General features: G+C 64.7%; 50 protein-coding genes (2 of these 50 running past the window's edge). 26 read left to right on the forward strand and 24 right to left on the reverse strand.

Annotation, left to right across the window (positions count from 1 at the left end):
• On the forward strand, window positions 1-1,958 hold the 3' portion of the coding sequence (locus IVA82_RS27865; RefSeq protein WP_247384927.1) for an autotransporter assembly complex family protein. The gene continues 13 nt to the left of window position 1, outside the view; 1,958 of the gene's 1,971 nt are visible here — the last part of the coding sequence; its start codon lies beyond the left edge, outside the window; it ends in the stop codon at window positions 1,956-1,958.
• Window positions 1,958-6,265, forward strand: coding sequence for a translocation/assembly module TamB domain-containing protein (locus IVA82_RS27870; RefSeq protein ID WP_247384928.1), 4,308 nt, complete (start codon window positions 1,958-1,960; stop codon window positions 6,263-6,265). The genes IVA82_RS27865 and IVA82_RS27870 overlap by 1 nt, the downstream gene beginning before the upstream one ends.
• A gap of 507 nt (window positions 6,266-6,772) precedes the next feature.
• On the opposite strand, the gene IVA82_RS27875 is transcribed toward IVA82_RS27870, so the two are convergent.
• The gene (locus IVA82_RS27875; protein ID WP_247384929.1) at window positions 6,773-6,976 is read right to left on the reverse strand and encodes a hypothetical protein; all 204 of its coding nucleotides are present in this window, start codon (window positions 6,974-6,976) and stop codon (window positions 6,773-6,775) included.
• Between the two features lie 248 nt (window positions 6,977-7,224).
• Here IVA82_RS27875 and IVA82_RS48615 point away from each other — a divergent pair, with 248 nt between their 5' ends.
• Window positions 7,225-7,359, forward strand: a complete 135-nt coding sequence (locus tag IVA82_RS48615; RefSeq protein WP_256469730.1) for a hypothetical protein — start codon at window positions 7,225-7,227, stop codon at window positions 7,357-7,359.
• Here the strand turns inward: IVA82_RS48615 and IVA82_RS27880 are convergent.
• Entirely contained in the window at window positions 7,356-7,565 is a 210-nt protein-coding gene (locus IVA82_RS27880; protein ID WP_247384930.1) for a PRC-barrel domain-containing protein, read from the reverse strand. The genes IVA82_RS48615 and IVA82_RS27880 overlap by 4 nt on opposite strands.
• Window positions 7,566-7,597: 32 nt before the next feature.
• Window positions 7,598-7,798, reverse strand: coding sequence for a hypothetical protein (locus tag IVA82_RS27885; RefSeq protein WP_247384931.1), 201 nt, complete (start codon window positions 7,796-7,798; stop codon window positions 7,598-7,600).
• Between the two features lie 484 nt (window positions 7,799-8,282).
• On the opposite strand from IVA82_RS27885, the gene IVA82_RS27890 reads away from it, so the two are divergent.
• The 3 genes from IVA82_RS27890 (at window position 8,283) to IVA82_RS27900 (ending at window position 9,644) form a co-directional block, all read left to right on the forward strand.
• Window positions 8,283-8,612, forward strand: coding sequence for a hypothetical protein (locus IVA82_RS27890; RefSeq protein ID WP_247384932.1), 330 nt, complete (start codon window positions 8,283-8,285; stop codon window positions 8,610-8,612).
• Entirely contained in the window at window positions 8,609-9,055 is a 447-nt protein-coding gene (locus tag IVA82_RS27895) for a hypothetical protein (protein ID WP_247384934.1), read from the forward strand. Before IVA82_RS27890 ends, IVA82_RS27895 begins: the two co-directional genes overlap by 4 nt.
• 430 nt (window positions 9,056-9,485) lie before the next feature.
• Window positions 9,486-9,644, forward strand: coding sequence for a hypothetical protein (locus IVA82_RS27900; protein WP_247384935.1), 159 nt, complete (start codon window positions 9,486-9,488; stop codon window positions 9,642-9,644).
• 130 nt (window positions 9,645-9,774) lie between these two features.
• Here IVA82_RS27900 and IVA82_RS27905 read toward each other — a convergent pair whose 3' ends face one another.
• The 5 genes from IVA82_RS27905 to IVA82_RS27925 all read right to left on the reverse strand — a co-directional run bounded on the left by IVA82_RS27905 (window position 9,775) and on the right by IVA82_RS27925 (window position 11,592).
• Entirely contained in the window at window positions 9,775-9,966 is a 192-nt protein-coding gene (locus tag IVA82_RS27905) for a hypothetical protein (protein WP_148738933.1), read from the reverse strand.
• On the reverse strand, window positions 9,963-10,262 hold the full coding sequence (locus IVA82_RS27910) for a hypothetical protein (RefSeq protein WP_247493647.1): 300 nt from the start codon (window positions 10,260-10,262) through the stop codon (window positions 9,963-9,965). Before IVA82_RS27910 ends, IVA82_RS27905 begins: the two co-directional genes overlap by 4 nt.
• The gene (locus IVA82_RS27915; RefSeq protein WP_247384937.1) at window positions 10,259-10,903 is read right to left on the reverse strand and encodes an SOS response-associated peptidase family protein; all 645 of its coding nucleotides are present in this window, start codon (window positions 10,901-10,903) and stop codon (window positions 10,259-10,261) included. The genes IVA82_RS27910 and IVA82_RS27915 overlap by 4 nt, the downstream gene beginning before the upstream one ends.
• 115 nt (window positions 10,904-11,018) lie before the next feature.
• Entirely contained in the window at window positions 11,019-11,252 is a 234-nt protein-coding gene (locus IVA82_RS27920) for a hypothetical protein (protein ID WP_247384938.1), read from the reverse strand.
• Between the two features lie 7 nt (window positions 11,253-11,259).
• A complete protein-coding gene (locus IVA82_RS27925; RefSeq protein WP_247384939.1) occupies window positions 11,260-11,592 on the reverse strand; it encodes a hypothetical protein in 333 nt (110 codons plus the stop codon).
• A 336-nt stretch (window positions 11,593-11,928) separates the two neighbouring features.
• On the opposite strand from IVA82_RS27925, the gene IVA82_RS27930 reads away from it, so the two are divergent.
• Entirely contained in the window at window positions 11,929-12,804 is an 876-nt protein-coding gene (locus tag IVA82_RS27930) for a site-specific integrase (protein ID WP_247384940.1), read from the forward strand.
• A gap of 11 nt (window positions 12,805-12,815) precedes the next feature.
• Entirely contained in the window at window positions 12,816-14,012 is a 1,197-nt protein-coding gene (locus IVA82_RS27935) for an IS91 family transposase (RefSeq protein WP_247384941.1), read from the forward strand.
• 1,109 nt (window positions 14,013-15,121) lie between these two features.
• Here IVA82_RS27935 and IVA82_RS27940 read toward each other — a convergent pair.
• A complete protein-coding gene (locus IVA82_RS27940) occupies window positions 15,122-15,358 on the reverse strand; it encodes a DUF1127 domain-containing protein (RefSeq protein WP_148743837.1) in 237 nt (78 codons plus the stop codon).
• Window positions 15,359-15,545: 187 nt separating this feature from the next.
• Here IVA82_RS27940 and IVA82_RS27945 point away from each other — a divergent pair, with 187 nt between their 5' ends.
• The gene (locus tag IVA82_RS27945; protein WP_247384943.1) at window positions 15,546-16,889 is read left to right on the forward strand and encodes a PLP-dependent aminotransferase family protein; all 1,344 of its coding nucleotides are present in this window, start codon (window positions 15,546-15,548) and stop codon (window positions 16,887-16,889) included.
• Window positions 16,890-16,910: 21 nt separating this feature from the next.
• On the opposite strand, the gene IVA82_RS27950 is transcribed toward IVA82_RS27945, so the two are convergent.
• Both IVA82_RS27950 and IVA82_RS27955 read right to left on the reverse strand, forming a co-directional pair.
• Complete coding sequence (locus tag IVA82_RS27950; RefSeq protein WP_247493648.1) at window positions 16,911-17,510, reverse strand: YdcF family protein; 600 nt, start codon at window positions 17,508-17,510, stop codon at window positions 16,911-16,913.
• An 83-nt stretch (window positions 17,511-17,593) separates the two neighbouring features.
• Complete coding sequence (locus IVA82_RS27955) at window positions 17,594-18,181, reverse strand: hypothetical protein (protein ID WP_247384998.1); 588 nt, start codon at window positions 18,179-18,181, stop codon at window positions 17,594-17,596.
• Between the two features lie 79 nt (window positions 18,182-18,260).
• On the opposite strand from IVA82_RS27955, the gene IVA82_RS27960 reads away from it, so the two are divergent.
• Window positions 18,261-18,695, forward strand: a complete 435-nt coding sequence (locus IVA82_RS27960; RefSeq protein ID WP_148743834.1) for a hypothetical protein — start codon at window positions 18,261-18,263, stop codon at window positions 18,693-18,695.
• 5 nt (window positions 18,696-18,700) lie between these two features.
• Here IVA82_RS27960 and IVA82_RS27965 read toward each other — a convergent pair whose 3' ends face one another.
• The 3 genes from IVA82_RS27965 to IVA82_RS27975 form a co-directional block, all read right to left on the reverse strand.
• Complete coding sequence (locus tag IVA82_RS27965; RefSeq protein WP_247384947.1) at window positions 18,701-21,100, reverse strand: EAL domain-containing protein; 2,400 nt, start codon at window positions 21,098-21,100, stop codon at window positions 18,701-18,703.
• 115 nt (window positions 21,101-21,215) lie between these two features.
• Complete coding sequence (locus tag IVA82_RS27970; protein WP_247384948.1) at window positions 21,216-22,622, reverse strand: MFS transporter; 1,407 nt, start codon at window positions 22,620-22,622, stop codon at window positions 21,216-21,218.
• Window positions 22,623-22,763: 141 nt separating this feature from the next.
• Window positions 22,764-23,270: a ferritin-like domain-containing protein gene (locus IVA82_RS27975; protein ID WP_247384949.1), complete on the reverse strand. Its 507-nt coding sequence runs from the start codon at window positions 23,268-23,270 to the stop codon at window positions 22,764-22,766.
• A gap of 414 nt (window positions 23,271-23,684) precedes the next feature.
• Here IVA82_RS27975 and IVA82_RS27980 point away from each other — a divergent pair, with 414 nt between their 5' ends.
• From IVA82_RS27980 to IVA82_RS28035, 12 genes are all read left to right on the forward strand, one after another.
• Window positions 23,685-24,764, forward strand: a complete 1,080-nt coding sequence (locus tag IVA82_RS27980) for a YbhN family protein (RefSeq protein WP_247384950.1) — start codon at window positions 23,685-23,687, stop codon at window positions 24,762-24,764.
• 100 nt (window positions 24,765-24,864) lie between these two features.
• Window positions 24,865-26,832, forward strand: coding sequence for a hypothetical protein (locus IVA82_RS27985; protein WP_247384951.1), 1,968 nt, complete (start codon window positions 24,865-24,867; stop codon window positions 26,830-26,832).
• A 415-nt stretch (window positions 26,833-27,247) separates the two neighbouring features.
• Window positions 27,248-28,588, forward strand: a complete 1,341-nt coding sequence (locus IVA82_RS27990; protein WP_247384952.1) for an MFS transporter — start codon at window positions 27,248-27,250, stop codon at window positions 28,586-28,588.
• A 126-nt stretch (window positions 28,589-28,714) separates the two neighbouring features.
• Window positions 28,715-29,620, forward strand: a complete 906-nt coding sequence (locus IVA82_RS27995) for a LysR substrate-binding domain-containing protein (protein ID WP_247384953.1) — start codon at window positions 28,715-28,717, stop codon at window positions 29,618-29,620.
• 128 nt (window positions 29,621-29,748) lie between these two features.
• The gene (gene kdgD / locus IVA82_RS28000; protein ID WP_247384954.1) at window positions 29,749-30,693 is read left to right on the forward strand and encodes a 5-dehydro-4-deoxyglucarate dehydratase; all 945 of its coding nucleotides are present in this window, start codon (window positions 29,749-29,751) and stop codon (window positions 30,691-30,693) included.
• Window positions 30,694-30,719: 26 nt separating this feature from the next.
• The gene (gene gudD / locus IVA82_RS28005; protein ID WP_247384955.1) at window positions 30,720-32,078 is read left to right on the forward strand and encodes a glucarate dehydratase; all 1,359 of its coding nucleotides are present in this window, start codon (window positions 30,720-30,722) and stop codon (window positions 32,076-32,078) included.
• Window positions 32,079-32,160: 82 nt separating this feature from the next.
• Window positions 32,161-33,609, forward strand: a complete 1,449-nt coding sequence (locus IVA82_RS28010) for an aldehyde dehydrogenase family protein (protein ID WP_247384957.1) — start codon at window positions 32,161-32,163, stop codon at window positions 33,607-33,609.
• Between the two features lie 198 nt (window positions 33,610-33,807).
• The gene (gene garD / locus IVA82_RS28015) at window positions 33,808-35,349 is read left to right on the forward strand and encodes a galactarate dehydratase (protein ID WP_247384959.1); all 1,542 of its coding nucleotides are present in this window, start codon (window positions 33,808-33,810) and stop codon (window positions 35,347-35,349) included.
• A gap of 40 nt (window positions 35,350-35,389) precedes the next feature.
• The gene (locus tag IVA82_RS28020) at window positions 35,390-36,595 is read left to right on the forward strand and encodes a mandelate racemase/muconate lactonizing enzyme family protein (protein ID WP_247384961.1); all 1,206 of its coding nucleotides are present in this window, start codon (window positions 35,390-35,392) and stop codon (window positions 36,593-36,595) included.
• Between the two features lie 639 nt (window positions 36,596-37,234).
• Window positions 37,235-37,417 (forward strand): response regulator, encoded by a 183-nt coding sequence (locus IVA82_RS28025; RefSeq protein ID WP_247384963.1) that lies wholly within the window; start codon window positions 37,235-37,237, stop codon window positions 37,415-37,417.
• A gap of 29 nt (window positions 37,418-37,446) precedes the next feature.
• The gene (locus IVA82_RS28030) at window positions 37,447-37,899 is read left to right on the forward strand and encodes a response regulator transcription factor (protein ID WP_247384966.1); all 453 of its coding nucleotides are present in this window, start codon (window positions 37,447-37,449) and stop codon (window positions 37,897-37,899) included.
• A gap of 302 nt (window positions 37,900-38,201) precedes the next feature.
• Window positions 38,202-39,173 carry a HAMP domain-containing sensor histidine kinase gene (locus tag IVA82_RS28035; protein ID WP_247384968.1) on the forward strand — a complete coding sequence of 324 codons (972 nt, stop codon included), beginning with the start codon at window positions 38,202-38,204 and terminating at the stop codon, window positions 39,171-39,173.
• Window positions 39,174-39,239: 66 nt separating this feature from the next.
• Here the strand turns inward: IVA82_RS28035 and IVA82_RS28040 are convergent, their stop codons facing one another.
• The 3 genes from IVA82_RS28040 to IVA82_RS28050 form a co-directional block, all read right to left on the reverse strand.
• Window positions 39,240-39,596: a hypothetical protein gene (locus tag IVA82_RS28040; protein WP_247384970.1), complete on the reverse strand. Its 357-nt coding sequence runs from the start codon at window positions 39,594-39,596 to the stop codon at window positions 39,240-39,242.
• Between the two features lie 395 nt (window positions 39,597-39,991).
• Window positions 39,992-40,585 carry a DUF2147 domain-containing protein gene (locus tag IVA82_RS28045; protein ID WP_247384972.1) on the reverse strand — a complete coding sequence of 198 codons (594 nt, stop codon included), beginning with the start codon at window positions 40,583-40,585 and terminating at the stop codon, window positions 39,992-39,994.
• Window positions 40,586-40,691: 106 nt separating this feature from the next.
• Entirely contained in the window at window positions 40,692-41,720 is a 1,029-nt protein-coding gene (locus IVA82_RS28050) for an NAD(P)/FAD-dependent oxidoreductase (RefSeq protein ID WP_247384974.1), read from the reverse strand.
• Between the two features lie 181 nt (window positions 41,721-41,901).
• Between IVA82_RS28050 and IVA82_RS28055 the strand changes: the two genes are divergently transcribed.
• On the forward strand, window positions 41,902-42,369 hold the full coding sequence (locus tag IVA82_RS28055) for a thioesterase family protein (protein WP_247384975.1): 468 nt from the start codon (window positions 41,902-41,904) through the stop codon (window positions 42,367-42,369).
• A 13-nt stretch (window positions 42,370-42,382) separates the two neighbouring features.
• On the opposite strand, the gene IVA82_RS28060 is transcribed toward IVA82_RS28055, so the two are convergent.
• Both IVA82_RS28060 and IVA82_RS28065 read right to left on the reverse strand, forming a co-directional pair.
• Window positions 42,383-42,703, reverse strand: coding sequence for a 2Fe-2S iron-sulfur cluster-binding protein (locus IVA82_RS28060; RefSeq protein ID WP_247332540.1), 321 nt, complete (start codon window positions 42,701-42,703; stop codon window positions 42,383-42,385).
• A gap of 278 nt (window positions 42,704-42,981) precedes the next feature.
• Entirely contained in the window at window positions 42,982-43,356 is a 375-nt protein-coding gene (locus IVA82_RS28065) for an Hpt domain-containing protein (protein WP_247384999.1), read from the reverse strand.
• Between the two features lie 397 nt (window positions 43,357-43,753).
• Here IVA82_RS28065 and IVA82_RS28070 point away from each other — a divergent pair, with 397 nt between their 5' ends.
• Window positions 43,754-49,591 (forward strand): negative regulator of septation ring formation, encoded by a 5,838-nt coding sequence (locus tag IVA82_RS28070; protein ID WP_247493649.1) that lies wholly within the window; start codon window positions 43,754-43,756, stop codon window positions 49,589-49,591.
• Window positions 49,592-49,833: 242 nt separating this feature from the next.
• Here IVA82_RS28070 and IVA82_RS28075 read toward each other — a convergent pair whose 3' ends face one another.
• The 3 genes from IVA82_RS28075 to IVA82_RS28085 are packed head-to-tail and all read right to left on the reverse strand — an operon-like array spanning window position 49,834 to window position 52,635.
• Window positions 49,834-50,712, reverse strand: a complete 879-nt coding sequence (locus IVA82_RS28075; RefSeq protein WP_247384978.1) for an MlaD family protein — start codon at window positions 50,710-50,712, stop codon at window positions 49,834-49,836.
• A gap of 16 nt (window positions 50,713-50,728) precedes the next feature.
• A complete protein-coding gene (locus IVA82_RS28080) occupies window positions 50,729-51,499 on the reverse strand; it encodes an ABC transporter ATP-binding protein (RefSeq protein WP_247384979.1) in 771 nt (256 codons plus the stop codon).
• Window positions 51,500-51,501: 2 nt separating this feature from the next.
• Window positions 51,502-52,635: an ABC transporter permease gene (locus tag IVA82_RS28085; protein WP_247384980.1), complete on the reverse strand. Its 1,134-nt coding sequence runs from the start codon at window positions 52,633-52,635 to the stop codon at window positions 51,502-51,504.
• 132 nt (window positions 52,636-52,767) lie between these two features.
• Between IVA82_RS28085 and dgcA the strand changes: the two genes are divergently transcribed.
• Entirely contained in the window at window positions 52,768-53,763 is a 996-nt protein-coding gene (gene dgcA, locus IVA82_RS28090; protein WP_247384981.1) for an N-acetyl-D-Glu racemase DgcA, read from the forward strand.
• Here the strand turns inward: dgcA and IVA82_RS28095 are convergent.
• Complete coding sequence (locus IVA82_RS28095) at window positions 53,733-54,929, reverse strand: major facilitator superfamily domain-containing protein 6 (protein ID WP_247384982.1); 1,197 nt, start codon at window positions 54,927-54,929, stop codon at window positions 53,733-53,735. The two genes, dgcA and IVA82_RS28095, sit on opposite strands and share 31 nt — an antisense overlap.
• 75 nt (window positions 54,930-55,004) lie before the next feature.
• Between IVA82_RS28095 and IVA82_RS28100 the strand changes: the two genes are divergently transcribed.
• Complete coding sequence (locus IVA82_RS28100; RefSeq protein WP_247384983.1) at window positions 55,005-56,291, forward strand: hypothetical protein; 1,287 nt, start codon at window positions 55,005-55,007, stop codon at window positions 56,289-56,291.
• Between the two features lie 369 nt (window positions 56,292-56,660).
• On the opposite strand, the gene IVA82_RS28105 is transcribed toward IVA82_RS28100, so the two are convergent.
• On the reverse strand, window positions 56,661-56,804 hold the 3' end of the coding sequence (locus IVA82_RS28105; RefSeq protein WP_247384984.1) for a hypothetical protein. 252 nt of this gene lie beyond the right edge of the window; only the last 144 of its 396 coding nucleotides appear in the window; its start codon lies beyond the right edge, outside the window — the gene reads right to left on this strand; it ends in the stop codon at window positions 56,661-56,663.

Genomic DNA, 56,804 nt, shown 5'->3' on the forward strand with positions numbered 1-56,804 from the left:
AGCTATCATCACTGGTCACCTTTGGAGCCCTGAGGAGGGTTTGCATCTGCGCGGCCGTCACCGGTGAACTCTTTGCCTTCGATGCGTATGCAGGTGAGCCGAGTTTCTTCGACCAGGCCGCTGCCTGGTTCAATCCGAACAAGACCCCTACCGATGCGTCCGCTCCCGACGCAACGTCCTACACCGTCACTTTCGAAATCGCGGGCGAAGAACGCGCCGTCCGTTCAGCGATCACCAGCGCGTCCAATCTGGATAATCTGAAGAGCCAGGCGCCGACCGGTGCCGCGGGCCTCATTCGGCGCGCCTTCGCCGACCGGGACCGCGTCGTCGCCGCGCTCTACACCGAGGGACGCTATGCCGCCACGGTGACGATCAAGGTGGCGGGGCGCTCGCCTGAGGACCCGGCGGCGCTCGACGCAGTGAACGCTGCGCGTCACGCTGGCCCGGTGCCGGTCACGGTGCTGGTGGAGCCGGGGCCAGTGTTCAAATTCGGCAACGTACAAGTACTCGAGGCCGCGCACCGCCAGCCATTGCCCGGCGCGCCACGGCCAAAGCAGATGTCCCTCGTGACCGGCGAGGTGGCCCGCTCCGCCGACATCGCCGTTGCGGAGCGCGTCATCGTCAACACCATGCGCGACCGCGGCAAACCCTTCGCCCGAATCGTTGCCAAGGATGTGGTGGCGGATCATGCCACCAAAACCCTCGACGTAACGGTCCTGGTGGAGGAGGGGCCTTCAGCGACATTCGGCGCCTTCACGGTCTCCGGCGCGCAGCGGCTGAAGCCCGGCTTCATCGAGGAGCGCATAGGCATCCGCCCCGGCGAACCCTATTCTCCCGCGCGACTCGCCAAGCTGCGCAAGCGCCTCACCGAATACGAAGGCATCGCGAGCGTGCGTCTGCGCGAAGCGGACAAGCTCGACGCCAATGGGCACTTGCCGATCGACGTGGACGTGACCGAGCGCGACCCGCGCTATGCCGGCGCCGGCGCCAGATATTCCACCACCGACGGCTCGGTGGTGAACGGCTATTGGGGCCACCGCAATCTATTCGGTGGCGGCGAAACGCTGCGGCTCGATGCCCAGGCCTCCTGGTTTGGCCATAGGCCGGACGCAGTGCCCGATGCCGATCCGTTCGGCTTCAAGGCCGCCGCCACCTTCGTGAAGCCCGGCATCTTTACTCCGGCCGACGATCTCGTCGCCCAAGCAGCGGTGCTGCGCGAGGTCACCAACGCCTATGTGCGCGACGCCGTCACTTTCCTCGGCGGCGTACGCCACCGCTTCAATGATCGGCTTACCGCGCAGGTCAGCCTCGATCTCGAACAGTCGCGCGTGGAGGACTGGAGCGGCATCCACAACTATTTCGTCGCCGGCATCCCGGTGGACGTGGCTTACGATACCACCGATAACCTCCTCGATCCTTCGCGGGGCATCCGCTTCAATGGCACGGTCGAGCCGTTCGCCTATCTCGGCACCAGCGGCGCCGGGCCGGTCATGATGAAGGGCTCCTTCTCCGCCTATCATGCTTTCGACGAGGACAATCGCTACATCCTTGCCGGCAAGGTGGCGGCGGGCAGCATCGTCGGCGCGGACCTCTTCAACATTCCGCCCCAGCGCCGCTTCTATGTCGGCGGCGGCGGCTCGCTGCGCGGCTTCGGCTATCAGTCGGCAAGCCCCCGCAATGCACGGGGCGACATCATTGGCGGCATGAGCTTCATCGCGGCCTCGACCGAGATGCGGTTGAAGATCACCGATACGATCGGCATCGTGCCATTCTTCGACATGGGCGCGGCCTTTGCCTCCGAGACTCCGGACTTCGACGGCCTGCGTTATTCGGCCGGCATCGGCCTTCGCTATTACACTGCGCTCGGGCCGATTCGTCTCGATTTCGCGGTTCCCCTCAATCCGCGAGTGGGGGATTCCAGGTACGGCATCTATGTCAGCCTGGGGCAATCTTTCTGATGCGCACCCCTCGCCGCAAAAGCCGCGGTCTGCGCTGGCTCGTTTTCACCGCGGCGGCGCTGATGGGTCTGCTTACCCTCGTCTTCGCCGCGATTCAGACCGGCCCCGGCAAGAGGATGCTGGCTTCCCTTGGCGGCACTCTCGCCTCCGGAGGTGGGCTCACCGTCACCGTCTCGAATATCGAGGGCGTCATCCCCACCAGCATGAGCGTTGGCACTGTGATGCTCGCGGACCCGCACGGCGAATTCGCGCGGATCGAGGGCATCCACCTCGTCTGGCATCCCTTCGCGTTCGTCGGCGGCACGCTGGCGGTGGAAACGCTGGAAGCGGCCAAGGTGATCCTCGCACGCAAGCCGGATCTGCTGCCCGCGCCGGTGGCCGAGAGCGCCGGCAGCAGCAGCGGCGGTGTGGGCCTGCCGCTGCGCCTGGTGCTCGACCGCCTCGCGGTGGGCGAGATCAACATCGCGGAGCCGGTGGCTGGACAGGCGGCGAAACTCGGCTTCACCGCCTCGGCTCGACTCATGGAGCCCGCGCGGGGCTTTTCGCTCTCCTTCGCGCTCGACCGCCACGATGCTGACGGCGTCGTGAAAGGCACGCTCGGCTTTGTCCCCGAGACGCAGACGCTCGACATCGACGTCGAGGCGCACGAACCCGAGGGCGGCTTGCTGGCGGGCCTCGCGAAGTTGGACGGACTCCCTGCGGTTCAGGCCGAGTTAAAGGGCAGCGGTGCGCTCGATAGCTGGCACGGCACGCTCAACTTTACCGCCGGTGCTGTCGCGCAGATCGGCGGGACGGCCGACATCCGGCGTCACGAGAGCCGCCACCGGGTAGCGCTTGGCATCAATGCCGACGTGCAGCATCTGCTGCCCGCGAAGCTTGCGCCTCTCTTCGAAGGCGTGTCCGAGATCACCGCCACCGCGCTCATCGACGACAACATGCGGGTCGGGATCGAGACGCTCACCGCGCGCACTACCGGCTTCGCTGCCCGCGTCATCGGCTTCGTCGACCGTTCGGCTGACACGGCCGATCTTGCCTTCAACGTGACGGGAGGGGACGCGGCGCGCTTCGCGACGCTTCTCCGCGACCCCGCCTGGAGCAGCTTGCATCTCGAAGGCACGCTCCGCGGCGCCTTTGCCGCTCCCGCCCTGGCCGTGACCTTGGCCGCAAGGGAGTTCGGCGCAGCCGGATACGGCGCGCGCGATCTCGATGTTCGCGCCCAAACCGTCCCTGACCGCAAAGGCGGCCTTGCCTGGAAGGCAGATGGAAACGCCGAGGGACTTCGCGGCCGCGATGCCGAGACGAACAAGGCGCTCGGCGAAAAAGGCACCTTCTCCCTTTCCGGCGCCGTGCCGGCGGGCGGTGTGCCATCGCTCGCGAATGCGAGCGTGATGCTCATGCCACTCGATCTGCGCTTCGACGGCCGGGCCACGGCAGACGCCGTTGAGGGCGCACTGCGGCTAACCCGGCTCGACCTCGCCGCTCTGTCCCCGCTTGCCGGTCGACCGCTCCAGGGCACCGTGATGCTCGATGCTGATCTCCACCAGGGTGGCGCTCCGCGCGCCCTTCGCGTGCGGATCAACGGCATGTCCAAGGACGTCGCCACCGGCATCCCCGCCCTGGATGGCCTGCTGGGTAGTGGCGCAACGCTCGCGGGCGCTGTTGCCTGCGACGCCGACGGAGTGGTCGCGGTGGATGACCTGAAGCTGGACGCCGCTGGACTGAATCTGAACGTGAACGGGCGCATCGACCACAACTCCGCCGACCTTGTCGCCCGCGCGGTCGTGCCTAACCTCAAGCGGGTCGATCGCCGCCTCGAAGGCCGCGCCGAGGCGGAAGCGGCATTCGCCGGCACCCTCGACGCGCTCCTGGTGAAGGCCCGCTTTGCGGTGCCCGAGGGCCGCGCCACCGGCCAGCCGGTCGAGGGTCTTGCGCTCCATGTCGATGCGCGGGATCTCACGCGCCATCCTGTTGTCAAGGCGAGGCTTGAAGGGCGGATTGGCGGCAAGCCTGCAACCGGCGTCGCCAGCCTCGCCACCAGCGCCGACGGCTCGCGCGCGCTGCGCGATCTCGATCTTGCCATCGGCTCCCTGGTGGCCAAAGGCGGCCTGAACATCAGCCCCGCCGGACTGCTCGATGGGCAGGTTGCCGTTGCCGCGCGCAATCTCGCCGATCTCTCTGCCGTCGCCTTGACGGAGCTCGGTGGCGCCGTGAAGGCGAATCTCGCGTTCACGGTCGCGGATGGCAGGCAGCACATCCGCATCGACGCCATGGCGGACAAGGCGCTCGCAGCGGGCACGGCACTCGATGCCGCCCGCATCAATTTCTCCATCGTCGATCCTGCCGGCACCCCGGCGCTCGACGGCAAGGTGGAAATTTCCGGCCTCCGGGCAGACAGTCTGCGCGTCGACAAGATGACACTTCTCGCCAATGGGACGGGCGACGGCGGGACCATCCTGAAGCTCGAAACCAATGCGCAGGGCACGGTGCTCGCCGCGACTGCGCGGCTCGCTCCGAGCGCAGAGGCAAGCGTGCTGCGGCTCGACGCCTTCCGCGCCACCAAGGGCCACACCAAACTTTCCTTGTCAGCGCCGGCGACCTTTACGCTCGCGGAGGGAGCGCTCGCCGTCGACCGTCTCGCCCTCACCACCGACGGCGGGAGCGCCGTTGTGCGCGGCAAAGCCGGCGAGACAATTGATCTCGATGTGGACCTGCGCAACCTGCCGCTCGCTCTCGCCGGGTTCGCCGATTCCAGGCTCGATCTATCGGGCACGCTCAGCGGCACGGCAAAGCTCTCCGGCCCGGTCGGCACGCCAAGCGGCCATTACGATCTCGCCGTTTCCCGAGCCGGCATGCCGGATCTGGCGCGCTCCGGCATCGGGCCGCTGGATGTAAAGGCCAAGGGGTTGCTGGCCTCCGGCCGCGTGGGGCTCGATATTCGCGCTTCCGGACCGTCATTGTCGGGCGTCGCCCTCACGGGCTCAGTGCCCTTGGGTGCGGGAGCAATGGAGGTGAATGTGAAAGGCAGCGTCGCGCTCGGCATCGCCAATGCCATGCTCGCTACCTCCGGCGCCCGCGCCTCCGGCACCGCGACCATCGACGCGCAGCTCAAGGGCACGCCCGCCGATCCGCAACCGGACGGCACCGTGCGCATCTTCGGGGCGCGTTTCGAGGACACGGCGAATGGTGTCACGCTGGACGGGATAGAAGGCGTGATCACGGCGGCCGGCCGTTCGGTGACGGCGTCGTTCGCCGCCCGTACGCGCAATGGTGGCAGCGTCGCGGTAAAGGGCAATGTCGGGATCAACCCTGCCCGCAGCTTTCCGGGCAATATGGAGATCACGCTGCAGAACGCCGGGCTGGTCTCCAGCGAGTTGATGCGTCTCGTTGCCGACGGCCAGCTTGCGATGTCGGGCGCCTTCGCGAGCCGGCCGCGCCTCACCGGCCGTTTTGACGTGAAGAGTTTGGACATCAACATTCCGGACAAGCTGCCCGGCGGTGCCGACAAGCTTGATGTGCGTCACATGAATGCCGGACCGGGCAAGAACGGCGCCAAGCGCAACGAGAGCAAGCCTGCTGCGAAGGACGGCCGCCGCAAGGCTGCCAACGCGGCCATCGTGGCCGATCTTGACCTCGCCATCAGCGCCCCGAACAACGTGTTCGTGCGCGGCATGGGGATGGAATCCGAGCTGGGCGGCAACATGACGCTCAAAGGCACGAGCGTCGCGCCGGTCACCGTGGGCGCCTTCGAGATGCGGCGCGGCCGCTTCGACGTGCTGGGCCGCCGGCTCGACTTCACCCGCGGCAAGGTGACATTGAACGGCACCACCGACCCGACCCTCGACTTCGTCGCCGAGACGAAGAGCACCGATGTCACGACGAAGATCCTGGTTTCCGGGGTCGCTTCGCAACCGCAGATCAGCTTTGCTTCATCGCCGGAACTGCCGCAGGACGAGATCCTGGCGCGCCTGATGTTCAACAAATCCGCCGGCAGCCTCTCCGCCGGCCAAGCCGTGCAGGTGGCCCAGACGATCGCCCAGTTCTCCGGCGGCGGCCCCGGCGCGACGGAGAATATGCGCCGTTCGCTCGGGGTCGACAGCCTGGACGTGGGCACGGATGGGCGCGGAGGCCAGGTCGGAGCGGCCAAGCGCCTGAACGACCGGGTTTACGTCGGTGTGCGACAGGGAACCTCGCCGGGCTCCAGCAAGGCCACGATCGACGTCGACATCACCAAGAATATCCGCATCCAAGGCGCGACCGGCGCCGACGGCGGCACGGAAACCGGCATCGGCGCGCAGTGGGACTATTAGGCCACGATACTATTAGGCCACAATAGTGTCATCCGGACAAAGGCGTTCTGAATTCGTGCGCTCGACACTGCCTTCTTGTCTTGGTGGCGTACTTGAACACCCGTCCGGAAACCCGGGACCGCATCAACGACCTGTAGGGTCACTCGTTCAACCAATACGATCGCCACCACGATTTCGTTCGCTCACGTATCCTCCGGCGGCTCGCTGAGATTGCGAGCGGTTATGCGGGTTTGCTCCATGCAACATCGGCAGACGGCTTTGGGCCCAACCCGGACTCTCTCCGCCTTCGTCGTCGCGGCGGCTGTTGGGGGCAAACCGGACACTGCTGCGCTGGTGGCGTCGAGACGCGGGGGTCAAGAAAACAAAATCGGCTGGGGTAATGAGCGCCCGCGTCCTCTCGTGCAGAAGTCCTTGCGGTTTCTCGGCCCGGTAAACCGGATTTACCGCGATTTACGCAAGCGGCCCGGCCCGGAGTAGCCCCGGCGCGGCAAACGCACCAGCGGCCGTTTACAGCCGAGCCCGTTGGAGGTCCGCCTCGGTCAGCGTCAAGTCCGTGAGGCTCGACACCCTTGCGCCTTGAGCGACATGGCCATTCTTCTGCACCGCCGCGCGCTGCCGGGCATAGTGTTCGCGGAACAGCACGAGAAACCGCGCCTTCTCAGTCCTCGAAAGCGCCTGCCATGCCCACCATGCTTGGTCCAGCTTGGTCATTGCATCGCCTACTTGGCAGATTTCCTTAGATAAGCCGACGGAACAAAATCGGAAACCGCAAATCGCAAATATCCTAAAATAGCGCGGTCCCGCGTCCCCGCCCGGTCGCCCCATTTTGGGGGGAACCACCCAAAGCCCGCGCAAAAAGGATTGTTAGGCCGCTTTGACCGCAATGTTGAGATGCAATCGAAACTCTCGCTGGGTTTCAGCAATTGACCTCGGGGCTTCGCAACGCCGCGAGGCACACCATGCGACTGCCATCCTCGGGCGACCTGTACCTCGTATTCGCCATCGCGGGCGTCGTTTTCCTGATCGAGATCGGATTCTTCATCCTGCTCGGAAGGGCGCGCTCTGGGTGGTCCGCAGCGGATGCGAAGGTCTAGTTCTCCGCGAACTTAATGGTTGAGACCGGCCATCTTCCATCATGGCCTTTGATCGAAATCCGGAGCCCGTGCAATTCATCCAGCCAAACGTTCTCGACGGTGCCTGCCTTTCCGTCGGTAAGGACTACGGTTTTGCCGATCAATTCGGATTGCGCCTCACCGTACTCACTCAAAATCCTTGTTGCACGAAGCTTCACCGGTGGCATCGCTCGTCCATGCCGGCCGAGCCGTCTGCGGCTCAACCGCGCGGCTTCTTCCAGCGCTTGGCCGCTGGAATGATCGATGATGACTGCTCCTCCAATTCGCGGAGCCGATCGATTTGCATTCTAAGGCTCGCCGGTAATTCCCGCTCTGGTTTCAGCGACGCTCGTAGCCTCTCGCCGATCTCTCGAACGATGGCCCGGCTGTGTAGGTAGTTGATGTCGATATGGTTGCGCATGACAGAGCCTCCGGTTCGGTAAGAACAACGCCACCGGCAGGCCGACATCAGCCCAGTGTGCTCCCCCCGCAACCGATCGGGGCGCGGCTGGCGATTTTGAATGGAACCGGAGACCGCCGCTTTTGGCTATCTTGCGCGAGCGCTTGTAGAGAAAAGCGGGTCGGCGACCTTTGGCTATCCGCGACATGCGCCGTGTTAGTACCGGCGAGCGGCGGTCTCATGCTTTCTCAAGTGCGGCCATGCGCTTTCGTTCCGGACCTCTGAGCGCGACGGCGATGTTTCAGTTGGACGGGAAGTGGGAACCCTACCGGAGCGCGGGAGACGTTGCTCAGTGTTCTTCCGGAATTGAAATAGCCAACCGGACCTGACCTATCAGCAGATGTCGATCATAGGAAAGGCAAAGTCATGAAACGCATCATGGCCGCGCTCGCATTACTCGCCAGCACCATCCCCCGCGCACGCTGCCGAATTGCCCGAAGCCTATTTGGGCAATTGGACAAGCGACGATAACGGTGATGTCGAGATCACCGGCATCGTGATCGGCGCGCGCACCTATCATGAACCCGGCTATAACTGCGATATCCGATCGGTGCAGCAGCGCGCCGAAGCGGGCACCGTCGGGCGCGGCCCGGTGTATCTCGTCGAGATGCGATGTGCTGGCGAAGGCCCGCCGTCGCGCGGCAAGTTGGTGCGCGAAGTTTGGGCGCTGCGGAAGATGGACAATAACAACGTGCTCGCCATCGCTGGCGCGAGCGGCGCGACATTCCCGTCGATCCATCTGCTGCGCCGCCCCGGAAAGGATCAAGTGCAATGAAACGCATCATCATCGCGCTCGCGCTGCTCGCGAGCACCGCCACCGCGCAGGCGCAAAACTACGCCAAGCCTGATCCGAACGCGCCGCCAGCGCCGACACTGCCCGGCCCCGGCCGCGTCGCGCTGCCCGGCGACGAGATCAGGTTGCGCATCCCTTGGACGATCGGGTGCCGCGACAAAATGCTGCTTTCCGAATGGTATGGGCTCGTCAAGGCAGACAGGCTTGCGATGGCCGCCGAATTCGCCGGGGCATGTGTCACAAGATCACGCGCGCGCCTTTGCCTGCGATCGTTGACGACGTTTGGAGCGAGCCAAAGCGCGGCAAGGCGATCTGCGCGCGCTTCGAACCCGGCGAGCATTGCCTATGGGTCCTGCCCGATCACATCGAAATCACCCGCTACGACAACGGACATTGAACAGGTCACCTTTCCTCAGCTGAGGTGATCTCACCACATTGGGGGCACCGAAAAATACGCACCGTCTTGCCCGTGCGCGTATCCAGTAACGTGGTGAGCAAGTGAGGCTGACGGTTGCACCGAGGGCAGCGACGATCTTCCTGCCCCTGCTGAGGTGGGAGCTCATTGCCATTCGAAGAGTTCATCGTCCGCTCCACCGCAGACGAAACCACCCCGTCACCGCTAGACATATGAAATTACAGAATGAACTTAAATTACAGAACGAACGCTAGTTCCCAACAAATTGCGGGACACCCGCGCGGTTTCAGGATTGGCGCAGGGGCACCGGGGGCCTGTTCGGACGTCGTTGCGGTGCCCGTGGTGCACTCGCCGGGCTCCTATCCCGGATAGAAGCCGCAGCGCCACTGCCACGGATCACTCTCGACCGGATTGCCGCTGCGCAGGCCTATGCTGCCGACGTGGATATCGCCGTAGTAAATCAGCCAGCCTTCCTGGCGGGCATCGGGATTCCGCCGCCGCGCATCGCGCTGTCTGAATGGATCGAGGGCAACATCAAGCGGCCGGAAGGCGTTCGGCGTTGCCCGGAGCGCTTCACCATGGGCGGAACGTCACTGTAAATCCGTAGCCGGACGACCTTGCCGTTCCTCGATGTTCTGATCGTGGATGTGGGTCACCACCTCCGCCAAATCGCGCATGTCGACCAGTGCCCGCACGCCGGGCATTTCATGTGGTGGTCGGCCTCGGTCCCTAGCGATGCCGTTGACGTCCTGACCCGGTTTCGTCGTCTGCAACGCCTATGACCTCGTACTCAAAGACGACGCCTTCGGGATCGTTCACCACGAACCACTCATCGGCAAGGTCCGAGTTCGCAAACACCCTGAGATGGTCACGGTCGCCGACCTGTTTCTTTGTATCAACGTAAATCCAGACCGTTTTCATCGATCTCGCGCCGGCTTGCGGCGTCCCCAGCGGGGTTCCTTGCGAGATAGGTTAAACTCCCGAACGTGTCCCCGGTTCAATGCTTTCATGACGCCGATCCGGGCAAACATCGTCGGGCCTCTCAGTTCGACCACCAACATCAACGCCGCAATCGCGGCCTGCCATTCCGGCTCTGCGGCCTCCTTTTTCGGTAGTGCAGTGATGTAGGTTGCCGCGTCATGCAACGTGACCAGCGCTCGGCCGTCGTGTAACTGGATCGGGTCGTCGAGAGCGCGCTGCCAGCCGCTATCGGTCACGCGGCGGCCTTGTCTTTCTTATCCTCGCCCCGTGCGACGGTCCTCAATGCTTCATCAGACAACGGTCGCTGCAATGCCTTCGCCTCATCCCACGGCGCGCGCATCCAGACGTCGCGCTCCTCGTCGGTCGTCAGGATCACCGGCATGGCCTTGGGGTGGATCGGCTCGACCACGGCGTTCGGCGTGGTCGTCAGGAAGCCATAAACCTGATGCGGGCCGGGGATCGGTTTGGACTTGGTGCCACGCTCGCCCTTGAACTCGGTCCAGATGCCCGCGAAGGCAAACAGCGGTCGCTCGTCATTGAGCGCGAACCACACCACGTCCTTTTTCTTCGTCTCAGGGTTCGGCTCGGGCGCGTATTCGGCGAAGCTGTTCGCCGGGACCAAGCACCTATTCTCCGGCTTGAGCCATCCACGCCAGTGCGGCGATGACGCGTTGCGGATGTTGGTGACCGGCGGTCCGCCGGTGCGCGGCGGCGGTGGCATACCCCACCGCATCAAGATCATGTCGCGGCCTGCCTCGCTGTTGCGAATGACCGGGGCCGGGTAATCCGGGAACACGCCGGGCATCGACGGCAGGTTGCCGACGTATCGATTGACCACGCGAAACAGGTTGAGGATCGCTTCTTGGTTGGTTGTCATCGAATAGAGATTATGCCGACGTCGGCATAATCTCTATTGGACTAAACCGCTCCGCGGTAGGCAGCGATGGCGGCGGCCTGAAGAAGGAAGCGGCACAGAGTGCGCGGCAGTGGCATTAACGATCCTTCGCTGTGCGTCGCGCCGTCCGACCCGTGGCCTCGCTGAACAGGTGGCGGGGGATGTTGATTATCGCAAAACGTCGCCGTTCTTCCGGGTGCGTTTCAAAATCTGCCTCCACAAAAATCTCGACGGTCTCCTCACTGGCATAAACTTCGACACGTACCGGCGCGTCGTCAAACTCCACTTCATATCGGCGACCATTCTTTCCTCGGATAATCGCGTGCGCCATTTCTATGCTACCTCCGGCCCTGCTTCTTGAGCTTCTTCACTCGGTGCTTCTGATAATCCAGAACGGCCGCTGCAAGTGGCATCGAGCGCGGCACGCGCACATGTGTGAGGGAGACGACAAGCGCACTGCCTTTTTCTTCCGAGCGAGACAAGTGGCATATGATGCCGCCCTCGTCACCGGCGTATGACAAATCCCAGACGACGTGGTGCATCCGATCAGCATCGGCAACATTCTGGGCTTGCAGATATTCGATCAACGATGGTGCCAGTTCAACGTCAAATGGCGTAGCCGCCTTGAGTGCGGCGAGCAGCCGGGTGGTCTTCTCCGGATTGTCGAGCATAGCGTCGTCCAGCTTTAACGGGCGAATCAGAGAGTCGACGATCAGCGATGATAGGGAATATGGCTCAACAGAGCCATATTCCCTATCCGTCGCACAACCCGCCTTCCTCCCATTGCTGGTTGAGCCGATCCAATGGCGATGACCTCACGGGCATTACCCCGCTTCCTCGCTAATACGAGGCAGTCCGCCCCTCTCCGGCGCATCACCGCTTCGCGGTAGGCGACTCGTGGCAAGATTCGGTGCCACCATCTGATCTTCCTGCATTCCCGACGAAGTTCGATTGCGAGACGCTGGAGGCGCTGCTTGCAGCGCTTTCATATCGCAAAGGAGCTTCCCATGACGGTTCTTCGACAACGGATGACTGAGGACATGCAGGTGCGGAATCTGTCGCCGCATACACAGGCATCGTATCTCCAATCGCTGTTTGCACGTTACTTCCGTATGTCGCCGGATGCGCTGACCCCCGAGCACATCCGGACTTATCAAATCTACCTCACGAACGAGAAGAGGCTGGCCCCCAATTCAATCCATACGGCTGTCGCGGCGCTTCGGTTCCTTTACAGGATTACGCTCAAGAAGGACTGGACCTTTGGAGAAGACATCCCGCTTCCAAAAAAGCCGCAGAAGCTACCCGTCGTCCTGAGCCCTGAAGAAGTTGTGCATTTCCTCAGCTGCGTGGATTGCAACAAACATCGGGTGATCCTGACCACCTGCTACGCGGCAGGCTTGCGCATTTCGGAGGCCGTCCGGCTGAAGGCCGCCGCCATCGATAGTGCCCGTATGGTTGTTCGCGTCGAGCAGGGTAAAGGTCGCAAAGATCGATACGTGATGCTGTCGCCCATGCTGCTGGAGATCCTGCGCAGCTACTGGATCGCCGTTCGTCCGAAGGAGTGGCTGTTCCCTGGCATTCACGATGATCGGCCAATCACGAAGGACGCCGTAGAAGCAGCCTGCCAAAAGGCCCATCGGTTCTCCGGTCTCTCTAAACCCGTCACCCCACATTCGCTTCGGCACGCATTCGCTGTACATCTCCTCGAATCAGGTACCGACTTGCGGACCATTCAGCTCCTCCTCGGTCATCGCAGCCTCGCCACCACGGCCAAGTACTTGCGCATCGCGACCAACAAGGTCTGCTCGACGTCCAGCCCTCTGGACCTCTTGCCGCATCCAGTTCCCGCCGAACCACGGCCGGCGCCGCCAAAACACTTCTGAGTTTCAGACCGATGGCCCGCTCGGGGCCGGAAGTGGCGGACATATTCCGCCGCTACGGTGCAGCCTATCGTGAGAGTCATGGCAGCTCGCTATGCACCGCACAGCGTCGCGTCATGAGCGCGATCGAACTGTGTCGAACTGCGGCACTTGGTGGTCATGTCGAGCGCTGCGATCACTGTGACCACCAGCGCATCTGCTACAACAGTTGTCGTGATCGCCACTGCCCAAAATGCCAATCACTGGCTCGTGCCCAGTGGTTGGACGACCGTCGATCAGAACTTCTTGACACCCAGTATTTTCATGTGGTCTTCACCATACCGCAGTCCATTGCAGCTATTGCCCTTCAAAACAAGGAGATCGTCTACGGCATTCTGTTCCGGGCCGCGAGCGAGACGTTGCGCACCATCGCAGCTGACCCCAAGCATTTGGGCGCGCAAATCGGATTCTTCGCGGTGCTTCATACTTGGGGACAGGCTCTTTTTCACCATCCGCATCTGCATTGCGTGGTTCCGGGTGGGGGCATTTCTCCGGATGGCACACGATGGATTTCCTGTCGGCGCAAGTTCTTTTTGCCCGTTCTCGTGTTGGCGCGTCTGCTTCGTCGACTGTTTCTCGATTATCTCCGGAAGGCCTTCGACGCCGGAGATTTGCAGTTCTTTTCCTCCCTGGAACCCCTTCGGACGCGCGACGCCTTCTTGCGTCACATCGCTCCTATCCGGAAAAAGGACTGGGTGGTTTACGCGAAGCGCCCCTTCGCCGGACCTGAACAAGTCCTCAAGTACGTCGCCCGATACGCACATCGCGTCGCCATCTCCAACGATCGCCTGCTCGATATCAATGACGGCAAGGTTCAGTTTCGCTGGAAGGATTATCGCGATGGCAACCGCCACAAGACGATGACGCTTGGCGCTGACGAATTCATCCGTCGGTTCCTGCTTCACGTACTTCCCGACGGGTTTCAACGTATTCGGTATTTCGGCTTCCTGGCCAATCGCTACCGCGCAGAGAAGCTCGCTCTGTGCCGGCAGCTCATGCAAATGTCGCCGCCAACGGCCACCCGCAAAGTCAGCATGGATTACAGAGATCGATATGAGCTACTCACGGGCGTTTCCCTGAAGACATGCCCGCTGTGTCGCTGTGGCACCATGGTGGTCATCGAAACTTTCGAATGCGCCGCCAACCGTGCGCCAATCATGGACACTTCATGACCGTCAACGGCTACTCACCATCATGTCTCGGCCAACGCTGCGCGATCTCGCGAACGGGACAATTTCGCCCCGTGGGGCTTCACATCGCATTTCCAAGGCAATTCTGTTGCTCTTTGCTCGTGATCAGTACCTCCGATGCGTCATCGCGTCCGCTCAAGTCTCCTGTCCTCACCATTCGCGACCGCGTTTGCGGTCCCTTGCAACTCTTCGCCGCGTTACAATCCCCATAGCTGTGGCGCTGCCGTGCCCGGCGGTTTAGTCCAACACGTTTTTAGCCCACCAGCGCGGGTCGCACGCTTGCGTTCAACCGCACCGCCGTGGCCGCGCCGCTGAGCTAAAAACGCTCTTCATTTGGACGAAGCCGCTCCGCGGCAGAACACTCGGCAAGAGTGGCCCATCTTCGGATGAAGGAATGCGGCTGAAGCAACTGTAACTGCTTTGGCGTGCCATGGTGAGACGTAATTTGCAGCGTTCATAGGCTTGGCTTCGAGCAAGATGGCGTTGCTGCCCTCGGGCAGTTTTCGTTTTTTTGCCAAGGAGCCTTCAATGACCCCGCTTCGGTTACGCATGATAAACGACATGCAGATCCGCAACCTGTCACCGCATACGAAGGATCCCGGGGTCTGTGCGCCAAGTCTTGCGGTGATGTGGCGGCCCGACCGGGCCCGCGCATCAGTCATCGGCATGGCGACGGGGTGCATCGCTCCCCGGGGAGAGCGCGACATAAGCCGTAAAACCACTGCGCAGGTAAGGCCGGATGTCCTGGCTTCACCTGTATGCTGCTGTGCAGATTTTCTACTGCAACTTCGCACAGTGGACCGCGGGTGCTAGCCAGCGCCCGGCCTTCCCTGAGCCCTTTCACCGAGGGCAAGGCGACCAAGCAAAACTCGGGCGAAAACAAGCCGCGAGAAGGTGTGTCTGTCTGCAAGGACAATGCAAATTGAAGGAGCGACGCCATCACCCACACTCCATCATTTCGAGGAGCCCTTGCGACGAAGCAATCCATACTGGCGCCATGGAGGGATTCTGGATTGCTTCGCTGCGCTCGCAATGACGGTGCGGAGACATTGTACGTCGCCCGGACCATCGGGCGTCGCCGCCCAATGAGTTTACAGATACCGCGTCAGTTCGGCTTTCACCTGCCCGTAGACGGCGTCCTCGATCTGGCTGCGCGTGATCCCGATGTCGCGCAGGGCGCGGTCGTCGAGTTCGTTCAGCGTTTTGACGGCGGAACGGTGCTCCAGGCGCTCGAACAGCGCATAGGCGCCGTTAGCGAGCGTGCGGAAAAATCCGCCCGATGAGGAGGGGCGTAAACTGCGCCCGGCGGTCTGCGAGATCGTGGTCATTTTCCTTCTCCGGCCTAAACGTCCCGCGCGGCGAAGCAGATGCCGTTGGCGCAAACGCGGGAAGCGTCTGCACCTCATTTGCCTCCGGATTGCTCTCGCTCACCTCGGCTCAATCGCGGAACTTGATGGAACTTAAATGCTCCAGTACAATGTTCGGTACAAGGAAAACATTGCTCTCGGTGCAATAATGTCCAAGTTCGAGTACGTGAAGCTTGCCGATGCCATTGCCGCCGATATCTCTAACGGCACGTTAAGACCCGGCGACCGGCTGCCGCCGCAGCGCAATTTTGCCTATGACCGCGGCATCGCGGTCTCGACCGCGAGCCGGGTCTATACGGAGCTTTTGCGCCGCGGGCTTGCCGTCGGCGAGGTCGGCCGCGGCACGTTCATCTCCGGCGACGTCAGGCGCGAAGTCGAGACGATGAGCGAACCTCGCGATGCGCGCATCGACCTTGAGGTTAATTACCCGCTTTTGCCGCAGCAATGGGCCATGATCGCCAAGAGCCTCGCGGGACTGGAGCGCGTCGACGCGCTCGAATCCGCGCTGCGCGTCTCGACCAGCACCGGCACCAAGAGCGCGCGCAATGCAGCCGCCGCCTATCTCGCGCGCAAGGATTTCACGCCGCAGGCCGAGCAGATCGTTTTCACCGCCAACGGCAAGCAATCGCTGGCGGCGGCAATCGCGGCCCTCGTTCCCACCGGCGGCCGCTGCGGCGTCGAGGCGCTGACTTATCCCTACGTCAAGAGCATCGCGGCGCGGCTCGGCGTGACGCTGGTCCCGATTCCGATGGACGAGCACGGCGCGCGGCCCGACGCGATTCAGAAGGCGCATCGCGAGGCACATCTGTCGGCGCTCTATCTCCAGCCCATTATCCAGAATCCGCTCGGCGTCACCATGAGCCCGACACGGCGCGCCGACATCATGCGTGTCGCCGAAAAGCTCGACCTCACCATCATCGAGGATGCCGTCTACGGCTTCCTTGCCGACGACACGCCGCTTGCGGCACTCGGGCCGGACCGCTGTATCGTGGTCGACAGCCTGTCCAAGAAGGTCGCGCCGGGTCTTGCGCTCGGCATCCTGGTCGCGCCGCCGCGCTTGCGCGAAAGCGTGATGAGTTCAGTGCGGACCGGCGGCTGGATCGCCTCCGGCCATGCGCTCGCGGCCGGACAGCGCCTGATGGCCGACGGCACCGTCGCCGAGCTGACGCGGCTGAAGCGGATCGACGCCGCCCGGCGCCAGCAGACCGCAGCAAGGCTGCTCGCCGGCTACCAGATTGGCGCCGATCCCCGCTCCTATCATCTCTGGCTCACGCTGCCACCGCATTGGCGCTCGCAGACTTTTGTCGCGGCCGCAGCCCGGCGCGGCATTGCGCTGACGCCGTCCTCGACCTTCGCGATAGCGCATGGCCACGCGCCGAATGCAGTGCGGCTGGCGCTCGCCCCGCCCTCGCCCGAGCAACTCGATTCCGGCTTGCGCACCATCGTGTCGCTGCTCGGCACCAAGGAAGAGGATTTTGATTCGACGGAGTAGCACGCGGTCTTCCCTCGACGCTCAGGCCTCCGGCCAATCCGCGATAAAGCCCCTCGCCTCGTACGGTTCGATCTTGTCGCATCCGTGCAGGATGCGGCCACGAAATTCGGCATCGGTGTGCCAGAGCGCGCGCGGCGTCGTGAAGCTGTCGACGGTAAGCAGCATCTTCTCGACCTCGGGCCAGTGCCGATGCAGTGTCATCGGGTAGCGCCGCGCGGTCCAAGTGTTGCCGAAGCAGATCACGCTGCGGACATTCTGTAGTCCCAGCGCGGCATCGATGATCGGCAATGAGAGGATCACGTTCTCGCCTGTGTTCATCGCGCGGTGTTCCTCGAGGATCCGGTCCGCGGGAATGCCCGCGTCAACCATCGCCGCCTTGATGATCGTGCACTCGGATTGCTCCGAGCCCGGCGTCACGCCGCCACTGACGATCGACCAGCTGAAATAGCCCTCGCGCCACAGCCTCGCGGCGGTCTCGACACGCAGCTCAACGTCCTCGCGGGTCCCGAACAGAAACAACAGGTCGGCCGGCGACAACGGTGTTTCAATCAGGTGCCTCCGGTTGATCTCCGCGATCTCGTCCGCCGTCGGCACGCGGCTGCTGCGATCTATGGCTGACATCGGCGCACCCTGCGACACCGGTGCGGAGCGGCGAAGTCACGTTTAATTGCAGCCGATTGCAGCGCCTACGACAGCAAGGCCTTCTAAGGCAACAAGGTCTTGGGCACGCGATCGAAGCTGTAGCTCTGCGGCTGATTGCGCCGCACGAAGCCGCCGACCTGCCAGGCGAACAGCGCGGCAAATCCAATGATGAACAGCGCGCCCGCGAATTCGCCGATGATCAGCGCGCGGATCAGCAGTCCCGTCATCGCGACCGCCAGGGCCGCCAGGAATGCCAGCACCACCGCATAGGTCTTGCGGCCCAGGCCAGCGGTCAACTCGGCCCGGCTGCCGGCCCTCGCCATTCGCGCATGCAGCTCCAGGATGAAATCGCGAAAGCCGTTGTCCTGCGGCGCCATCAGCGCGGCGGTCTGCCAGCTCGTCGACAGGATCGCGATGCGGCCGCCATCGGTGTGGCGCAGATCGGCGCGAAAGCGGTGCTGCTGCATCGACACCGGGCGGAACGACAGCCGGATCGCGCTGATCTCGTCATAGCGCCAGACGCCCGAACGGCTGCCGATATGCCAGGACAGGCCTTCGTCGGTCAGCTCGAAGCGATGCGCCGAGCCGACCAGCGACGCCTTGTAGGCGTAGCTCGTGGCTGAAGCGGGCCGTGCCTCGGAGAGCTGCATCTTCACGATCGATCCCGTCCGCGCAATCCCGTCTGCGATCCGCTTGCGCGATCGCCCTTGCCCATCCTACAAGCGGGGCATGGCTGAGACGACCTTTTTTCCGCGCCGGCTGATTCTCGGCGCTGCCGTGATTTCCGGCGTGTTGCTCGCGCTCGCGGTGCACATGCTCGGCGCACGCTACGGACTCGACCTGGGCGGCCTCTGGCGCTCCGACACCCATGAGTTCATGCCGGCAGGCGCGGCGATCGCCTGGTGGCTGATCGCAACCGTCGGCTTCTCCGGCGGCTATTTCACGGCGACACTGATGCAGAGCGCCGCCTCCGGCCAAATTCCGCAAAGGATGCGGCAATTCCTGATCGCGGTCGGGGTGCTTCTGCTCGCGGGCGCAGGGCAAGCGGCCTCGGCGCCGAGCCCGATCCCCACCGTGTCCGGCGTGCTGGCGGGCCTTGCCGCGCTGTGTCTCGGTGCGGTGATGGCGTTCTGCGGCGCCCATTTCGCCCTGCGCCGCAGCTAAACCTCTTACGCCGACGCGAGTAGCCGCGGCCGATCCAGCATGATCGCCACGTCGGACGCAGGACGCGGCTTGCTGAACAGATAGCCCTGCACCTGGTTGCAGCCTTCGCGCCGCAGAAGTTCGAGCTGCGCGTCGTTCTCAACACCTTCCGCCGTGGTGACGATGCCGAGGCTCCGTCCCAGCCCCGTCACGGCACGGATGATCGCCATGGAATCCTCCCGCGTCGCGAGCTCCGACACGAAGGAGCGGTCGATCTTGATTTTGTCGAAGGGGAAGCTGCGCAGATAGCTCAGCGACGAATAACCGGTGCCGAAATCATCGAGCGAGATCCGCACGCCCATGGCGCGGAGCTCGTGCAGCGTGGTCAGCGTCGCCTCGCTGTTCTGGAGCAGAACGGATTCGGTGATCTCGAGCTCGAGGCGGCGCGCCGCGAGCCCCGACAATGCCAGCGCCTCGGTGACGGATGCGATCAGATTCGGGTTCTTGAACTGCACCGGGGACAGGTTGACGGCGACGTCGACATCGTCCGGCCAGGTGGCTGCATCGTTGCAGGCAGAGCGCAGCACGAAGTCGCCGAGTTGGACGATCAGTCCGGTCTCCTCGGCCAGTGGAATGAAGTTGAGGGGTGCGATCAGCCCGCGCTGCGGATGGTTCCAGCGCAGCAGCGCCTCGAAGGCGACGACGCGACCGCTGGCGACGTCACGGATCGGCTGGTAGTACGCCTGGAACTCATCGCGTTGTAACGCCGCGCGCAAGTCCATCTCCAGCAGCCGCCGCGCCTGCGCGCGCGCATCCATGCCGGTTTCGAAGAAGCGGTAGGTGCCGCGGCCGTCGGCCTTGGCGCGGTACAGCGCGAGGTCGGCATTCTTCAGCAATTCGTCCGGATCGCTGCCGTCCTGCGGCGACAGCGAGATGCCGATCGACACGCCGATGACGATCTGATGATCGTCGATCTCGTAAGGCGCGGAGATGACTCCGACGAGGCGGCCGGCAAGGACCCTCGCAGCAGCTTCTTCCGAGCGGCCAATCTGGACCACGGCAAATTCGTCACCGCCGAGCCGTGCCACGGTGTCGTGCTCGCCGACAGTGGCCTTCAGCCTGCGGCCGACTTCTTTGAGCAGCGCGTCGCCGATGGGATGGCCGAGCGAATCGTTGATGTCCTTGAAGTGGTCGAGATCGAGGCAGAGCATCGCGAGCTGGTCATTCGATCCCGCCCGGCGCAAGCCTTGCTCGAGTTGTTCGTGGAATAACACACGGTTCGGCAAATTGGTCAGCGCGTCATGGCGCGCCATGTGCGAAATCTTCGCCTGCGCCTCCAGCCATTCGGTGATGTCCTCGAAGGTCGCGACCCAGCCGCCGCCCTGCATCGGCTGGTTGACGACACGGATGGAGCGGCCGAACCTGGTCACGACGTCGGTCGTGGTGCGGCCCTCGCGTGCGTCGGCGACGAGGCGCGCGAAGAATTCGCCCGCATCGCCCTGCCGTTGGCCCCTGGCCTGCTCTTCCCGCAGCACGTCGACGAGCAACCGGCCGGCAAGCGGAATGCCGGTGCGGCCGAGCATCGCGGCGTAGCGCTCGTTGAACAGGACGATCTTGCCGTCGGCATCGAACATGCACAGTCCCTGCGACATATTCTCGAGTGCCGAGTCCAGCACGATCTGCTGCCGTCCCAATTGACCCTTGGCGCGGCGGTCCAGCAGCGCAGCGGCGAGCGCAATCGCGATGATTGCGACCGCCGCGCTGGCCGTGAGGACGGACAGCGAGGCCGGCGCAATCGACATCGCGCTGATCGCGAGCGTCGGGTCCGGCGTCAGCGCTACCGCGCCCATCGCGGTGAAATGATGCGCGACGATGGCGAGCGTCAGCAGGGCAGTCGCGGTCAGCGCATGGGAAAGATCGTCGCGCCGCGCGGCGATGAACAGCGCCAGCGCCGCAAACACGATGCCTAACAGGACCGAGGCCGTAACCGCACCTCCGACCCAGCTCACGCGGGCAGGAATCTCCAGCGCCGCCATGCCGGTGTAATGCATTGCCGCGACGCCGCCGCCGACGATGGCGCCACCGAGAACGATCCATGGCGTTCGCGCGGAGGACACTGCGACGCTCAATCCCACAAAGGTCACGGAGATCGCGAAGATCAGCGACAGGATCGTCACCGGAATGTTGTAGGCACCGTCGGCCCCCGGCCCGTAGGCCAGCATCGCGATGAAATGCGTCGCCCAGATGCCGCATCCGCTGACGGCCGAGTCGAGCATGATCCAGGCCAGGCGGCCCGGCCCCTGCGTCGCGCGGGCCCGGTGAAACAGGCTGATCGCCGCGGCGCTGGCGAGCAGGCACACCGCGCCGCCAAGCGCGACCAGGCTCCAGTCATGCTGGTCCGTGAGACAGTAAAGAACTTGATACATTGCCGGTCCCTGTTGGACCTGCACTAGAGAGCCGGCAGAGATGGATAGTCGGTAACCGGCTACGAGCCGGTTCCGGAAATGGTGAACAGACGATGTGTGCGTTTGCTCACGTTGTTTATTCTCGCGCCTGTGCGCCGAAGCCGATCGCGGCGGAGGCCAGCAGCAGGACCACTGCCGAAATGGCGAGTGACAGATGCAAGCCTTCCATGAACGCGCCTTCGCCTGCGATCAGCGAACCGAACAGCGCGACGCCGAGCACGCTGCCGGTCTGCCGGGTCGCGTTCAGCACGCCTGCGGCGATGCCGGAGCGGGCCTTCTCGACGCTGCCCAGCAATGTCGAGGTCAGAGGCGGTACCAGCAACCCAAGCCCGCCGCTGATCGCGATCATCTGCGCGCAGATCGCCCAATAGCTCGTGCCGGCGCCGATCCAGAGCAGGCCGAGGCAGCCGAGCGCCGAGATGCAAGCGCCGACGACGATAGTCGGGCACGGGCCGATCCGCTCGGCCAGGCGTGGCGCCAGCAGATTGACCGGCAGCACCACGGCCATCATCGGCACGAAGGCGAGCCCGGTCCCCCAGGCCGACAGCCCGTTGATCCTCTGGAAATAGAGGCTGAGCACGAAGATCAGACCGTAGATTGCGACGTTCACGAGCAGGCCTACAAGCGAGGTCAGCGCGAACATCCGATGATTGAACAGCGACAGCGGCAGCATCGGCTGCGCCGTGCGGCTTTCCTGCCATACGAACAGGACTGCGAGAATGGCCGCGGCGGCGAACGCCGAGATCACGGCCGGATGGCCCCAGCCGAGCGCGCCGCCCTCGATGATCGCGCCGGCGAGTGCTCCGAGCGCGCCGATCGCGGCACACTGGCCGAATAGATCGATCTCGCGCGTGCGTGAAGCCGTGGTCTCAGTCGCATAGCGCCAGGTCAGCCACAGGCCGGCGAGCCCGATCGGCAAGTTGACCAGGAAGATTGAGCGCCATCCGACCAGCGTGATCAGGCCGCCGCCGACGAAGGGACCTGCGGTCAGCGCCAGGCTCGCACCGGCGGCCCAGATCGCCACGGCGCGGCCGCGCTGTCGGTCCTCCGGATAGGCATGATTGAGCAACGCCAGCGAATTCGGCACCAGGATCGCCGCCGCCAGGCCCTGGACGAGCCGTGCGCCGATCAGCACGACAGCATTGGGCGACAGCGCGCAAGCCAGCGAGGCCGCGGTGAAGATCGCAAATCCCGCCATGAAAACGCGCTTGACACCGATGCGGTCGCCGAGCGCGCCTGCCGTCAAGATGAAGGCCGCGAAGGCAATGGTGTAGGCGCTGACAACCCATTGCAGCTCGGCAACACCGCCGCCAAGCGTCTTGCCCATGGCGTCGAGCGCGGTGTTGACGATGGTGACGTCGAGCTGGACCACCCCATAACCGAGGCTCATGGCGGCCAATGTGAGAGACGTCGCAAGACGCGTCGTGCGCGGGGCGCCTTTGGAGTCGTCGAAGGCTTCGAATTTGAATGTATCGGCTCGCATGCTGCACCTCGATCGCAGTCCCATGCGAAAACATACGCCTCCGGCGCACACCATGCTTCGAGAACGGCCGAAGGATGAATGCCAATAGAAAAGGAAAACGCCGCGCGTCGGCCGCGCGGCGCTGTCTTGGCTATACTCTCGCTAGCTGGCCGCGCGCAGGTTCACCTTGCTTTCGGCAAGCGAGGTGAGCTTCTTGTCGGTCGCCTTCTCTTCCTCGAGCGTCTTGGCGAGCACGCTGGCGCAGTCGTTGCGGCCGAGCTGCTTGGCCCAGGCGATCAGGCTGCCGTAGCGCACGATCTCGTAGTGCTCGGCGGCCTGCGCGGCGTTGATGAGCGCGGCGTCGAGCACCGCCTTGTCGGCGACTTCGCCCGCGGTATCGTTGGCCTCCTCGATGATGCCGTCGATCGCCGGGCAAGCGACCGCCCGCACTTGCACACCGTGCATCTTGAACACTTCCTCGAGACGCTTGATGTGCTGCTTGGTTTCATCGAGGTGCGTCAAAAAGCCCTGCTTCAACTGCGGATCGCTGGCCTTATCGGCCATTTTCGGCAGCGCTTTGGTGAGCTGCTGCTCGGTGTAGTAGATGTCCTGCAGCTGATGCACGAATAGGTCGTTCATGGTCTTGATGTCTTTTGTGAACAGTCCCATCGTTCCAATCCTCGCACGTTCCGGAACAGGACGGTGCGGCCCATTCACGGAGCCGCATCCTGCCATGTTCGCTTGCTGATCCGGCGCTAACCAGCACGCCCCGACGATGTTCCGAAAAAAGCCTGTATCGCTTTGCGCTGGAACAATGGCGGCGCCACGATTTGACGCCAGATTGGTGCAGGGCGTGATCTGAGCCGGCCACCGCGACTCAATGCTTAACGCGCCGCCAATGTGTACCAGATGTGACAAACGCGGCCGTCCAACTCAGAACCTATCCTTGTCAAGGACTGCACAAGTCGCGGTTTTTGGCTTAATGAGCTAGAGGACGCCTAGCGATCGACGCCCACCTTTGGCAATGATCGTGCCGACCGGCCAATACTTGACGGGTCGGACTTGCCACCGCCGGGAGGATGAATGCACGGACCGCTGCCCGCGCTGAAACGCGGCTTCAAGAGATGGATTGGCTGGCGACGGCTCGGCATTGCCGCGAGCGTCTTCATCATTGCCTTCGCGATCACGACCCTTGTGCGGACCCTCAAGGGCATCGATACCGGCTTCATCCTGACGGCGTTAACCGAGATTCCCCGCGGCAATATCGGGCTGGCCGCGATCTGCGTGCTTTTTGCGTTCTGCACGCTGACCTTCTACGACTTTTTTGCACTGCGAACGATCGGCAAGAAACACGTGCCCTATCGCATTGCAGCGCTCTCCAGCTTCACGTCCTATTCGATCGGCCACAATATCGGCGCAACGATGTTCACCGGTGGCGCGATCCGTTTCCGGATCTATTCGGACTATGGGCTGAACGCGATCGACGTCGCAAAAATCTGCTTCCTCTCCGGCTTGACCTTCTGGCTCGGTAACATCTTCGTGCTCTCGATCGGCATGGCCATCCATCCGGGTGCCGCCTCCTACATGGATCAGCTCCCGTTGTGGACCAACCGGCTGATCGCGCTCGGCGGCCTCGCCTCGATCAGCGCCTATCTGGTCTGGCTCTGCATGGGCGAGAAGCGCCGCGAGCTCGGCCAGAAGGGCTGGAAAGTAGTACTGCCGTCGGCGCCGCTGACGCTGGTGCAGATCCTGATCGGCGTTGTCGATCTCGGCTTCTGCGCACTGGCGATGTACCTTCTGGTGCCGGCCGATCCTCAGATCGATTTCCTGTCCCTCGCTGTGGTGTTCATCCTGGCCACGCTGCTCGGTTTTGCCAGCCATGCTCCGGGCTCGATCGGCGTATTCGACGCCGCCATGCTGGTGGCGCTGCCCGAATTCGGCCGCGAGCAGTTGCTGGCGACGCTTTTGGTGTTCCGCATCCTCTATTTCGTGATCCCGTTCGGTCTCGCAATCTCCATCATGGGCGCGCGCGAACTCTGGATGAACGTCGTGGAGCCCTGGCAGGAACGCCGACGGCTGGCGGAGGCCTGCACGCAGGCCAATTTGCCGAAACAGGTGGCAGCGATGGAGCGCGAGCGGTCGCTACGGCAGGCCAAACGCTAAGCCGCTGGACGGCGACTCGCAAAGCCGTCAGACCAATGTGCAGGCGGAGAGCCGTTCCTCTCTTATTTCCGCCTCAACTTTGCCGTTGAAGACGCGGGCCATGATACCTGTATCCCTCCGTACCCTCTCCGCAGGCGCGTTGCTGCTTGCCGGAATTCTCATCGCTTGGCTGCCCGAACCCGCGGCTGCGCAGGACCGAGGCGTCCTGCAGATCGGCGCCCTGCAGATATCTTGGGAGGTGCGCAACCGTTTCCGGCTGTTCCGCGAGGAGCGCGATTTCCTGCTCCATGTCGAGAACGCGCGCAACCGCAGCATCCTCGCCGCCGAGCAGTCGCTGGAGCTTCAAAGCGAGGGGCGCGGCTGGGCCCGCAACATGGTCAACCGGCTCTGCATCGACCTCCAGGGCCGGGTCAACCAGCCCTGCACCCGCGACGACGTCAAAGAGAACTACCTCACCCCGGTCGACCACCCCGTCACCGTGCGCCTGACCGGCGCGGTGCCGGTCGGGGCCACCTGCGCCTGGTCGTTCGATGACGGCGATGGGCCGCAAGCCTCGACCTTCGACTGCGCCGAACCGGTCAACCTGCGCGTTCGCTACGGCAAACAGACCGTGGCGAGCGTCGACGTCTCCTCTGGCTCCGATCCGACCCAACGTGTCCAGACCGAGATCCAGGTCCGCGACATCTTCGTCGCCGGCCTCGGCGACAGCATCGCCTCGGGCGAAGGCAATCCGGACCGCCCGCTGGCGCTGTCCGACGAGGGCTTCTGCTTCCGCTCCTATCTCGGCACCGCCGGCGCGCAGTACTATCGGCCAAGCCGTGCCGGCTTCAAGGGCGGGCGGGCCTGCGAGGCGCCGGATACGCTCGCCAACTGGCAGCGCTACAGCGCGCTCTGGTTCAATTCTCCCTGCCACCGTTCGCTCTACAGCTATCAGACCCGCACGGCGCTCGCGCTCGCGCTGCGCTACACCCACGTCGCGGTGACCTACCTGCCGCTCGCCTGCACCGGCGCCAGCATCAGCGATGGTCTGCTCGGTTCGCAGCGTGCCCGCGAATGCCCGCCCAGCAAGAACGGCACCTGCCAGACCAGCGTGAGTGCGCAGGTCTCCGAGCTGCGCGAAGCGCTCACCGCCGCCAAGAAGCGCCAGCCGGACCGCACGCTCGATCTCGTGCTGCTCTCGATCGGCGCCAATGACGTCTACTTCTCCGGACTCGTCGCCGACGTCATCGTCGATACTGCGACGGAGCGGGCGCTGTTCCGCCGCTCCGGCGTGATGGCAAGCGTCGACGATTCCCGTGATGCGCTGGCGCGCGAGCTGCCGCAGAATTTCGTCAAGCTGCGCGAGGCGCTGAAGCCGCTCGTCGGCGGCGACCTCTCGCACGTCGTCTACGTCTCCTATGCCAATCCGGCCCTCGCAGATGGCGGCGTGCCTTGCCGCGGCGGCCGCGCCGGCTTCGACATCCATCCGGCCTTCAACGCCGACCCGCAGCGCCTCGCCCGCGTCTCGACTTTCGTCGACACCGAATTCCTGCCGCAGCTGAATGGCCTCGCCGCCTGCACCCGCGGCGCGCTGTGCCGCGATCCCGAAGCCGACCGCATGACGTTCGTCGACACGCATCAGGCGGCCTTCGCCGATCACGGCTTCTGCGCCCATTCCGGCAACGATCCCGAATTCGACCGCACCTGCTTTGCCGAGAACGGCCAGAGCTTCAATCCGGACATCGTGAGCGCCGCGAGCCAGCCGATGCTGTGCGGCCGCAGCGCCTCCGAATATCGCGCCTACCTGCCGCGGGCGCGCTGGATCCGCGACGCCAACGACAGCTATTTTGCAGCGATGACCTATCCGCAAGGCTTGCCGGCGGCGAGCCAGCCGACCGACATCCACGACGCGACCTGGGGCGTGCTTTCCGCCGTCTATGGCGGCGCCGTGCATCCAAGCGCCGAAGGCCACGCCGCGATGGCGGACGCCACGCTGCCGGCCGCGAGCGCCGTGCTCGGGCTCGATGCGGTGCCGCCCGGCGTGACCCGCGGACTGTTGCCGCAGCTGCTGCCGAGCGCGCAGCAGTAGCAACGCGAGCGAGCCTCGCCACACCGTCATTGCGAGCGCAGCGAAGCGATCCAGAGTCTCTCCGCGGAAAGATTCTGGATTGCTTCGCTTCGCTCGCAATGACGAGATTGGACTTCGCATCCTCCACACGCGCGCTGTCATCGTCCGCGAAGGCGGGCGATCCAGTACTCCGTGACAGGCGTGACTGAATCGAGGCGCCGCGGCGTACTGGATTCCCCGCTTTCGCGGGGAATGACAGCGGAGTGCCTGGCGATCACGTCGCAAGTCCCACGCCCCACGCTTCGTTCCCCGCGACCTGCCGTTCCATCAATTCAAAAACGGCATCGATCGATACCCCCTTCAACTTGGACACTTTGCCGCGCGCGCCTCTAGGAGTCGTCTTGAGGAAACATTTCGAATTCTAGGGAGGCGCATGATGAGCGCAATTGTGTCCGCAGCGGACGTGAGGAGGTCTCGCGTCAGGCTGCTCATCGTGACCATGTTGTTCCTGGTCACGACCGTCAACTATGCCGACCGCGCCACGCTCTCAATCGCGGGTCCCGCGCTCTCCAAGGAACTCCATCTCGATCCCGTCGCCATGGGCTACATCTTCTCGGCCTTCGGCTGGTCCTATGTGATCGCGCAGGTGCCGGGCGGCTGGCTGCTCGACCGCTACGGCTCGCGCCTCGTCTATGCCTTCTCCATCATCGTCTGGTCGCTGTTCACCATGCTACAGGGCTGGGTCGGCTTCTTCAGCACCGGCACAGCGATCGTCGTGCTGTTCGCGCTCCGCTTCCTGGTCGGCATCGCCGAAGCGCCCTCTTTCCCGGCCAACGCCCGCATCGTCGCGGCCTGGTTTCCCGGCAACGAGCGCGGCACCGCGTCCGCCTTCTTCAATTCCGGACAGTATTTCGCCACCGTGATCTTCGCGCCGTTGATGGGCTGGATCGCCCATGCCTATGGCTGGCGCTACGTGTTCTTCGTGATGGGCGCGCTCGGCGTCGTGATGGGCCTGGTCTGGGTCAAGACCATCTACGGGCCGAAGGAGCATCCGGGAATCAATGACGCCGAGTTCGACTACATCAAGGAAGGCGGCGCGCTGGTCGATCTCGATGCGCCCCGCGACGAACGCGCGCCGAGTTCAGGTCCGGGGTGGAGCCACATCCGCCAGCTTCTCTCCAACCGCATGATGCTCGGCGTCTATCTCGGCCAGTACTGCATCAACACGCTGACCTATTTCTTCCTGACCTGGTTCCCGGTCTACCTCGTCAAGGAGCGCGGCCTGTCGATCCTGCAAGCCGGCTTCGTCGCCACCTTGCCGGCGCTGTGCGGCTTCATCGGCGGCGTTCTCGGCGGCGTCATCTCCGACGCCATCCTGCGCAAGACGGGCTCGCTGACGCTGGCGCGGAAGATCCCGATCGTCGGCGGCATGCTGCTGTCGATGTCGATCATCGCCTGCAACTATGTCGACGGCCAGGCGCTTGTGGTCGGCTTCATGGCGCTCGCCTTCTTCGGCAAGGGCATCGGCGCACTCGGCTGGGCCGTGGTCTCCGACACTTCGCCCAAGGAAGCCGGCGGCGTCTCCGGCGGCCTGTTCAACACCTTCGGCAATCTCTCCTCGATCACGACCCCGATCGTCATCGGCTACATCCTGGCCGCGACCGGCTCGTTCAATGGCGCATTGCTGTTCGTCGGCGCCAACGCGCTGGTCGCCGCGTTCGCCTATCTCGTGGTCGTAGGCAAGATCGAGCGGGTGGTGCTCAAACGTTCCTCCTGAGCGCTCCGGGCAATCGGAGCGGACCAGGCAACTCAACGGCGGCCTAAACAGCCGCCGTCTTTGTTTCGGGGAAGATCGATGCTAGAAGTGCCAGGGAAACGCCTTATCCATCCAAGGCATGTATCAATGTTCGACCTCAACCAGCTCCGCTGCTTCGTCACGGTCGCGGAGGAACTGCATTTCGGCCGCGCCGCGGCGCGGCTGAACATGACCCAGCCGCCGCTGTCGCGGCAGATCCAGGTGCTCGAACACATCATCGATGCGCCTCTGCTCGAACGCACCAGCCGCTCGGTGCGGCTAACGCCCGCCGGCCGCAGCTTCCTACCGGAAGCGCGGCGCATCCTGAAGCTTGCGGAAAGCGCCTCCCAGGTCGCCCGCCGCATCGCGCTCGGCAAGACCGGATCGGTGAAGATCGGATTCACCGCGGCGGCCGCCTACGGCTTTCTGCCGGAGCTCGTCGCCGCCTGCCGCGCCAAACTGCCCGAGGTCGACTTCTCGCTGAAAGAGATGGTGTCGGGCGACCAGTTCGAGGCGCTGAGTTCGGGCCAGATCGATGCCGGCCTGTTGCGTCCGCCGATCGCGCGCCCCGAAATTGCCAGCCGCCGCGTCGTCGCCGAGCCCCTGCTCGCGGCAGTCCCGAAAAAGCATCCGCTGGCGAATGCCGAAAGCATCACGATCAAGGATTTCGACGGCCAGCCCTTCGTGATGTATTCGCCCTATGAAAGCCGCTACTTTCACGACCTGCTGGTCGCACTCTTCACCCGTGCCGACATCCTGCCGCGCTATGTCCAGCATCTCAGCCAGATCCACTCGATCCTGGCCATGGTCCGCGCCGGGCTCGGCCTCGCGATCGTGCCGGCTGCGGCTGCCAGCCTCAAAATCTCCGACGTGCGCCTGCGGCCGCTCAAGCTACGCACGCGCATTCCGGTCGAATTGTTCATGGTCTGGCGCCGTGACGACGAAAATCCGCTGGTCTCGGCGCTGGTGAAGATCGCGAGCGAATTGTCCTCGGCGGAGGCGATGGAAGATTGATGCTGAATCCGCATTGGTCAATATAGGCTTTGGCTTGGACGCGCATCGAACGGTCTCCTAAACAACGGCGCATGGACGCGTGGCTTTCAGCTGCGTCCTCGACAACACCAGAGAAGGGAGCAGCGCCCATGAGCAAGATGACCCCGCAGGAAATGGCCCAGAAGATCGGTTCCGGCCTCCTGTCCTTTCCCGTTACGCCGTTCAAGGCGGACTACTCCTTTGACGAGGCCACCTATCGCGCCAACATGGATTGGCTGTGCGGCTATGACGTCGCCGGTCTGTTCGCCGCCGGCGGCACCGGTGAGTTCTTCTCGCTGACGCCGGCAGAGGTTCCGCAAGTCGTCAAGATTGCCGTCGACGAGACCAAGGGCCGCGTGCCCGTTCTCGCCGGCACCGGTTACGGCACCGCGACCGCGCGCGAGATCGCGATCGGCGCCGAAAAGGCCGGCGCCGACGGCCTCTTGCTGCTGCCGCCCTATCTCACCCATTCCGAGCAGGAGGGCCTTGCCGCCCATGTCGAAGCGGTCTGCGCTTCGGTGAAGATCGGCGTCATCGTCTACAACCGCGACAACGCCATCCTCCAGCCCGATACGCTGGCGCGCCTCGCCGAGCGTTGCCCGAATCTCGTCGGCTACAAGGACGGCATCGGCGACATCGAACTGATGACTCGCGTCTACACCAAGCTCGGCGATCGCCTCACCTATATCGGCGGCCTGCCGACCGCTGAGACCTTCGCACTGCCCTATCTCGACATGGGCGTGACGACCTATTCCTCGGCCGTGTTCAACTTCGTTCCGGAGTTCGCGACCAGTTTCTACGCCGCCGTGCGCAAGCGCGATCACGCGGCGATCCATGCCGGGCTGAAGGATTTCATCCTGCCGCTGATCGCGATCCGCAACCGCAAGAAGGGTTACGCGGTCTCGATCATCAAGGCCGGCATGAAGGTGATCGGCCGCGACTCCGGCCCGGTCCGCCCGCCCCTGACCGACCTCACCGAGCAGGAGATCGCGGAACTGACCGCGCTGGTGAAAAATCTGCCCGCCATCGCTTCGACACAACAGGCCGCAGAATAACGACAGACACAAGGGAGGAGCAGCCGATGGTCCAGAACGGAATATCCGGCGCGTCAGTCGCCGGCGCACCGATCGTGACCGCGATGCAGGTGATCCCGGTCGCGGGCCGCGACAGCATGCTCCTCAACTTAAGCGGCGCCCATGCGCCGTTCTTCACCCGCAACATCGTCATCCTCACCGACAATGCCGGTCACACCGGCGTCGGCGAGGTGCCGGGCGGGCAAAAGATCTGGCAGACGCTCCAGGACGCGCGCGATCTGGTGATCGGCAAGACCGTCGGTGCGTTCAACAACATCCTCGCCGACGTCCGCACCGCCTTCGCCGACCGCGATGCCGCCGGCCGCGGCAAGCAGACGTTCGACCTGCGCGTCATGATCCATGCGGTCACCGCGATCGAGTCCGCGCTGCTCGACCTGCTCGGCCAGCATCTCAACCTGCCCGTCGCCGCCCTGCTCGGCGAGGGTCAGCAGCGCACCAGCGTCGAGACGCTCGGTTATCTCTTCTTCGTCGGCGACCACCGCAAGAGCAAGCTGGACTACGTCGCGGGCGAGACCGGCAAGCCGGAATGGTTCAACCTTCGCCATCAGGAGGCGATGACGCCGGAGACCGTGGTGCGGCTCGCGGAAGCCACCCACGACCATTACGGCTTTGCCGACTTCAAGCTGAAGGGCGGCGTGCTGCGCGGCGAGCAGGAGATCGAGGTCGTCACCGCCATCGCGAGACGCTTCCCGAACGCGCGCGTCACGTTGGACCCGAACGGCGCCTGGTCGCTCGATGAAGCGATCCGGCTCTGCAAGGACATGCACGGCATTCTCGCCTATGCCGAGGACCCCTGCGGCGCCGAGGCCGGCTTTTCCGGCCGCGAGATCATGGCCGAGTTCCGCCGCGCCACGGGCCTGCCGACCGCGACCAATATGATCGCGACCGATTGGCGGCAGCTCTCGCACGCCTTGCGCCTCGGCGCGGTGGACATTCCGCTGGCGGATCCCCACTTCTGGACCATGCAAGGCTCGGTGCGCGTTGCCCAGACTTGCCGCGACAACGGCCTGACCTGGGGCTCGCACTCCAACAACCATTTCGACATTTCGCTCGCCATGTTCACCCATGTCGGCGCCGCCGCCCCCGGCAAGGTCACCGCGATCGACACCCACTGGATCTGGCAGGACGGCCAGGCCCTCACCAAGGAGGCGCTCCAGATCAAGGGCGGCAAGATCGCCGTGCCGGAACGGCCGGGCCTGGGCATCGAAATTGACCGGGCAGCCATCGAAGCCGCGCATAGCCTCTACAAGCAGCATGGACTTGGCGCCCGTGATGACGCTATTGCCATGCAGGACCTGATCCCCGGCTGGACCTTTGACGACAAGCGTCCCTGCCTCGTGCGCTAGAGCGTGATCCCGGACAAGCGGATACCGGCTTTCCGCTGAGGATCATGTCCAAACTGGAAGTGAAACTTTTGGAGGACGAGAGATGACTGCGATCCTGAAAAACTTCATCGGCGGCGAATGGGTCGACGGCTCCGGCGTCACCAGGAATATCAATCCCTCTAACACCAAGGACATCGTCGGCGAATACGCCAAGGCCGACAAGGCCCAGACCGAAAAGGCGATTGCCGCCGCCAAGGCCGCCTTCCCCGCCTGGGCGCGCTCGACGCCGCAGGAGCGCTATGACGCGCTGATCAAGATCTCGACCGAGATCCTCGCCCGCAAGGAAGAGCTCGGCCGCCTGCTTGCCCGCGAGGAAGGCAAGACCCTGCCGGAAGGCATCGGCGAGGTCGGACGTGCCGGCCAGATCTTTGCGTTCTTTGCCGGCGAGGCGCTGCGCCTGACCGGCGAAAAAGGCGCCTCCGTCCGTCCCGGGCTCGACGTCGAGCTCACGCGTGAGCCGGTGGGCATCGTCGGCATGATCACGCCCTGGAATTTTCCAATCGCGATCCCGGCCTGGAAGATCGCGCCCGCGCTCTGCTACGGCAACACGTTGGTGTTCAAGCCGGCCGAGCTGGTGCCGGGCTCGGGGCATGCGCTGTCCGAGATCATCACCCGCTCCGGCATTCCCGCCGGCGTGTTCAACCTGGTAGTCGGCTCCGGCTCGGTGGTCGGCCAGACCCTGATCGAGCACCCGGATGTTGCGGCGATCTCCTTCACCGGCTCGGTGCAAACGGGCCGCAAGATCGCGCAGGCCTGCGTGCTGTCGAACCCGATGAAGAAATTCCAACTCGAGATGGGCGGCAAAAATCCGCTGGTCGTGCTCGACGACGCCGACCTCAAGACCGCCGTCGAGGTCGCCGTCAACGGCGCCTATTTCTCCACGGGACAGCGCTGCACCGCCTCCTCCCGCCTGATCGTCACCGAAGGCATTCACGATCGTTTCGTCGCGGCGATGACCGAGCGCCTCAAAGGCCTGTCAGTGGACGACGCACTCAAGGCCGGCGTGCATATCGGCCCGGTGGTCGATCAGAGCCAGCTCGACCAGGACCTGCGCTATATCAAGATCGGCCAGGACGAGGGCGCCAAGCTTGCCTGGGGCGGCGAGCTGCTCAACCGTGAGACGCCCGGCTTCTACCTGCAGCCGGCGCTGTTCACTGAAGCCAACAACAACATGCGTATCGCGCGCGAGGAAATCTTCGGGCCGGTGGCGACGGTCATTCGCGCCAAGAACTACGAAGAGGCGCTCGCGATCTCCAACGACACCGAGTTCGGCCTCGCCTCCGGCATCTGCACCACCAGCCTGAAATACGCCTCGCATTACAAGCGCAACAGCGAGTCCGGCATGGTGATGGTCAATCTGCCGACCGCCGGCGTTGACTATCACGTGCCGTTTGGCGGCCGGAAGGGATCGAGCTATGGCGCCCGCGAGCAGGGCTCCTATGCGCGCGAGTTCTACACCACGGTGAAGACCGCCTATACCTATCCGGGCTGATAGTGCCGGCGTCCTTGCCACGACGATGCTGCCCACCTCTCCCTTTGGGAGAGGTCGGATCGCATATGCGATCCGGGTGAGGGGTTACGCGGCTTGGTGGACCTGAGCCCCCTCACCCGAATTGCTCCGCAATTCGACCTCTCCCCGCTGGGGAGAGGTGATCTCGAATACGGCTTCTTCCGTTCTTGAGGAAAGCGCATGGACCAGTCAGTCGCAGCGAAAGAGCAGCCCCGCTACATCAAGCTCAACGAGCGCGACAATGTCGCGATCGTCGTCAATGATTTCGGGCTGCCCGCCGGCTCCCGCTTTGCCTGCGGGCTGGTGCTGCGCGCGTTCGTGCCGCAGGGGCACAAGACGGCGCTGGTCGATATCGCACGGGACCAGCCGATCGTGCGCTATGGCGAGGTGATCGGCTACGCGCTCTCGCCGATATCGGCAGGCGAATGGGTCGACGAGGCCCGCATCCGCATGCCGGAGGCCCCCGATCTCGACAAGCTCGAAATCTCGACCGCCGTCCCCGCGCCGCTGCCGCCGCTCGAAGGGTTCACCTTCGAGGGCTTCCGCAATGCGGACGGCTCGGTCGGCACCAAGAACATCCTCGGCATCTCCTCCTCCGTGCAATGCGTCAAGGGCACGATGGAATATGCGGTGAAGCGCATCCGCGCCGAACTGTTGCCGAAATACCCGAACGTCGACGACGTCGTGCCGCTGACCCATGCCTATGGCTGCGGGGTCGCCATCACCGCGCCCGACGCAGTGATTCCGATCCGCACGCTGCAAAACATCGCGCTCAACCCGAATTTCGGCGGCGAGATCCTGGTCATCAGCCTTGGCTGTGAAAAGCTTGCGCCGGAGCGGCTGGTGCCGGAAGGCGTCAGCGACGCCATCGTGCGGATGCAGGACGAAGCGTTCGATGGTTTTGGCGCGATCGTGGATGCGATCATGACCCAGGCCGAGGCACGCCTGAAAATCCTCAACAGGCGCGCCCGCGAGACCTGCCCGGCCTCCGACCTCGTCATCGGCCTGCAATGCGGCGGCAGCGACGCCTTCTCCGGTGTCACCGCGAACCCCGCCGTCGGCTTCGCCGCGGACCTTCTGGTGCGTGCCGGCGCCACCGTGATGTTCTCGGAAGTGACGGAAGTGCGCGACGCCATCCAGCTGCTCACGCGACGCGCCATCAACGAGGACGTCGGCCGCGCGCTGGTGCGCGAGATGGCCTGGTATGATTCTTATCTCGCCCGCGGCGGCGCCGATCGCAGCGCCAACACCACGCCCGGCAACAAGAAGGGCGGGCTTGCCAACATCGTCGAAAAATCACTGGGCTCGATTGTCAAATCCGGCTCGAGCGCCATCACCGGCGTGCTCTCGCCCGGCGAGAAAGCGACGCAGAAGGGCATGCTGTTTGCAGCCACGCCAGCCAGCGACTTCATCTGCGGTACGCTCCAGCTCGCCTCCGGCATGACGCTGCAGGTTTTCACCACCGGCCGCGGCACACCTTACGGTCTTGCCGCCGCGCCGGTCATCAAGGTCGCGACCCGCAGCGAGCTCGCGCGGCGCTGGAAGGACCTGATCGATTTCGACGCCGGCCGCATCGCCACCGGCGAGAGAACCATCGAGGAAACCGGCTGGGACCTGTTCCGCCTGATCCTCGATGTCGCCAGCGGCCGCACAAAGCCATGGTCAGATCGCTGGGGCATCCACAACGACCTCACGCTGTTCAATCCGGCGCCGGTGACCTGAGAGCGATCACGCGCCGGCAAAAACGCCAAGAGGACGTTCAATGTCCGGCATCACGACTCTTCGCACGATCCGCATCGACGAGCGGCCGAACCTGATCTGGGTCGAGGTCGAGACCGACGAAGGACTGACCGGCCTTGGCGAAAGCTTTCGCGGCGCTCAGGCCGTTGAGGCCGCCGTGCATGAGCTCGCGGCGCCGCTGGTGCTCGGCCAGGACTCCCGCCGGATCGAGGCGATCTCGCGCCAGTTGCTGACGCCCTATCTCGGCTTCCACAGCGTCAGCGCCGAGGTGCGCGCCGCCAGCGCCATCGACATCGCGCTATGGGACATCAAGGGCCAGCGTCACGGCATTCCCGTGCACGAGGCGCTCGGCGGCGCGAGCCGACTCGAAATCCGCGCCTACAACACCTGCGCCGGCTACGCCTACAATACCAGGAGCGCCAAGCGCCGCGAGATCGGCGCGGACGATGCCGCGCTCGGCCCCTATGACGACCAGATCGCCTTCATGCGCGACGCCGGAGCGCTCGCCGAAAGCCTTTTGAGCGAAGGCTATGGCGCCATGAAGATCTGGCCGTTCGACCCCTTTGCCGCCAATGGCGGCCATTCGATTTCGCTGACCGACCTCAAGACCGGTCTCGAACCGTTCCGCAAGATCCGCGCCGCCGTTGGCGAGCGCATCGAGATCATGTGCGAACTGCACAGCCTGTGGGGCGCGCAGACCGCCGAGCGCATCTGCCGCGCGCTTGAGGATTACGGCGTGTTCTGGGTCGAGGATCCCCTCGGCAAGATGGATGATGTGCAGGGCCTCGCCGACCTCAGGCGACGCGTGAAAACGCCGATCTGCGGCAGCGAAACGCTGGCGGGCGCAGCAAGCTTCCGCAATCTGCTCGCGGCCGACGCCATTGACGTCGTGATGCTCGACATCGCCTGGTGTGGCGGCTTGAGCGAGGCGCGCAAGATTGCCGCCCTCGCCGAAGCCTACAACAAGCCGCTTGCCCCGCACGATTGCACCGGCCCGGTCGCGCTGATGGCGGGTCTGCATCTGGCGCTGCATGCGCCCACCGCGATCTTCCAGGAGGTCGTGCGCGCGACGTTGTCGACCTGGTATCGCGATCTCGTCACAGCGCTTCCGACAGTGACCAACGGCATCGTGTCAGCACCGCGTGCCCCCGGTCTCGGGCTTGCGCTCAATCCGGACTTGCGGCGCCGCGCGGATGCCGTGGTGCGAGAGTCTCGATACGAAGCGTAGGCGCGACCGACGCGAAGACACGCGACAGCACCCGCGAAACCGTCCGGAAACATTGGCGCGGTCGACTTCTTTCCCCACTTCATCGCTCGCGCGTCACGCCCGCCGATGCCGACCATGACGGTCCAGTTGCCCGAGGGCGAAGGCAGCATCGGTACGTCGAACGGAGGGCTCGGGGTGAACGCAGTCTGCGCCGACGCAGAGTGAGGGATCGCCAGGATTGCAGCCAGTACGGCAAGGAAGGCGGTCGTCCGCCGCTCATTCACCGCGAGATGGAGAGCGGCTTCGTCAAAATATTTCATTAGGGGCCCCGGACCGGCCTTTGTGGCCGAGTCGACTGGTGTGGTTGGAGCCACAGCATGTCGTCCGGCAAAATTGCCCCAAGATTGCAGGGCGCAAGCGCCGCCCCCGATACATTCCCCGCCGGCGCCGCCGGACCAACATTGCCCGAACATTGCCGAGACGCGCTGACACTCCAGACTTTGATCGCCCGTGTCGGTCGGCCGCTTCGTTGTTGCCTTTTATTCGCCAAGCTCGCTGCCTTAAACGGAACCCTGCGCACGAGCCGAAACGCCAGAGAATTCGGCCAGGGAGCGTCACGGTCAGGGTTCGATTGCCCCAGCAGAGTCAAGGACCACCCGCGTGCGCTCCCTCGTGATCGAAGACGAACCGCAGATCGGCGCCTATCTCAGCCGTCTGCTCGAGCAATTGCACGGCGTCGTCGACCTCGTCGGCTCGATCGCCGATGCCCGTCAGGCGCTGGACAACTTCAAATATGATCTCGCGATCGTCGACCGGATGCTGCCCAGGTGGTCACGGCGCTGAGCCGATCGCCGGAACGCCCGGCGATCATCATGCTGACGTCCAACGACGGCACGGAGGATGTCGTCGATGGACTCAACGGGGGTGCCGACGACTATCTCGGAAAGCCGTTCGAGCCGCAGGAACTGATTGCGCGGGTGCGCGCCGTATTGCGGCGGCCGCGGCTGCTCGCACCCTCGGTGCTGTCGCTCGGTAATGTCGAGCTGCATCTCGGCAGCAACGAGGCGGTCGTCGCCGACACCAAGGTGCTTCTGCGGCGGCGCGAGGCGCTGATCCTCGGGGCGCTGTTGATGCGGCGCGACCGCGTCCTCACCCGCGCCGCACTGATCGAGGAAATCTACGGCTTCGACGACGAGATCGAATCCAACACGCTGGAAGCGCAGGTCTCGCGCTTGAGGAAGAAATTGGCCGAACTCGGCGGCGACGTGGAGATCCGCAGCATGCGAGGCATCGGTTACATCCTGCGGCTGGCAAAACCTCGATGACGTCGATCGCCCGAACGTTTGCGCTGTCGCTCGGCGCCGCCGTGACGACCATCTCCTGATCATGCTTTCGTGCCGCAGTGATCGAGGGGAAAAATCTGACCATCCGTTCGACCAGCGCCCTCGAGGAATTGAAAGCGGACAGCCCGAACCTCTGGTAGGGCAACCTGGTCGGCGAGTACGGCAGCGAACGCCGCCCTGCCCTTCCCTTCGCGTTCCCCTATCATGGGCTCGTCGGCTCTTCCGTCTTCGACACGCTCGACCAGACGAGCACCTTCTGCCTTGCCGTCGTGCAACGAGATTCGTTGCAACTCGCAATGATGGTCGGCCAGCATCAGGTCCGGTTCGGCCGGATCGCGAGAAACCTTCTCTTCCGCAATGCATTTTCGATCGCGCTGGTGGCGCTGGCCTTTGCGGTGACCGTCGCCATCGGCTCGGCCCTGGCCGCACGTTTCGTCTCACGGGGTATCGAACGGGTCCCACGTCGCGCGCTCGCGATTGATCCATCGGCCCAGCAAGGTTCGATATCCCTGTCCGGAGTGCCCTTTGAGCTGAAGCCCCTCGTCGAGGCGCTGAACCGCGCCTTCGGCGAGATCGACGCCTACATCAGGATGCAGCGCCGCTTTCTTGGCAATGCCGCCCATCAGCTCCGCACGCCGTTGACGCTGCTGCGCGCGAAAATCGAGGATGTGCCTGATCCAGCCCTGAAGGTCGAGCTGGTGCGAGACGTCCGCCGTCTCACTTCGCTCGTCTCGGCCATGCTCGACCTGGCGCGATTGCAAAATCACGCGATCGAGAAGCGGCCGATTGACCTTGCCGACATAGCGCTGGATGTGCTGGCCGATTTCAGTCCCTCGGCGCTGGACGCCGGCATCGAGCTTGCACTGGAGCATGCCGGGAAAGGTCCGTTCCTGGTGCAGGGCGTGGACGCCGCCGTTCGCAGTGCGCTCGCCAATCTCGTCGGCAACGCACTCATCCACGCCCACGGTGCGCGGCGCATCGTCGCCACACTCGGCCCCGGCAGCATCTCGATCTACGATGACGGCGCGGGCCTGCCCGAAGGCACCGAGCACACGCTGCTCGAGCCCTTTCAGACCGGTAACTCGACGAGCGATGGCTCTGGACTTGGCCTGTCGATCGTCCGCGAGATCATGGTTGCCCATCGCGGCGAACTGATCATCTCGTCCGCGCCCGGCTGCGGCACGACAATGAGCTTGCGCTTTCCCAAGGCGGCCGCGACGGCGAAATCCCAGCTCGAGGAGCTGCAAGCGCGTTAGCGAGGCGCACTAAGCACTCCTGTCATTCCGGGGCGCGCCAGGCGCGACCCGGAATGACGCTCATCTCTACGTCATGCTGCCCGGCATGAAGCAGCGCACGCGCGGGTGGCCGTCGATATAGTGCTTCCACACCATGGTGCGGCCGATCTTGTTCGGCTCCGTGATGACCGCGCCGTCGGGCACGATGACCCATTCGCCGTCGAGCTGCACGCGATAGCGCCCACGATCGGACTCCCAGTCGACGTCGGCCACGACATAGCCGTCGGCATCCGAGCAGCATTGCCCGTATTCGCTATGCAGGCTCTCAAACCAGGGTTTTAACGGCGAGGTGGCGTAGCGCCCGTCGTCTCGCGCAAGCGCGGACGTCGCCAGCAGCGTCGCCAGCCCCAGCAGTGCCGCCGCACACGGTCTTGCAAATCTCATGTCGTCTCCCGCGGATCGCAATCATCGCTGCGGGGGTAAACGCTGCCGTCCGCCGTCCGCACGGTGTGCGGCAGGCGTGGAGACGGCGACTCATCCCCCAGCAGCTTTGCCGACAGCTATGCAAATCCGGCGCCAGCGCGCATTCCGGGGAACTACTGGAGCGAAAGTGCGGCATGAGCCACACACTCGCTGTCATCGCCCGACCCTGATCGGGCGATCCAGTATTCCAGAGAAGGCGAAGAGGATACAGAGAAGCCGCGCCGTACTGGTTTCCCGCCTGCCCCCTTCGCTAAAGCTTCGGCGCCCCTGGACCTCAACCCCGGCGTAGCCGGGTCGCGGGGAATGAGAGGCTGCGGCTACGGCTGCCACCCACCATAACAGCGGTCGGCGGCGCCCTACTGCTTCGGCGGCGCCATCATCGCGCCGCCCTTTTTCGCCGCGGGTGCCGGTGGCGGTTTGGGCGCGGCGGCCTGAGCGGGCAGGTATTTGGCGACGATGGCGGGGTCGACCTGCGCGATGTTGGCGTCCGGCAGGCGGGTCCAGGTCTCGTCCTTGCCGAACAGGGAGATCCCGAGAAAACCGCGCATGGTCAGCGTCTGCCCGTCCGGGCTGACCTTCATGTTGGCCTTCCAGATCTGGCCGTCGCGCGGATTGAGCACGTTGCCGCCCTCATACTTCAATCCATCGCGCTTCATGTCGCGGATAAAAGAGAGGCCGAGCACCGGCGCGTTCTTGCGATCGTCCGTGCATTTCGCGCAGACCTCGTTCGGATCGTCGCCGGGACGCGGAAAGGTCTTTGCGATCACGCCCTCGAAGATGCCGTTGTGATCGACGAACAGGAACCATCCCACCGTCTTGCCATCTTCGACCTTTTGCCAAAGGCCTGCAGCAGTCGGCTGGGTCTGCGCCGCAGCTGGGCTCACCGCGCCGAGCGACAGCGCGAGCGCCAGGAGCGAGAGCAGCCGAAGGCCGGGAAAGAGATTCAGCATTATGATCACCTTGCTAGCCCGCGACTTGAGTGGCCGCAGACTACGGCGATTTCGCGAACGGTTCCAGCACCAGAAACATGGGGCGTCGCCTCCCCGCCCGCCGCCATCAATTGACGCCAAGCTTCTTTTGCAGGCTGGAGGACGAAGTCGTGTACTGGAACACCAGCCGCTTATCCGGATAGACGTAACGATGGGCTTTTTGCGACATCAGCGCGCCCTCGTGGAAGCCGCACAGGATAAGCTTGATCTTGCCGGGATAGGTGTTGATGTCGCCGATCGCGAAGATGCCGGGCACGTTGGTCTCGAACGCGGATGTTTCGACCGGCACCAGATTGTTCTCCAGCGCAATGCCCCAGTTCGCGACCGGTCCGAGCTTCATGGTCAGCCCGAAGAACGGCAGCAGGGTGTCGCAGGCGATCTCGGTGATGCTGTTGTCGTTGCCCTTGATGGTCGCGCCGGTGAGCTTGCCGTCGCTACCGGCCAGCGCGGTGACCTGGCCGAGCCTGAGATCCATCTTGCCGTCAGCCACCAGCGCGCGCATCTGCTCGACGCTGTGAGGCGCCGCGCGAAATTCGTCGCGCCGGTGCAAAAGCGTGATGCGCTTGGCGAGCGGATACAAATTGAGCGTCCAGTCGAGCGCGGAATCGCCGCCGCCGACGATCAGCACGTCTTTGTCGCGGAACGTCTCCATCTTGCGCACGGCGTAATGCACCGAGGTGCCTTCATAGGCTTCGATCCCCGGCACCGGCGGGCGCTTAGGCTGGAACGAGCCGCCGCCGGCCGCGATCACCAGCACCTTGCACTCGAACACCTTGCCGGCGTCGGTGGTGCAGCGAAACAAGGGATCGCCGATCTTCTCCACCGTCTCCACCATCTCGCCGAGATGGAAGGTCGGATGGAACGGCTTGATCTGCTCCATCAGCGCATCCGTGAGACCCTGGCCGGAGACATGCGGAATGCCGGGAATGTCGTAGATCGGCTTTTCCGGATAGAGCTCGGCGCACTGGCCGCCGATCTTGTCGAGGATGTCGACGAAATGCGTCTTCATGTCGAGAAGGCCAAGCTCGAAGGCGGCGAACAGGCCGCAGGGGCCGGCACCAATAATCAGCACATCGGTTTTGATCGCGTCGCTCATGTCGTCTCTTTATCGATCGTTGTCGGTGGGACGGCGCCCAGCGGGCAGAGGAACCCTGCCTGTCTAGCCAACGGGGATGGATCAGGGAAGGCATAAAAGCGGGAGCGCCCCGCAGCCGCGCCCACTTGCCGGGTCAAAATAACTGGGATGTAACGAGGAAGGATATGACGGAGATCAACCGGTGAACGCACCAAGCCGCCTCGATACGACACCGCGCCTGGAGGACTTCCCCTATCGCCTCGGTGACAATGTCCGCTTCGGCGATCTCGACCCCAACCAGCACGTCAACAACGCGGTCTACGCCACCTATTTCGAGACCGGCCGCGTCACCTTGATGAAGAGCCCGCAATATGGGCTGACGCCGCCGGGCCTGGCCTGGATCATGGTGCGTCTCGACATGCATTTTCGCGCCGAGCTGCGCTGGCCCAATACGATCGAGCTCGGCCTTGGCGTCGTGAAGCTGGGACGAACCTCGGTCACCTTCGAGCAGGTCGTTTTCTCTGAAGGAAAATGCATCGCGTCGGCAACGTCGGTCGGCGTCATGCTCGACGAGACGACGCGTCGTCCGGCACCGCTCACTGCGGAGATCATCGCCAAGCTGAAGCCCTGGCACAAGCGGGGCATCGAAGTCGTCCCGCCTGCCGCATAGAACAGAGGAATGCTCAGGCCTGGCGTTCCGGTGTCGCCACCACGAGGCCATCGAGCTCGTCGGACACCTTGATCTGGCAAGACAGGCGCGAATTCGGGCGCACGTCGAAGCCGAAGTCGAGCATGTCCTCTTCCATCGGCGTCGGACTGCCGACCTTCTCGCGCCAGGCTTCGTCGACATAGACATGGCAGGTGGCGCAGGCGCACGCGCCGCCGCATTCGGCCTCGATGCCGGGAACGCTGTTGCGGATGGCGGCTTCCATCACAGTCGCGCCGTTCTCGACGTCCACCGTACGGGTTTCGCCCTTGTGATCGACAAAGTGAATTTTGGCCATGTGTGCTCGTGCTGCCGCGATCTAGGGAATAAAGGAGGGTCCGGGCTGTCCTATAACGGGTCGATCAGCCCGGCGCCATAGCGTTTTGATGCGAAGTGGATGCCGATCCGCGTGAAGAAAACGCGTCAAAACAAAAGACTAGGTGCGCAAGGCAGCCGCATCCTGCGGGCGCCGGCCTAGAGCGTTTTCTAGCGAAGTGGACCCCGGTTCGCGTGAAGAAAACGCGTCAAAACGAGAATCTAGAGCCCCGTTCCGATTCAATCGGAACGGAGAAGCCTCTAGTGCTTCAAGATCGCCTCGATCGCGGCGCGGACCTCGGCCACCGCCTCCTTCAGCGCGGCGAAAGCATCGGGCCGGCTGTGGCCGGTCCGGATCGCGGTCTCCAGGCTGGCGGCGGCATCCGCCACGGCAAAGGCGCCAATTCCGCGCGCCGAGCCCTTGAGCTTGTGCGCGAGTGCCCCGGCCTCGGCAGGCATCGCCGCCATCGCCGCGACCAGCCGGATCGTCTGTTCGGCGAACATCGCCAGCACTTCCTGTTCCAGCTCGGCATCGCCGAGAGTCATGCGCGAGAGGTGGTCGAGGTCGAGCGGGCTGTCGACGGGCGCAAGCGGGGGCGAGGGCATCCATTCCATCCGTTGCAGATCAGGCGTCATGGCGCAGGCCCCGGCATCGCGCGACATTCCGCCGGTCCGGCGGCAAGGTTCCGCCCACCCAAGCATGGAAATGGTTAACGAAATGTTTGGACCGTTTTACGCAATTCCGCCGGTTTATTGACGAAAAGTCGCCGCAATCAGCCGAGTTCGGTGGAGAATTTCATTTGTTGCTAAGGCGTTAGGGCGCGATCCTGTTAACGATGATTAAGATTGTCTTAACCGCGGGCATTTCATTCGCGACGCTCTGCCAATAGGATGTTGCGGAAATTGGCGGACAAGCCGTCCGGGTGGGGATGGCTCGGAGATCCGCATAAGCGGCATGATCCGATCTGTGGGCTTGCGTCGCGCGCAGGGCTCGCGGGGGGACGCGTACAAGTAACGAGGGCTCGGACTGAACATGGCGAACACTCCGAAAAAGGTCAAAGACCCGACAGAAGTTGCGCTTTCTGCGATCCAGGAAGCCCTGAACATCAGCGACACCGCCGCGGACACCAGCCGCAACGCGTCGATGCGCAATGAAACGGCGCCACAGGTGGCGCCGCCAACGCCTCCCATGTTCGACGAACCGGCCTTCGAGCCGCGTCAGGCCGCCAACGAGCGGGCCGTGTTCGAGCCGATGGAGGAGCCCCGGACCTCACGCCGCGCCGCCAATGACGACCGCGAGACCATCGGCCAGTTGCTCCAGGCGCTTCAGAAGGGCCGCCCTGCCCGCAGCGTCTACACCTTCGCCACCATCTTCGCCGGCATCTGGCTTGCAGCCTGCGCTGCGCTGAGCGTCGGCTTCCTGCCCTCGATCCAGGCTGCCATGGGCCAGAGCGGCGGCGTGCTCGTCGTCGCCGGTCTGATCGCGATGTTCTTTGCGCCCATCATGCTATTCTACTTCCTAGCGAGCCTGGTCTGGCGCGGCCAGGAAATGCGCATGATCGCACAGGCCATGGCGCAGGTGGCGATGCGCTTCTCCGAGCCGGAAGGTTCGGCTTCCGATTCCATGGTCACCGTCGGCCAGGCCATCCGCCGCGAGGTCGCGGCGATGGGCGACGGCATCGAGCGCGCGATCGCGCGCGCCGGCGAACTCGAGACGCTGGTCGCCAACGAGGTCGCAGCGCTGGAACGCGCCTATTCCGACAATGAAGTGCGCATCCGCGCCCTGCTCCAGGACATCGCACATCAGCGCGACAACCTGGTCGGCCAGGCCGAGCAGGTTCGTAGCGCCATCTCCGGCGTGCAAATTGATCTGCGCCACGACATCGCGCTGATCTCGGACGCGATCGCCTCGCGCGTCGACGAAGTCGCCAAGAGCATCACCGGCGCTTTGGAAGAGCGCGGCGCCCATATCACGGGGGCACTGAGCAACGCCGGCGACAACATGATCCTCGCGCTCGGCGAGCGTGGCGGCGATCTGCTCGACCGTCTCGAGGAAGCCAGCAACGAGACCACGCGCGCGGTGCTCGACGCCAGCGAGCGACTGACCACCAGCCTCAACTTCAAGACCGGCCACGTCCACGACGAGTTCGTCGACCTCGCCGATCGCGTCCACGAGATGCTGAACGAGCGCATCGACCGCATCACCGGCGAGTTCGAGCAGCGTTCCGCCGCGATCGTCGACGGCATCTCCGAGCGCACCGAGCAGGTGCACGACTCCCTGAAGAATTCGTCGGACTCGCTGCTCCTCGAGCTCGAGCTGCGCTCCAACGATCTCTCCGCCAAGATCGACGACGCCGGCAACCGGCTTGCCGGCCAGATCATGACCTCTGGCGACAAGGCGAGCGAGGCGCTCGACGCCACCGTCAACACGCTGGTCGCCAAGGTGGTGAGCCAGACCGAGACCGCGCACGATTCGCTGTCGCTCCAGATGAGCGCGTTCGATGAGCTGGTGAAGAACCAGGGCTCCGAACTGGTCGAGAAGTTCGCCCGCGACTCCGGTACGCTGGGCGCGTTGATCACGCGCCACATCTCCGAGTTCGACCGCACCGTGAAGACCTTCGGCGGCGAGATCGTCGAGCGCTTGGGCCAGCGCACGCAGGACATCGCCGAGACGCTGAAGACCTATGTCGACAATTTCGACACCCGCTTCACCTCGAACGGCGGCCAGATCACCGCGCAGCTCGACCAGCGCCTGGTGCAGTTCGAGACCACGATCGGCGAGCGCGTCACCAACCTCGACTCGTCGCTGAACGGCAAGATCACCAGTCTCGACGGCACCATCGGAAGCCACATCAAGACCTTCGACGAGCAGCTCGGCGGCCGCGCTGCGGCCCTCGAACAGTCGTTCGATACCCGCGCGAAGTCCGTGACCGAGACCATCGATGAACGCCTCAACACGCTCGCAACGTCGCTGACGGATGGCGCCACCCAGGCGATCCAGTCGATCGACTCGCGGCTGACGCATCTCACGAGGACGCTCACCGGCGGCGCATCCCAGGCGCTCGAATCCATCGACTCCCGCCTCACCCAAATGACGACGTCGCTGACCGACGGCGCGTCGCAGACGATCCAGACGATCGACACGCGGCTGACGCATCTCACGACGACGCTCACCGGCGGCGCATCGCAGGCGCTCGAGTCCATCGACACCCGTCTCACCTACCTGACCTCCGCGGTGACGAACGGCGCCTCGCAGGCCGTGCAGTCGATCGACACGCGTCTCAGCCTCCTGACCTCGACGCTCACGGACGGCACCGCGCAGGCGATCGAGGCGGTCGACCGCCGCATCACCGGCGTCACCGAGGTGATCGACGGCCGCAGCATGCACCTGACCGACACGGTCACCGCGCGCTTCCAGGATATCCAACAGGCCATCGAGACCAAGGTGGGCTCGGTCGCCAACGACATCGACGTGCGCGTGGCGCAGTTCGAAGACCTGCTCGGCTCGCGCGTCGAGGCTGTCGCCGGCCGCATCGAGAGCAGCGGACGCCAGGCCAGCGAGGACATGATGTCCCGCGCCGAAATGATCTCCACCACCATTCGCTCGCATGTCGAGGACGCCGAGCGTTCGCTCACCAACCTCGTCGTCAACACCAGCGAGACGATCCAGACCGGCGCCCGCACCGCCCAGCAGTCGCTGATGACGGTCTCCTCCGACGTCAACGCCCAGCTCAAAATGACTTCCGCCGAGGTCGAGCACGCGCTCACCGCGGTGGGCACGGGCGCTGCCAACTCGATCCTGACCAGCGCCCGCGAGGCGCAGTCGACCCTGGTCGCGGCATCGGGCGATGCGTCCAACCAGATCAAGTCGCTCTCGGCCGACGTCGAACGCACGCTGTCGGCGGCAGGCTCGGCAACCGCGGCCTCGATCCTGGCCGGCGCCCGCGAGGTGCAGACCACGCTCGTCACCGCCTCTTCGGACGCGGCCAACCACGTCAAGACGCTCACCGCCGACGTGCAGCGCTCGCTGTCGATGGCCGGCTCCGCTACGGCCGAGTCGATCACTGCCGGCGCACGCGATGCGCAGAGCACGCTGATCGCGACCTCGACCGAGACCGCCAACCAGATCAAGGCGCTGTCCTCCGACGTCCAGCGCTCGCTGTCGATGGCCGGCTCCGCTACGGCCGAGTCGATTACTGCCGGCGCACGCGATGCGCAGAGCACGCTGATCGCGACCTCGACCGAGACCGCCAACCAGATCAAGGCGCTGTCCTCCGACGTCCAGCGCTCGCTCTCGATGGCGGGCACCTCCACGGCAGAGACCATCATGACCGGCGCCCGCGAGGCCCAGAACACCCTGGTCACGGCGTCTTCGGACGCGGCGAGCCAGGTCAAGTCGCTCGCGGCCGAGATGCATCGCTCGCTGTCGCAGGCGGGCCAGATGACCGCCGAGACGATCACGACCAGCGCGCGCGACGCCCAGAGCACCCTGCTCGCGGTCTCGGCGGAACAGACCGGCCAAGTCCGCTCGCTGGCGGCCGAGATGCAGCGCGCGCTGGCGACCGCCGGCGGCGCCACCATCGAGGCGCTCACCAGCGGCGTGCGCGAGGCCCAGGGCACGCTGATCTCCGCATCGAGCGATGCGGCGGGTCAGATCAAGTCCCTGACCACGGACATCGAGCGCACCCTGACCGCGGTCGGTGCCGACACGGCCTCGACCATCCTCAACAGTGCACGCGAGGCGCAGAGCTCGCTGACCTCGACGTCGGCGGACGCCGCGAGCCAGATCCGCACCATCTCGACCGAGATCGAGCGCACCCTGAGCACGGCTACGGCCAATGCGACCAACGACATCCAGACCAGCGCGCTCAACGCCCAGAACGCGCTGATCAACGCCTCCAACGAGGCGAGCTCGCGGGTCAAGTCGAGCTCGGCCGATGTCGAGCGTTCGGTGCTCGCCGCCAGCAGCAGCTTCGGCCAGGCCATGACCGGCAAGACCGACGAAATCGTCACCTACGTGCAGCAGCAGTCCGACCGCCTCGCGAACATGATCGACGCCAAGCGCGGTTCGCTGGTGGATGCGATCGGCTCGAAGACCAGCCAGCTCACGCTCGACATCGACCGCGTCACCTCCGACGCGCTGAAGTCGATCGAAACGCGCGGGCACGCGTTCTCGCAGACCATGATGGGCAACGGCTCCGAAGTCGCCCGCACCATCAACTCGGCGAGCGAGATTGCCACTGGCGCGGTCAACAAGTCGCTCAAGGACCTCGAGCAGGCCTCGCGCGCGGCGATCGATCAGTCGCGTCAGGTCTCGATCGCGGCCGTCACCGAGATGCAGGAGACCAGCAAGATCCTGCGCACCGACACGGTGGCCCTGTTCGAGCGCCTGCGCGAAGGCAACATCCTGCTCCAGGAGGTGCTGACCGGCGCCCACGACAACCTCAACTCGCTCGAGCGGGCGCTGGTAACGCGTGTTGCCGATTTCGTCTCGGCGATGAACGACGTCACCTCGCGCAACGGCGCGGCGACCCAGAACCTCGAAGACCAGCTCAACGTCTTCAACAGCAAGACCACGAAGGCGCTGCTGGATCTCGGCGAGCTGTCGACCCAGTTCGACGCGCACGGCAAGGCACTCGTCGATGCCGCGCAGGTCGTCGAGCAGAGCAACAAGAACACCACCGCTTCGCTCGCCGAACGCAAGCAGGCGCTGGAATCCCTCGTCACCACGATCGACCTGCGCACGACCGATCTCGACCAGCGGCTGTCGCGTTTCACCGGCCTGCTCGATGAATCGCTTGCCGCCGCCGAGGAGCGTGCCCGCGACATCGCCCGCGTCGTGGCGGAGACAGCCGGTGCGGGATCCGCCGCGATCACCCGCCAGTTCGAGGCGGTGCGCTCGGCCTCCGAAGAGGAGCACCGTCAGACCATCGAGACCATGCACGACATCTACCGCCAGACCACCGACGAGGCGGATGCGATGTTCAAGCAGTCGGCCGAGAAGTTCGGCAACCTCGTCTCCAGCATGAAGCAGATGGCGTTCGAGATGCACAACGAGCTCGAAGCCACCCGCAACGAGCTGCGCCGCGGCGTGCTCGAGATGCCGCAGGAGGCCGCCGAGAGCACTGCGCAGATGCGCAAGGTGATCGTCGACCAGATCGAGGCGCTTGCCGAGCTCAACCGCATCGTGGCCCAGCATGGCCGCGGCCTCGACGTCACCACGACGGGCCGCGCCACCGTGCAGCAGCGCCAGGACGAACCGGCGATGGCAGCGGTCGGCGGCCGCGGCACCGAGACGCGCATGCGCGACACCGGCAGTGCCTCCACCCTGCCTCCGCCGGATCTCGGCATGCCGGCCTCGCGCCGCACCGAGGCGCCGCCGGTCGCACCGGCCGGCAACGACCAGGGTCGTGACGGCTGGCTGTCGGACCTGCTGAGCCGCACGGACGCCAACCAGGGTGCTCCGGCCGGACGTGAGGCCCCGCGCGGTCGCGCGGCACCCGCTCCGCAGCCGCAGGCGCCGCAGGGTGGCGGCAATCCGCTGGAATCGCTGTCGCTCGACATCGGCCGGCTGATGGACCGCAACCTCGCCTCCGAGATGTGGGACCGCTACCAGCGCGGCGAGAACAAGGCCTTCACCAAGCGCCTTTACACGCCCGCCGGCCAGAAGGCCTTTGACGAGGTCGCCCGCAAGTACCGCGCCGACCGCAACTTCAAGGGCACGGTCGACCGCTATGTCGCCGAGTTCGAGCGCCTGCTCGACGAAGTCGCCCGCGACGGCCGCGGCCCGCAAGAGCTGCGCAACCACCTGACCTCGGAGACGGGCCTGGTCTACACCCTGCTCGCGCATGCTGCGGGACGGCTGGGGTAAGACGAAGCTCGCCAATGGCGGGGAGCGAATAGCGAATGAAAACGGAGGCCTTACGGCCTCCGTTTTTTTGTTTGGGTTCGTCATTTGCGCCAGTAACTCACCGCGCCATTGGGGAATTGCGGCGTCTCAACAAGCACCGTCATTGCGAGGAGCCCTTGCGACGAAGCAATCCAGACTGCTTCCTCGGAGGAAGTCTGGATTGCTTCGCTTCGCTCGCAATGACGGAGGAGAGAGGGAGGCCGCTACTGCCGTTTGCGCTCGTTCGCGGGTATGGGCTTCGCCGGCTCAGGCGCGGGCGCCGGCGGTGGCGCGCTGTTGCTGGCGCCGAACAGCACGCGGGTCGGATTGCGATCAAAGTTGTTCACGGCGCGGCTGATGTCGCCGAGGGTGCGGCGGCCGTCAGTCATCAGGGCGCCGGAGCGCTTGTCGAAGTCATCGGCCAGTTCGCGGATCGACTTCACGGCCTGGAACAGCTCGCCGCCATCCTTGCCACCGGCCAGCGTGTTGAGGCCGAGCATGAGGCTGTCGGCCTTGAGCACCACGCCGTCGACCTTGGCCATCACGCCATCGATCTTCTCGGAGTTGCGCGCGAGCGAATTGGTGAAGGTCTCGAGGTTCTTCAACGAGTTCTTCACCGACTCCTGATTGTCGGCGACGATCTTGTTGATGTTCTGGAGCGTGCCGCGGATCGCCTCGGTGACGTCCTGGAGCTTGTTGGGATCGGCCGTCAGTGTCGGAATGCCGTCCTCGTCGAGCGGCGGCGCAGGCGCCGCCTCCTCGCCGCCCTTGAGCGAGATCGCGGCAACGCCGGTGAGGCCCTGGAATTCGAGACCGACGAGGGTGTCCTTGCGGATCGGGGCGTTGTTCTCGACCATGGCGAGTGCGACAACCCGCCGCGGGTTGTCGAGCTTCACCGAGACCACCTCACCCACCCGGATACCGTTGAAATTGACGCTACCGCCGTTGCGCAAGCCTGCCGCCGGGCCCTCGAACACGACGCGCAGCGGGCTGCGCTGCTTGGTGGTGTGCAGTGACTGGAACCACAGCACGAAGCCGATCGCCGCGGCGATCACCGCCAGCGTGAACGATCCGATCAATACGTAATTTGCCCGCGTTTCCATCAGCTACTCCGGCACCTCAGCCCATCACCGCGCGAGCGCGCTTGCCATGGAAATATTGCCTCAGCCAGGGATGCTGCGAGGCCTGCATGTCGGCGATCGACCCTGCCGCAATGATCTTACCGTTCCCTAAAACGGCGATGCGGTCGCAAGCTGTGTAAAGGCTGTCGAGGTCGTGCGTTACCATGAAAACGGTCAAGCCCAAAGTGCGCTGGAGCGTCCTGACCAGCTCGTCGAAATCGCCGGCGCCGATCGGATCGAGGCCCGAGGTCGGCTCGTCCAGGAAGACGAGGTCCGGATCGAGCGACAGCGCGCGCGCCAGCGCCACGCGCTTGATCATGCCGCCGGAGAGCTCTGACGGAAAGCGCTCGGCCACCTCGGGCTTGAGGCCGACCATGGTGAGCTTGGCGATGGTGATCTCGTCCATCAGCCGCTGCGAGACCCGCAAATATTCGCGCATCGGAAACTGGATGTTCTGCCGCACGGTCAGCGAGGAGAACAGCGCGCCCTGCTGAAACAGCACGCCCCAGCGCCGCTCCACGTTGCGGCGCTGCGATGTATTGGACGCATCCAGATCGACACCGAACACCTCGATGCTGCCGGCAACCTTCGGCACGAGTCCGATGATGGTGCGCGTCAACACCGATTTGCCCGCACCGGAGGGGCCGACGAAGCCCAAAATCTCGCCGCGCTTGACGTCGAGGTTGAGGCCATCGAGTACGCGCGTCGTGCCGAACTGCACGGTGATGTCGCGGACCCGGATGATGGGGTTTTGGATATCGCCAGCCATCGTCACATCCCGATCGAGGCGAAGAAGATCGCGAACACGCCATCCATGACGATGACGAAGAAAATCCCCTTCACCACCGAGGATGTCGTGTGCTGTCCAAGCGATTCCGCGCTGCCCTGCACAGCTAACCCCTCGACGCAGGCGACGATGCCGATCACGGCAGCCATCACCGGAGCCTTGACGATGCCGACGATGAAATGGTCGATCGAAATGGCGTCGCGCAGCCGCAGCAGGAAGGCTTCGGGCTCGACGCCGCCATAGAGCCAGGCAACGAGACCGCCGCCGTAGAGCGCGGCCATGGCGCCGAGGAAGGCCAGGATCGGCAGCGCCAGCACCAGCGCCAGCATGCGCGGCAACACCAAGACCTCGATCGGATCAAAACCCATGGTGCGCAGCGCGTCGATCTCCTCGCGCATTTTCATCGAGCCGAGCTCGGCGGTGTAGGCGCTGCCCGAACGGCCAGCGACCATGATCGCGACGAGCAAGACGCCGATCTCGCGCAACACCAGCACGCCGAGCATGTCGACGACGAAGAGATCGGCGCCGAACCGGCGGAAGTGGAAAATGCCCTGCTGGGCGATGATGCAGCCGATCAGGAAGGTGATCAGCACCACGATCGGCACCGCGCGCCAGCAGACCTGCTCCAGATGATGCACGGTCGAGGTCAGGCGGAGCGAGCGCGGATGGATCAGCACGCGCCCGCACGCCGCGAGCACCGCGCCGAGCATGTCGACCAAGCCTGCCACCGTGCCGGCAACACCGGCCACGGCCCGGCCGATCTGCTCCAGCATGCCGGTGATGGTGATCGCACCGGTGTCGATCACGGGCGTGGCCCTGACCCGGCGGACCTCGTCGACGAGAGTCGAATAGTTGGCGGAGAGGCCTGCGATCTGCGCCTCGACGGCACCCTGGGTGAGGCTGCGACGCAGCCGCTCGATCAGCCAGGCGCCGAAAGTGTCGAGCTGGGCGATCTCGGACACGTCGATGAAGATGCTCTGCGATCCGCCGGCCAGCTTCTCGGCGTCCGCGACCATCCGTTCCAGGACCGGCGCGAAGCTCGCGGTCCAGGTTCCGGTGGCGCAGAGTGCCAGCGCATTGCCCTTGGCAATCCGCTCCAGCTTCGGATCGCTATTCAAGATGTCCGCTCCCTGCCAGGGCGGAGAAAAAGTGATGGATGCGCACGCGCCCTTACCTAGAAAAGGTACCCCAGCTGGCCATTGTTAGTTGCAACAGGTAACTAGCAGGTTCAGATTTCGCCAGAGTTCAAAATGACTTCCAGCAAAGTTCCGGCCTTGGCCGCGCGAATCGAGCGCTTCCCGATCGCCGGCAGCTTCACGATCAGCCGGGGCGCCAAGACCGAGGCCGTGACCGTCGTAGCCGAGGTCAGAAGGGACGGCCAGACAGGCCGCGGCGAGTGCGTGCCCTATCCGCGCTATGGCGAGACCCCGGAAGCTGCGCTTGCGGCGATCCAGGCCATGCAGGACGCCGTGGCTGGCGGTCTCACCCGGCAGGCCCTGCAAGCCGCCATGCCGCCAGGGGCCGCCCGCAACGCGCTGGATTGCGCCCTGATCGACCTCGAGGCCAAGGCGGCGGGCCTGCGCGCCTGGAGCCTCCTGGACCGCCCGGTGCCGGGCGAGCGCACCACGGCCTACACCATCTCGCTCGGCACCCCCGAGGCGATGGCGGCCGCGACCGCCAGGGCGGCGCACCGGCCGCTGCTCAAGATCAAGCTCGGCGGCGATGGCGACGACGCCAGAATCGCGGCGGTGCGCAAGGCCGCCCCCGAATCGGAGCTGATCGTGGACGCCAACGAGGCCTGGACCGAGGCCAATCTGGAATACAACCTCGCCGCCTGCGACGCCGCCGGCGTCACCCTGGTCGAGCAGCCGCTGCCGGCCGGCAAGGACGACGCGCTGGCGCGGATCAAGCGGCCGCTCGCGGTCTGCGCCGACGAGAGCGTGCATGACCGCTCTTCGCTTGCGTCGCTCCGCGCGCGCTATGACGCCGTGAACATCAAGCTCGACAAGACCGGCGGCCTCACCGAGGCCCTCGCCATGGCCGATGCGGCGCAGGCGCTCGGCTTCGAGATCATGATCGGCTGCATGGTCGCAACCTCGCTGTCGATGGCACCGGCGATGCTGGTCACCCCGCAGGCGCGCTTCGTCGATCTCGACGGTCCCCTGCTGCTGGCACGCGACCGCAATCACGGGCTGCGTTACGACGACAGCCTGGTCTATCCGCCGGACCCCTCGCTCTGGGGATGAGCCTTGAGCCGGTGCCGCGCCGACCAGATCAGGAGCGCACCGAGGCCGGCCATTGCGGCCATGACGTAATACAGCCCGTCGCCGATGCGGGCGTAGATCGCGCCTGATGCGATCGAGGTCGTCGCGCCCAACATACCGATGCAGGCGGCATAATAGCCCTGCCCGCGCGCGATCTGATGCAACGGCACGCGCTGCACCAGAAGATTCATGGTGCCGAGGATGGTCATTCCGAAGGTCAGGCCGTGCCCCAGTTGCACGAGCGCGAGCAGCGCGAGCGGCGGATCATGGGCGGTGACGACCCAGCGCACGACGGCGCTCGCGCCGCCGATCGCCATCAGCGAGGATGGATGCAGCGAAAAGCGCGGCGACAGCGCGAAGACGACGATCTCGGCGATCACGCCGAGCGTCCAGAGGCCGGCGATGGTCAGCCCGCCGAGGCCATGGGCCTGCCAGTTGATGGCCGAGAACGTGTAATAGGCGACGTGACTGCCCTGGATCAGAGCCGCCGAGAGGATGACGGCCCAGAAGCCGGCATCGCGCAGCAGCGCCTTGCTGGCGGGCATCTCCGCGCTCCTTCGCCGCACATCGTCCAGCGGCCGGAGCAACAGGCTGGCGAGCACTGCCACGACGGCCCATGCGACGATGACCCAGATCAGCTCTTGCGCGGCAACGATGTCGACGAGATAGCCGCACGCGAGCGAGCCGGCGGCGAAGGCCGCCGAGCCCCACAGCCGTACCGGCCCGTAGTCGATGCCGTAACGGGCGACGCCGCGCAGCGCATAGGCGTCGGTGAGCGGGATCGTCGGCGTCCACATCATGCAGGTCAGCGCATAGATCACGAGCAGCGCCAGCGGCTGCTGCTGCAAGCCAACCGCGGCAAAGCCCACCGCCGTCGCCAGCACCGACACCATCATGCCCGCGCGAACGGCATGGCGCTTTTCGGCAAGGGCCGTGGCGTAGGGCAGCGTGGTAAATCGCGTGATTGCCGGCAGCGCGTTGATGATGCCGATCCAGGCGGCGTCGATGCCGATCGCCTTCAGCCAGACCGGAAAGAACGGCAGATGCGTGCCCGAGACCGCGAACACCGCCGAATAGAACAGCGCCAGCCGCACGGCGAATCGCCGCTTTTCGAACGCTGCGATGGGGATTTGTGATTCGGGCGCCATCAAACCAATTGCGATTCGGTCGATATCGTGGTGATCGTTAGCGTAACGCGTAGTGATTTGCGCGACGAGAATGACATGGCCTCTGAAGCATTTGCCCTCTCGCCTATGTCTGCCCGTGCGGCCGAGCCGAACGAGCAGGACTACGACGCGATCCGCGAAGCCTTCATGGAGACTGCGCGCGGCCGCTGGTTCCTTGGCGAATTTGCCAGGCGCAACCGCAATGCCGACACCAGCATGGTGCTCGATGCGGTCGCGAAAATCGAGGAAACCCTTGCGGCACAGCGACAAACCGTCATCGAGGACCGCTTGCCCGAGGCGCTGGTCCAGATCCGCCACGCCATCCGCGAGGCCGAGACGATCGCGATCGCAGCGTTCGACCCTGCCGCGGCCGAGGCCAGCGTCGGGCCGATCCAGCGCGGCGTGCGCATCATCAAGGAGATCTCCTGGCGCTGGCGCGAGATCGGCGCCGATGGGCGAATCTGCGATCTGATTGATTCGCAGCTCGCCGCCATCGAGAGCGCCTGCACGCAGGTTTTGAGCGTCGACCCGCGCGCCGACCTTGCGGCCGCTTTCGATCTCCTGAAGGACCGGGTCGCGCAGACCGATGGCAACGACAGCGCAGCGCCGCAGGCGGCGGCGCCGCCCTCCCCGGCGCAGGAGGCCCCCGCGATGGCGAGCGAAGCGCCCGATATCGCCGCGGCTCCTAAAACGGAAGCGGCCGTTGAAGCGATGTCTCTGGCCGGGCAGGCGATGGACGCAGCGGTCGAACCGGAGGTCATCGCCGAAAGCCATGTCGCGGTGGAAGAGAGCTTCGCCGCGGCTGAGGACGCGCCTGCCGCCCTCGCCGAGACCGCCGAAGAGCTTCCGTTCGATGCGGCCGCGGACGCCGAGGACGAAGCCGTGCTTGAGCGGATCGCGATGGAGATGGCCGCGCCCGATCCGGACTTCGACGAGTTCGTCGAGCCCGTCGAGATCGCCGCGGCAATTCCCGAGCCGATTGTCGCGGAAGTCGGAGCGCCGATCGCCGCCGAAATCCCGGAGCCGGTCGCGCCCGAGCCGGCCGCAACGATTGCGGAAGAGCCGCAGGCAGCCGAGGCGCCGATCGCGATGGAATCGCTCGCGCGCCTCACCGATGCCATCGCAGCGGCCGCTGCCGAGGTGATGGAGCGCCCCGCGCCGGCGATGGTATCGACCGCAACGCTGCCGATGCCCTCGCCCATGCCCATGGCAATGCCCGAACAGTCACTCGGCGCCACCATCCTCGCCAGCGGCATGCTGCAAAAGCCCCGCACTCCCGCCAACGATCCGCTGGCCCCGCTCCGCCGCATGACCCAAGCCGAAAAGATCGCGTTCTTCTCGTAAGACAAGGACGCGCAACTCTCAATTCCGTCATTCTGAGGTGCGAGCAGCGCAGTGCATTTGCACTGCGCTGTGAGCCTCGAAGGATGAACGGCCGGAATGCTGCTGGGCCGTCGCCCTTCGAGGCTTGCTCCGCGGCGCGTTTGCCCCGCGACGCGCACACCTCAGGGTGACGGTGAGAGAGAGGAGCACGCTGCTTGCTCTCGTCGTTGCGAGTGCAGCGAAGCAATCCAGACTGCCGCCGCGGAAAGACTCTGGATTGCTGCGCGGAGCCTGTCATCGGGCCGCGCTTCGCGCGGACCCGTTGGCTCGCAATGACGGAGTATCAGGCAGCAGCGCCGCTCACGCGCATGTCCCGGACGCTCCGGCTCCTCACCCGCAATTCCACACCGCGCCGATCGGTGTCCGCGTCCAGCATGGACCGAAGCTGCCGCCATTGTAGCGGCCGCCGCCAAAGCCGGGCCGGCCGAAATAGTGCCAGTCGCCATCCCAGCCGTAATATTGGGGGACCGGATC

It is taken from the genome of Bradyrhizobium sp. 142, assembly GCF_023074015.1.
Classification (GTDB): domain Bacteria; phylum Pseudomonadota; class Alphaproteobacteria; order Rhizobiales; family Xanthobacteraceae; genus Bradyrhizobium.

What these genes read in the sequence shown, in the direction of transcription:
- IVA82_RS27870 (WP_247384928.1), top strand. Translation starts at nt 1,958, where the DNA reads ATGCGCACCCCTCGCCGCAAAAGCCGCGGTCTGCGCTGGCTCGTTTTC.
- IVA82_RS27875 (WP_247384929.1), bottom strand. Translation starts at nt 6,976, where the DNA reads ATGACCAAGCTGGACCAAGCATGGTGGGCATGGCAGGCGCTTTCGAGG.
- IVA82_RS48615 (WP_256469730.1), top strand. Translation starts at nt 7,225, where the DNA reads ATGCGACTGCCATCCTCGGGCGACCTGTACCTCGTATTCGCCATCGCG.
- IVA82_RS27880 (WP_247384930.1), bottom strand. Translation starts at nt 7,565, where the DNA reads ATGCCACCGGTGAAGCTTCGTGCAACAAGGATTTTGAGTGAGTACGGT.
- IVA82_RS27885 (WP_247384931.1), bottom strand. Translation starts at nt 7,798, where the DNA reads ATGCGCAACCATATCGACATCAACTACCTACACAGCCGGGCCATCGTT.
- IVA82_RS27895 (WP_247384934.1), top strand. Translation starts at nt 8,609, where the DNA reads ATGAAACGCATCATCATCGCGCTCGCGCTGCTCGCGAGCACCGCCACC.
- IVA82_RS27905 (WP_148738933.1), bottom strand. Translation starts at nt 9,966, where the DNA reads ATGAAAACGGTCTGGATTTACGTTGATACAAAGAAACAGGTCGGCGAC.
- IVA82_RS27915 (WP_247384937.1), bottom strand. Translation starts at nt 10,903, where the DNA reads ATGACAACCAACCAAGAAGCGATCCTCAACCTGTTTCGCGTGGTCAAT.
- IVA82_RS27920 (WP_247384938.1), bottom strand. Translation starts at nt 11,252, where the DNA reads ATGGCGCACGCGATTATCCGAGGAAAGAATGGTCGCCGATATGAAGTG.
- IVA82_RS27925 (WP_247384939.1), bottom strand. Translation starts at nt 11,592, where the DNA reads ATGCTCGACAATCCGGAGAAGACCACCCGGCTGCTCGCCGCACTCAAG.
- IVA82_RS27930 (WP_247384940.1), top strand. Translation starts at nt 11,929, where the DNA reads ATGACGGTTCTTCGACAACGGATGACTGAGGACATGCAGGTGCGGAAT.
- IVA82_RS27935 (WP_247384941.1), top strand. Translation starts at nt 12,816, where the DNA reads ATGGCCCGCTCGGGGCCGGAAGTGGCGGACATATTCCGCCGCTACGGT.
- IVA82_RS27940 (WP_148743837.1), bottom strand. Translation starts at nt 15,358, where the DNA reads ATGACCACGATCTCGCAGACCGCCGGGCGCAGTTTACGCCCCTCCTCA.
- IVA82_RS27945 (WP_247384943.1), top strand. Translation starts at nt 15,546, where the DNA reads ATGTCCAAGTTCGAGTACGTGAAGCTTGCCGATGCCATTGCCGCCGAT.
- IVA82_RS27950 (WP_247493648.1), bottom strand. Translation starts at nt 17,510, where the DNA reads ATGTCAGCCATAGATCGCAGCAGCCGCGTGCCGACGGCGGACGAGATC.
- IVA82_RS27955 (WP_247384998.1), bottom strand. Translation starts at nt 18,181, where the DNA reads ATGCAGCTCTCCGAGGCACGGCCCGCTTCAGCCACGAGCTACGCCTAC.
- IVA82_RS27960 (WP_148743834.1), top strand. Translation starts at nt 18,261, where the DNA reads ATGGCTGAGACGACCTTTTTTCCGCGCCGGCTGATTCTCGGCGCTGCC.
- IVA82_RS27965 (WP_247384947.1), bottom strand. Translation starts at nt 21,100, where the DNA reads ATGTATCAAGTTCTTTACTGTCTCACGGACCAGCATGACTGGAGCCTG.
- IVA82_RS27970 (WP_247384948.1), bottom strand. Translation starts at nt 22,622, where the DNA reads ATGCGAGCCGATACATTCAAATTCGAAGCCTTCGACGACTCCAAAGGC.
- IVA82_RS27975 (WP_247384949.1), bottom strand. Translation starts at nt 23,270, where the DNA reads ATGGGACTGTTCACAAAAGACATCAAGACCATGAACGACCTATTCGTG.
- IVA82_RS27980 (WP_247384950.1), top strand. Translation starts at nt 23,685, where the DNA reads ATGCACGGACCGCTGCCCGCGCTGAAACGCGGCTTCAAGAGATGGATT.
- IVA82_RS27985 (WP_247384951.1), top strand. Translation starts at nt 24,865, where the DNA reads ATGATACCTGTATCCCTCCGTACCCTCTCCGCAGGCGCGTTGCTGCTT.
- IVA82_RS27990 (WP_247384952.1), top strand. Translation starts at nt 27,248, where the DNA reads ATGAGCGCAATTGTGTCCGCAGCGGACGTGAGGAGGTCTCGCGTCAGG.
- IVA82_RS27995 (WP_247384953.1), top strand. Translation starts at nt 28,715, where the DNA reads ATGTTCGACCTCAACCAGCTCCGCTGCTTCGTCACGGTCGCGGAGGAA.
- kdgD (WP_247384954.1), top strand. Translation starts at nt 29,749, where the DNA reads ATGAGCAAGATGACCCCGCAGGAAATGGCCCAGAAGATCGGTTCCGGC.
- gudD (WP_247384955.1), top strand. Translation starts at nt 30,720, where the DNA reads ATGGTCCAGAACGGAATATCCGGCGCGTCAGTCGCCGGCGCACCGATC.
- IVA82_RS28010 (WP_247384957.1), top strand. Translation starts at nt 32,161, where the DNA reads ATGACTGCGATCCTGAAAAACTTCATCGGCGGCGAATGGGTCGACGGC.
- garD (WP_247384959.1), top strand. Translation starts at nt 33,808, where the DNA reads ATGGACCAGTCAGTCGCAGCGAAAGAGCAGCCCCGCTACATCAAGCTC.
- IVA82_RS28020 (WP_247384961.1), top strand. Translation starts at nt 35,390, where the DNA reads ATGTCCGGCATCACGACTCTTCGCACGATCCGCATCGACGAGCGGCCG.
- IVA82_RS28030 (WP_247384966.1), top strand. Translation starts at nt 37,447, where the DNA reads ATGCTGACGTCCAACGACGGCACGGAGGATGTCGTCGATGGACTCAAC.
- IVA82_RS28040 (WP_247384970.1), bottom strand. Translation starts at nt 39,596, where the DNA reads ATGAGATTTGCAAGACCGTGTGCGGCGGCACTGCTGGGGCTGGCGACG.
- IVA82_RS28045 (WP_247384972.1), bottom strand. Translation starts at nt 40,585, where the DNA reads ATGCTGAATCTCTTTCCCGGCCTTCGGCTGCTCTCGCTCCTGGCGCTC.
- IVA82_RS28050 (WP_247384974.1), bottom strand. Translation starts at nt 41,720, where the DNA reads ATGAGCGACGCGATCAAAACCGATGTGCTGATTATTGGTGCCGGCCCC.
- IVA82_RS28060 (WP_247332540.1), bottom strand. Translation starts at nt 42,703, where the DNA reads ATGGCCAAAATTCACTTTGTCGATCACAAGGGCGAAACCCGTACGGTG.
- IVA82_RS28065 (WP_247384999.1), bottom strand. Translation starts at nt 43,356, where the DNA reads ATGACGCCTGATCTGCAACGGATGGAATGGATGCCCTCGCCCCCGCTT.
- IVA82_RS28070 (WP_247493649.1), top strand. Translation starts at nt 43,754, where the DNA reads ATGGCGAACACTCCGAAAAAGGTCAAAGACCCGACAGAAGTTGCGCTT.
- IVA82_RS28075 (WP_247384978.1), bottom strand. Translation starts at nt 50,712, where the DNA reads ATGGAAACGCGGGCAAATTACGTATTGATCGGATCGTTCACGCTGGCG.
- IVA82_RS28080 (WP_247384979.1), bottom strand. Translation starts at nt 51,499, where the DNA reads ATGGCTGGCGATATCCAAAACCCCATCATCCGGGTCCGCGACATCACC.
- dgcA (WP_247384981.1), top strand. Translation starts at nt 52,768, where the DNA reads ATGACTTCCAGCAAAGTTCCGGCCTTGGCCGCGCGAATCGAGCGCTTC.
- IVA82_RS28095 (WP_247384982.1), bottom strand. Translation starts at nt 54,929, where the DNA reads ATGGCGCCCGAATCACAAATCCCCATCGCAGCGTTCGAAAAGCGGCGA.
- IVA82_RS28100 (WP_247384983.1), top strand. Translation starts at nt 55,005, where the DNA reads ATGGCCTCTGAAGCATTTGCCCTCTCGCCTATGTCTGCCCGTGCGGCC.